Annotated in this window: 58 protein-coding genes and 1 tRNA gene (2 of these 59 running past the window's edge); 43 read left to right on the plus strand and 16 right to left on the minus strand. The window is 64.7% G+C overall.

Annotated elements, in window-relative coordinates:
• Positions 1-524 carry the 3' end of an FdhF/YdeP family oxidoreductase gene (locus ACZ7GB_RS15065; protein WP_472159325.1) on the plus strand. 1,759 nt of this gene lie to the left of the window's left edge, so 524 of the gene's 2,283 nt are visible here — the last part of the coding sequence; its start codon lies beyond the left edge, outside the window; its stop codon occupies positions 522-524.
• On the opposite strand, the gene ACZ7GB_RS15070 is transcribed toward ACZ7GB_RS15065, so the two are convergent.
• On the minus strand, positions 521-1,699 hold the full coding sequence (locus ACZ7GB_RS15070; protein WP_078571390.1) for an MFS transporter: 1,179 nt from the start codon (positions 1,697-1,699) through the stop codon (positions 521-523). The two genes, ACZ7GB_RS15065 and ACZ7GB_RS15070, sit on opposite strands and share 4 nt — an antisense overlap.
• Positions 1,700-1,783: 84 nt before the next feature.
• Positions 1,784-2,797, minus strand: coding sequence for an NAD-dependent epimerase/dehydratase family protein (locus ACZ7GB_RS15075; RefSeq protein WP_472159327.1), 1,014 nt, complete (start codon positions 2,795-2,797; stop codon positions 1,784-1,786).
• 421 nt (positions 2,798-3,218) lie between these two features.
• Between ACZ7GB_RS15075 and rplO the strand changes: the two genes are divergently transcribed.
• The 18 genes from rplO to ACZ7GB_RS15165 all read left to right on the plus strand — a co-directional run bounded on the left by rplO (position 3,219) and on the right by ACZ7GB_RS15165 (position 18,992).
• Entirely contained in the window at positions 3,219-3,686 is a 468-nt protein-coding gene (gene rplO / locus ACZ7GB_RS15080) for a 50S ribosomal protein L15 (protein ID WP_078540200.1), read from the plus strand.
• 103 nt (positions 3,687-3,789) lie between these two features.
• Positions 3,790-5,160: a preprotein translocase subunit SecY gene (secY, locus tag ACZ7GB_RS15085; protein ID WP_078521797.1), complete on the plus strand. Its 1,371-nt coding sequence runs from the start codon at positions 3,790-3,792 to the stop codon at positions 5,158-5,160.
• A gap of 30 nt (positions 5,161-5,190) precedes the next feature.
• On the plus strand, positions 5,191-5,847 hold the full coding sequence (locus ACZ7GB_RS15090; protein ID WP_083077701.1) for an adenylate kinase: 657 nt from the start codon (positions 5,191-5,193) through the stop codon (positions 5,845-5,847).
• Between the two features lie 178 nt (positions 5,848-6,025).
• A complete protein-coding gene (gene rpsM / locus ACZ7GB_RS15095; protein WP_078521793.1) occupies positions 6,026-6,394 on the plus strand; it encodes a 30S ribosomal protein S13 in 369 nt (122 codons plus the stop codon).
• Positions 6,395-6,409: 15 nt separating this feature from the next.
• The gene (rpsK, locus tag ACZ7GB_RS15100; RefSeq protein ID WP_078521791.1) at positions 6,410-6,799 is read left to right on the plus strand and encodes a 30S ribosomal protein S11; all 390 of its coding nucleotides are present in this window, start codon (positions 6,410-6,412) and stop codon (positions 6,797-6,799) included.
• Between the two features lie 120 nt (positions 6,800-6,919).
• The gene (locus tag ACZ7GB_RS15105; RefSeq protein ID WP_075775948.1) at positions 6,920-7,936 is read left to right on the plus strand and encodes a DNA-directed RNA polymerase subunit alpha; all 1,017 of its coding nucleotides are present in this window, start codon (positions 6,920-6,922) and stop codon (positions 7,934-7,936) included.
• 140 nt (positions 7,937-8,076) lie between these two features.
• Positions 8,077-8,496, plus strand: coding sequence for a 50S ribosomal protein L17 (gene rplQ / locus ACZ7GB_RS15110; protein ID WP_078521789.1), 420 nt, complete (start codon positions 8,077-8,079; stop codon positions 8,494-8,496).
• 245 nt (positions 8,497-8,741) lie between these two features.
• Positions 8,742-9,353, plus strand: a complete 612-nt coding sequence (locus ACZ7GB_RS15115; protein ID WP_078521787.1) for an autoinducer binding domain-containing protein — start codon at positions 8,742-8,744, stop codon at positions 9,351-9,353.
• A gap of 52 nt (positions 9,354-9,405) precedes the next feature.
• Positions 9,406-9,996 (plus strand): acyl-homoserine-lactone synthase, encoded by a 591-nt coding sequence (locus tag ACZ7GB_RS15120; RefSeq protein ID WP_078545313.1) that lies wholly within the window; start codon positions 9,406-9,408, stop codon positions 9,994-9,996.
• Between the two features lie 86 nt (positions 9,997-10,082).
• Positions 10,083-11,399 (plus strand): replication-associated recombination protein A, encoded by a 1,317-nt coding sequence (locus tag ACZ7GB_RS15125; protein WP_472159331.1) that lies wholly within the window; start codon positions 10,083-10,085, stop codon positions 11,397-11,399.
• Between the two features lie 44 nt (positions 11,400-11,443).
• Positions 11,444-11,821 (plus strand): fluoride efflux transporter CrcB, encoded by a 378-nt coding sequence (gene crcB, locus ACZ7GB_RS15130; protein ID WP_078545316.1) that lies wholly within the window; start codon positions 11,444-11,446, stop codon positions 11,819-11,821.
• Positions 11,818-12,858 carry an RluA family pseudouridine synthase gene (locus ACZ7GB_RS15135; protein ID WP_472159333.1) on the plus strand — a complete coding sequence of 347 codons (1,041 nt, stop codon included), beginning with the start codon at positions 11,818-11,820 and terminating at the stop codon, positions 12,856-12,858. Before crcB ends, ACZ7GB_RS15135 begins: the two co-directional genes overlap by 4 nt.
• On the plus strand, positions 12,855-13,520 hold the full coding sequence (locus tag ACZ7GB_RS15140; protein ID WP_472159334.1) for an HAD-IA family hydrolase: 666 nt from the start codon (positions 12,855-12,857) through the stop codon (positions 13,518-13,520). The genes ACZ7GB_RS15135 and ACZ7GB_RS15140 overlap by 4 nt, the downstream gene beginning before the upstream one ends.
• Positions 13,517-14,227, plus strand: a complete 711-nt coding sequence (locus tag ACZ7GB_RS15145) for an ATP12 family chaperone protein (protein ID WP_078604283.1) — start codon at positions 13,517-13,519, stop codon at positions 14,225-14,227. The genes ACZ7GB_RS15140 and ACZ7GB_RS15145 overlap by 4 nt, the downstream gene beginning before the upstream one ends.
• A 219-nt stretch (positions 14,228-14,446) precedes the next feature.
• Complete coding sequence (locus tag ACZ7GB_RS15150) at positions 14,447-15,463, plus strand: amino acid ABC transporter substrate-binding protein (RefSeq protein ID WP_078521773.1); 1,017 nt, start codon at positions 14,447-14,449, stop codon at positions 15,461-15,463.
• Positions 15,464-15,600: 137 nt separating this feature from the next.
• Entirely contained in the window at positions 15,601-16,863 is a 1,263-nt protein-coding gene (locus ACZ7GB_RS15155; RefSeq protein WP_472159336.1) for an amino acid ABC transporter permease, read from the plus strand.
• A 1-nt stretch (position 16,864) separates the two neighbouring features.
• Positions 16,865-18,184 carry an amino acid ABC transporter permease gene (locus ACZ7GB_RS15160; RefSeq protein ID WP_472159337.1) on the plus strand — a complete coding sequence of 440 codons (1,320 nt, stop codon included), beginning with the start codon at positions 16,865-16,867 and terminating at the stop codon, positions 18,182-18,184.
• 16 nt (positions 18,185-18,200) lie between these two features.
• Positions 18,201-18,992, plus strand: coding sequence for an amino acid ABC transporter ATP-binding protein (locus ACZ7GB_RS15165; RefSeq protein ID WP_078540191.1), 792 nt, complete (start codon positions 18,201-18,203; stop codon positions 18,990-18,992).
• 117 nt (positions 18,993-19,109) lie between these two features.
• Here the strand turns inward: ACZ7GB_RS15165 and ACZ7GB_RS15170 are convergent, their stop codons facing one another.
• From ACZ7GB_RS15170 to argB, 4 genes are all read right to left on the minus strand, one after another.
• Positions 19,110-20,093 carry a malate dehydrogenase gene (locus ACZ7GB_RS15170; RefSeq protein WP_078540190.1) on the minus strand — a complete coding sequence of 328 codons (984 nt, stop codon included), beginning with the start codon at positions 20,091-20,093 and terminating at the stop codon, positions 19,110-19,112.
• Positions 20,094-20,199: 106 nt separating this feature from the next.
• Positions 20,200-20,718 carry a SixA phosphatase family protein gene (locus ACZ7GB_RS15175; RefSeq protein WP_078540189.1) on the minus strand — a complete coding sequence of 173 codons (519 nt, stop codon included), beginning with the start codon at positions 20,716-20,718 and terminating at the stop codon, positions 20,200-20,202.
• Entirely contained in the window at positions 20,715-21,353 is a 639-nt protein-coding gene (locus tag ACZ7GB_RS15180) for a ferredoxin (RefSeq protein ID WP_472159338.1), read from the minus strand. The genes ACZ7GB_RS15175 and ACZ7GB_RS15180 overlap by 4 nt, the downstream gene beginning before the upstream one ends.
• The gene (argB, locus tag ACZ7GB_RS15185) at positions 21,346-22,224 is read right to left on the minus strand and encodes an acetylglutamate kinase (protein ID WP_078521759.1); all 879 of its coding nucleotides are present in this window, start codon (positions 22,222-22,224) and stop codon (positions 21,346-21,348) included. The genes ACZ7GB_RS15180 and argB overlap by 8 nt, the downstream gene beginning before the upstream one ends.
• A 149-nt stretch (positions 22,225-22,373) precedes the next feature.
• Between argB and ACZ7GB_RS15190 the strand changes: the two genes are divergently transcribed.
• On the plus strand, positions 22,374-23,105 hold the full coding sequence (locus ACZ7GB_RS15190) for an SDR family NAD(P)-dependent oxidoreductase (RefSeq protein ID WP_078571373.1): 732 nt from the start codon (positions 22,374-22,376) through the stop codon (positions 23,103-23,105).
• A gap of 18 nt (positions 23,106-23,123) precedes the next feature.
• On the opposite strand, the gene plsY is transcribed toward ACZ7GB_RS15190, so the two are convergent.
• From plsY to ACZ7GB_RS15210, 4 genes are read right to left on the minus strand one after another with little or no spacing between them, the layout of a single operon-like run.
• On the minus strand, positions 23,124-23,732 hold the full coding sequence (plsY, locus tag ACZ7GB_RS15195) for a glycerol-3-phosphate 1-O-acyltransferase PlsY (protein WP_078521757.1): 609 nt from the start codon (positions 23,730-23,732) through the stop codon (positions 23,124-23,126).
• 19 nt (positions 23,733-23,751) lie between these two features.
• On the minus strand, positions 23,752-25,032 hold the full coding sequence (gene pyrC / locus ACZ7GB_RS15200; protein ID WP_472159340.1) for a dihydroorotase: 1,281 nt from the start codon (positions 25,030-25,032) through the stop codon (positions 23,752-23,754).
• Positions 25,033-25,042: 10 nt separating this feature from the next.
• Positions 25,043-25,528, minus strand: coding sequence for a hypothetical protein (locus ACZ7GB_RS15205; RefSeq protein WP_078540184.1), 486 nt, complete (start codon positions 25,526-25,528; stop codon positions 25,043-25,045).
• Positions 25,521-26,486: an aspartate carbamoyltransferase catalytic subunit gene (locus tag ACZ7GB_RS15210; protein ID WP_078540183.1), complete on the minus strand. Its 966-nt coding sequence runs from the start codon at positions 26,484-26,486 to the stop codon at positions 25,521-25,523. Before ACZ7GB_RS15210 ends, ACZ7GB_RS15205 begins: the two co-directional genes overlap by 8 nt.
• A 98-nt stretch (positions 26,487-26,584) precedes the next feature.
• Between ACZ7GB_RS15210 and ACZ7GB_RS15215 the strand changes: the two genes are divergently transcribed.
• The 3 genes from ACZ7GB_RS15215 to ACZ7GB_RS15225 all read left to right on the plus strand — a co-directional run bounded on the left by ACZ7GB_RS15215 (position 26,585) and on the right by ACZ7GB_RS15225 (position 32,402).
• The gene (locus ACZ7GB_RS15215) at positions 26,585-27,409 is read left to right on the plus strand and encodes a uracil-DNA glycosylase (protein WP_472159342.1); all 825 of its coding nucleotides are present in this window, start codon (positions 26,585-26,587) and stop codon (positions 27,407-27,409) included.
• A 162-nt stretch (positions 27,410-27,571) separates the two neighbouring features.
• On the plus strand, positions 27,572-29,032 hold the full coding sequence (locus ACZ7GB_RS15220) for an efflux RND transporter periplasmic adaptor subunit (RefSeq protein ID WP_472159344.1): 1,461 nt from the start codon (positions 27,572-27,574) through the stop codon (positions 29,030-29,032).
• A 1-nt stretch (position 29,033) separates the two neighbouring features.
• On the plus strand, positions 29,034-32,402 hold the full coding sequence (locus tag ACZ7GB_RS15225) for an efflux RND transporter permease subunit (protein ID WP_472159346.1): 3,369 nt from the start codon (positions 29,034-29,036) through the stop codon (positions 32,400-32,402).
• Between the two features lie 25 nt (positions 32,403-32,427).
• Here the strand turns inward: ACZ7GB_RS15225 and ACZ7GB_RS15230 are convergent, their stop codons facing one another.
• A complete protein-coding gene (locus ACZ7GB_RS15230) occupies positions 32,428-33,285 on the minus strand; it encodes a protein-disulfide reductase DsbD domain-containing protein (RefSeq protein WP_472159347.1) in 858 nt (285 codons plus the stop codon).
• Positions 33,286-33,458: 173 nt separating this feature from the next.
• Between ACZ7GB_RS15230 and ACZ7GB_RS15235 the strand changes: the two genes are divergently transcribed.
• Positions 33,459-34,019 (plus strand): YqgE/AlgH family protein, encoded by a 561-nt coding sequence (locus ACZ7GB_RS15235; RefSeq protein ID WP_078604272.1) that lies wholly within the window; start codon positions 33,459-33,461, stop codon positions 34,017-34,019.
• A gap of 76 nt (positions 34,020-34,095) precedes the next feature.
• Here the strand turns inward: ACZ7GB_RS15235 and ACZ7GB_RS15240 are convergent, their stop codons facing one another.
• Positions 34,096-35,058 carry an L-threonylcarbamoyladenylate synthase gene (locus tag ACZ7GB_RS15240; RefSeq protein ID WP_472159349.1) on the minus strand — a complete coding sequence of 321 codons (963 nt, stop codon included), beginning with the start codon at positions 35,056-35,058 and terminating at the stop codon, positions 34,096-34,098.
• 114 nt (positions 35,059-35,172) lie between these two features.
• Between ACZ7GB_RS15240 and ACZ7GB_RS15245 the strand changes: the two genes are divergently transcribed.
• The 3 genes from ACZ7GB_RS15245 to ACZ7GB_RS15255 are packed head-to-tail and all read left to right on the plus strand — an operon-like array spanning position 35,173 to position 38,284.
• Complete coding sequence (locus tag ACZ7GB_RS15245; protein ID WP_078571365.1) at positions 35,173-36,864, plus strand: acyl-CoA dehydrogenase; 1,692 nt, start codon at positions 35,173-35,175, stop codon at positions 36,862-36,864.
• A complete protein-coding gene (locus ACZ7GB_RS15250) occupies positions 36,861-37,913 on the plus strand; it encodes an MBL fold metallo-hydrolase (protein WP_472159350.1) in 1,053 nt (350 codons plus the stop codon). Before ACZ7GB_RS15245 ends, ACZ7GB_RS15250 begins: the two co-directional genes overlap by 4 nt.
• The gene (locus tag ACZ7GB_RS15255) at positions 37,910-38,284 is read left to right on the plus strand and encodes a hypothetical protein (RefSeq protein WP_078521745.1); all 375 of its coding nucleotides are present in this window, start codon (positions 37,910-37,912) and stop codon (positions 38,282-38,284) included. The genes ACZ7GB_RS15250 and ACZ7GB_RS15255 overlap by 4 nt, the downstream gene beginning before the upstream one ends.
• 24 nt (positions 38,285-38,308) lie before the next feature.
• Here ACZ7GB_RS15255 and ACZ7GB_RS15260 read toward each other — a convergent pair whose 3' ends face one another.
• Positions 38,309-39,721 (minus strand): RNA-guided endonuclease InsQ/TnpB family protein, encoded by a 1,413-nt coding sequence (locus ACZ7GB_RS15260; protein ID WP_472159352.1) that lies wholly within the window; start codon positions 39,719-39,721, stop codon positions 38,309-38,311.
• Here ACZ7GB_RS15260 and tnpA point away from each other — a divergent pair.
• The 4 genes from tnpA to ACZ7GB_RS15280 all read left to right on the plus strand — a co-directional run bounded on the left by tnpA (position 39,623) and on the right by ACZ7GB_RS15280 (position 41,098).
• Positions 39,623-40,024: an IS200/IS605 family transposase gene (tnpA, locus tag ACZ7GB_RS15265; RefSeq protein WP_078522116.1), complete on the plus strand. Its 402-nt coding sequence runs from the start codon at positions 39,623-39,625 to the stop codon at positions 40,022-40,024. The two genes, ACZ7GB_RS15260 and tnpA, sit on opposite strands and share 99 nt — an antisense overlap.
• 49 nt (positions 40,025-40,073) lie before the next feature.
• Entirely contained in the window at positions 40,074-40,214 is a 141-nt protein-coding gene (locus ACZ7GB_RS15270; RefSeq protein ID WP_472159354.1) for a hypothetical protein, read from the plus strand.
• 61 nt (positions 40,215-40,275) lie between these two features.
• Positions 40,276-40,410, plus strand: coding sequence for an aa3-type cytochrome c oxidase subunit IV (locus ACZ7GB_RS15275; RefSeq protein WP_078521743.1), 135 nt, complete (start codon positions 40,276-40,278; stop codon positions 40,408-40,410).
• A gap of 52 nt (positions 40,411-40,462) precedes the next feature.
• A complete protein-coding gene (locus ACZ7GB_RS15280; RefSeq protein WP_244176559.1) occupies positions 40,463-41,098 on the plus strand; it encodes a hypothetical protein in 636 nt (211 codons plus the stop codon).
• 8 nt (positions 41,099-41,106) lie between these two features.
• On the opposite strand, the gene ACZ7GB_RS15285 is transcribed toward ACZ7GB_RS15280, so the two are convergent.
• Positions 41,107-42,141 (minus strand): AbrB family transcriptional regulator, encoded by a 1,035-nt coding sequence (locus ACZ7GB_RS15285; protein WP_472159355.1) that lies wholly within the window; start codon positions 42,139-42,141, stop codon positions 41,107-41,109.
• A gap of 309 nt (positions 42,142-42,450) precedes the next feature.
• Between ACZ7GB_RS15285 and ACZ7GB_RS15290 the strand changes: the two genes are divergently transcribed.
• From ACZ7GB_RS15290 to ACZ7GB_RS15310, 5 genes are all read left to right on the plus strand, one after another.
• Entirely contained in the window at positions 42,451-43,401 is a 951-nt protein-coding gene (locus ACZ7GB_RS15290) for a TAXI family TRAP transporter solute-binding subunit (RefSeq protein ID WP_078521742.1), read from the plus strand.
• A 72-nt stretch (positions 43,402-43,473) separates the two neighbouring features.
• Entirely contained in the window at positions 43,474-45,555 is a 2,082-nt protein-coding gene (locus tag ACZ7GB_RS15295; protein WP_146681591.1) for a TRAP transporter permease, read from the plus strand.
• Positions 45,552-45,935, plus strand: coding sequence for a DUF1850 domain-containing protein (locus tag ACZ7GB_RS15300; protein ID WP_078521741.1), 384 nt, complete (start codon positions 45,552-45,554; stop codon positions 45,933-45,935). Before ACZ7GB_RS15295 ends, ACZ7GB_RS15300 begins: the two co-directional genes overlap by 4 nt.
• 22 nt (positions 45,936-45,957) lie before the next feature.
• Positions 45,958-47,721 (plus strand): ATP-binding protein, encoded by a 1,764-nt coding sequence (locus ACZ7GB_RS15305; RefSeq protein WP_078521740.1) that lies wholly within the window; start codon positions 45,958-45,960, stop codon positions 47,719-47,721.
• The gene (locus tag ACZ7GB_RS15310) at positions 47,718-49,025 is read left to right on the plus strand and encodes a sigma-54-dependent transcriptional regulator (protein ID WP_472159357.1); all 1,308 of its coding nucleotides are present in this window, start codon (positions 47,718-47,720) and stop codon (positions 49,023-49,025) included. Before ACZ7GB_RS15305 ends, ACZ7GB_RS15310 begins: the two co-directional genes overlap by 4 nt.
• A gap of 29 nt (positions 49,026-49,054) precedes the next feature.
• Here the strand turns inward: ACZ7GB_RS15310 and ACZ7GB_RS15315 are convergent.
• Positions 49,055-49,129, minus strand: a tRNA-Thr gene (locus ACZ7GB_RS15315).
• A gap of 118 nt (positions 49,130-49,247) precedes the next feature.
• Here ACZ7GB_RS15315 and ACZ7GB_RS15320 point away from each other — a divergent pair.
• The 6 genes from ACZ7GB_RS15320 (at position 49,248) to ACZ7GB_RS15345 (ending at position 53,603) form a co-directional block, all read left to right on the plus strand.
• Entirely contained in the window at positions 49,248-49,418 is a 171-nt protein-coding gene (locus ACZ7GB_RS15320; RefSeq protein ID WP_165756964.1) for a hypothetical protein, read from the plus strand.
• Position 49,419: 1 nt separating this feature from the next.
• The gene (gene murA / locus ACZ7GB_RS15325; protein WP_472159359.1) at positions 49,420-50,688 is read left to right on the plus strand and encodes a UDP-N-acetylglucosamine 1-carboxyvinyltransferase; all 1,269 of its coding nucleotides are present in this window, start codon (positions 49,420-49,422) and stop codon (positions 50,686-50,688) included.
• A gap of 51 nt (positions 50,689-50,739) precedes the next feature.
• Positions 50,740-51,219 carry a DUF2948 family protein gene (locus tag ACZ7GB_RS15330; protein WP_078601966.1) on the plus strand — a complete coding sequence of 160 codons (480 nt, stop codon included), beginning with the start codon at positions 50,740-50,742 and terminating at the stop codon, positions 51,217-51,219.
• Between the two features lie 137 nt (positions 51,220-51,356).
• Positions 51,357-52,670: a histidinol dehydrogenase gene (gene hisD / locus ACZ7GB_RS15335; protein ID WP_472159361.1), complete on the plus strand. Its 1,314-nt coding sequence runs from the start codon at positions 51,357-51,359 to the stop codon at positions 52,668-52,670.
• Entirely contained in the window at positions 52,670-53,146 is a 477-nt protein-coding gene (locus ACZ7GB_RS15340) for a UPF0262 family protein (protein WP_152845178.1), read from the plus strand. Before hisD ends, ACZ7GB_RS15340 begins: the two co-directional genes overlap by 1 nt.
• A gap of 4 nt (positions 53,147-53,150) precedes the next feature.
• Positions 53,151-53,603 (plus strand): arsenate-mycothiol transferase ArsC, encoded by a 453-nt coding sequence (locus ACZ7GB_RS15345; RefSeq protein ID WP_078604260.1) that lies wholly within the window; start codon positions 53,151-53,153, stop codon positions 53,601-53,603.
• On the opposite strand, the gene ACZ7GB_RS15350 is transcribed toward ACZ7GB_RS15345, so the two are convergent.
• Positions 53,604-53,978 (minus strand): winged helix-turn-helix transcriptional regulator, encoded by a 375-nt coding sequence (locus ACZ7GB_RS15350; protein ID WP_472159363.1) that lies wholly within the window; start codon positions 53,976-53,978, stop codon positions 53,604-53,606.
• Positions 53,979-54,090: 112 nt separating this feature from the next.
• Between ACZ7GB_RS15350 and ACZ7GB_RS15355 the strand changes: the two genes are divergently transcribed.
• A protein-coding gene (locus ACZ7GB_RS15355) for an NAD(P)H-binding protein (RefSeq protein ID WP_472159365.1) crosses the window boundary here: on the plus strand, positions 54,091-54,165 show its start. It continues 756 nt past the right edge of the window; only the first 75 of its 831 coding nucleotides appear in the window; its start codon is at positions 54,091-54,093; its stop codon lies beyond the right edge, outside the window.

Raw genomic sequence — 54,165 nt, forward strand, 5'->3', positions numbered from 1 at the left:
TCGAGGCGACTTACCCGGACGACTTCCGCGGCTTCAACGCGCGGATGAACGAACCGGGCGGCTTCTGGCGCGGCAACCCGGCGCATGATCGCATCTGGAAGACCGAAAGCGGGAAGCTGGAATTCACCACGCCGTCGAAGCTCAACGCGCTTGGCTTCGAGGACAAGCCGGGCCGTTTCCGGATGATCACCATGCGCTCGAACGACCAGTTCAACACCACGATCTACGGCTATTCGGACCGGTTCCGCGGGATCGAAGGGACGCGCGACGTGCTGTTGATGAACAAGATCGACATGGCCGATCTGGGGCTCGAGCACGGCGATCCGGTCGTGGTCCATGGTGACATGGATGACGGCGTCGCGCGCCGCAAGACCGGGCTGAGCGTCATCACCTTCGAGCTGCCGCGCGGCACGGTCGGGGGCTATTACCCGGAATGCAACGTGCTGGTGCCGGTGGGGCTCAATGACGAGCTGTCGAAGACGCCCGGCTCCAAGGGCGTCCCGGTCCGCATCGAGAAGGCCTAAGCGGGAACGGCGGCGGGGCGGCGGCTATCGAGCCACGCGATGGCGAGGAAGACGAGCCCCGCCGCCGCCAGTCCCGCGCCGACATAGCCGGTAGCCGTCCAGCCATAGCCGTTCGCAAGCGCGATCCCGGCAAGGAACGGCCCGATCGCATTGGCGAGGTTGAAGGCCGCGTGGTTGAGGGCGGCGGCGAGCGTCTGGGCCTCGCCCGCGACCTCCATCAGTCGCATCTGCATCGGGATCACCATCCCGGCGGTCGACCCCAGCGCGATCATCGCCACCGACATCGCGACCCAGTTGCCGATCGTGAAGGTGTAGAGGATCGACATCACGATCATCCCGCAAAGCAGGATCACGCCTGCGCCGAAGCGCGACCAATCCGACAGCTTGCCCGAGATCCAGTTGCCCAGCGTGCCGCCCACGCCGAAGGCCGAAAGCGCCACGGGGATCGTCCAGGCGGGGCCCGCCTGCGTGTCGATCATCGCCGCCGACAGATAGGAATAGACCGCGAAGATGCCGCCGAAGCCGATCGAGCCCACGAGCAGCGTCAGCCAGACCGAGCGATTGGCTAGTGCGCCCAGCTCGCGCATCGGGCTGGCATTCGGGTCGCGCGGCGTCGCGGGGGCGACGCGCGCGATCATCAATGCGGAGGCCGCGCAGATCACCGCGACGATGGCAAAGCCCCAGCGCCAGCCGAAATTCTGCCCGATCGCGCCCGCCAGCGGTACACCCACGATATTCGCGATGGTCAGCCCGGTGATCACCATCGCGATGCCCTGCGCGCGTTTGCCCACGGGCATCAGATCGGCGGCGAAGAGCATCGCCATCCCGAAATAGGCGCCATGCGGCAGGCCCGACGCGAAGCGCGCCGCCATGAAGCTATCCATGTTCGGTGCGAACCCGGCCAGCAGGTTCGCCACCGCATAGAAGCCCATCAACCCGATCAGGAACTGCTTGCGCGGGATTTTCGCGCCGATCACCGCCAGAAGCGGCGCGCCGATCACAACGCCAAGCGCATAGGCCGAGATCGCATGACCCGCCCGCGCCTCGGTGATCCCGAAATCGGCCGCGTAATAGGGCAGCAACCCCATGGACGCGAACTCGATCACGCCGATACCGAAAGTGCCAAGGGCCAGCGACAGGATCACGGCCCGCGCGTGGCGGGGTTCGAGCGTCATGGGTAGTCTCCGAAAATAGGTGTAGCGCCGGGTATCAGCCCCGTGACTTAGGCGATCGCTGCGCTGCGGCAAGGGGCGGAGGGGTTATTTCCCGTAATAGTCGCGGAACCACGCCACGAATTTCGCGATCCCCTCGCGCACATCGGTCTGCGGACGGTATCCGGTGAGGCTTTGCAAAAGCGACGCATCGGCCCAGGTCGCGGGCACATCGCCTTTCTGCATCTCCATGTAATTGCGCTGCGCGGGGCGACCCAGCTCGGCCTCCAGCGCATCGACGAAATCCAGCAGCTTCACCTTGTCGGAATTGCCGATATTGACGATCCGATAGGGGGCCACGGGCGAGAGGCTGTCGCCCTCGGCGATCTCGTCACGCGACGCCGGGCGCTCGGGGGCTGCGTCGATCAGCAGGCGGATGCCGCGCACGAGATCTTCGACATAGGTGAAGTCGCGATACATCTCGCCGTGATTGTAGATGTCGATGGGGCGGTCGTTCAGGATCGCATCGGTGAACTTGAACAGCGCCATGTCGGGACGGCCCCACGGCCCGTAGACCGTGAAGAAGCGGAACATCGTCGTCGGCAGGTTCCACAGATGAGCATAGGAATGGCCCATCGACTCGGTCGCCTTCTTCGTCGCCGCATAGATCGTCAGCTGCGTGTCGGCCTTGTCGGTCTCGGCATAGGGCATGTCCTCGTTCGCCCCGTAGACCGACGAGGTCGACGCCATCAGAAGGTGCTGTACCTCGTGGCGGCGCGCGGCCTCCATCACGTTGAAGGTGCCGACGATATTGGCGTCGATATAAGCGCGGGGCTGTTCGAGGCTGTAGCGCACGCCGGCCTGCGCTGCGAGATGGACGATGATCTCGGGTTTGAACTCATCCGCCATCGCGTCGAAGGTTTCGAGATCTTCGAGCATTCCCTCGGTCGCGGAGAAATTCGGGTTCTGCAGCAGCATCGCATGGCGGCGCTGTTTCAGGGCGATGTCATAGTAGTCGGTCATCCCGTCATAGCCATGCACCCGGTAGCCCTCGTCGAGCAGCAGCTTTGCCAGATGGTAGCCGATGAAACCTGCGGTGCCGGTGATCAGGATGCGCGTCATGAATGTCCCTCGCAAATGCTGCATCTGCAGTAGCGAGCGGGGGGCGGGAAGGTCAAGCGCCGCGCGGGATAAGAGAAGGCCCCGGCCGTGCGGACAGCTTCGCCTGCTCGGGCTCGCCGACCGGCGCGTTGGCGTCTATATAGACCACCGGCTGGCGCATCGCGACATCGTGATGGGGCGGCGAGAGAACGGAGGCGCCATACCACGCCTAAGGTGCGTGACCTTCGGGCGACCGGCCCGGTGGGGTAGGGCGCGCGCTGGCCGCGACACCGCCCCGATTGCGCGAAAACGCGGGAGTTGCGTGCGCGAGGCAAACGCACTATACGCCCCCGGTGGCCCGACGGCCGCATCAGAATCAACACGAAAAGCCGTGTCCCTTCCGCACTCGCTTCGGGAAGGTGTTCCGGCAAGGAGAAGCGATATGAAACTCAATGAACTGCGCGACAACGAAGGCGCGGCCCAGAAGAAAAAACGCGTCGCCCGCGGTCCCGGCTCGGGCAAAGGCAAGATGGCTGGCCGTGGTATCAAAGGTCAGAAGTCGCGTTCGGGTGTGGCCCTGAACGGTTACGAAGGCGGCCAGATGCCGCTCTATCGTCGTCTGCCGAAGCGTGGCTTCACCAAGCCGAACGCGAAGAAGTTCAACGTCGTGAACCTCGGCCAGATCGAGAAATTCATCGAAGCCGGCAAGCTCGACGCGAAGTCGGACATCACCGAAGACGCGCTGGTCGCGGCCGGTGTCGTGCGCCGCAAGCTCGATGGCGTGCGTGTCCTCGCAAAGGGCGACATCAAGTCGAAAGTGACCCTGAACGTCACCGGTGCTTCGAAATCGGCCGTTGAGGCTGTCGAGAAGGCTGGCGGTTCGGTCACGGTGGCGCAGGCCGCTGAATAAGCTGTTGTGAGCGGGCCTCGGCCCGATTACATAGGCGAAGGTTTTCTAGGCGCCGCCGACCGGGAACCGGTTGGGCGGCGCTTTACATGAAAGAGACGAGCATATGGCATCTGCTGCAGAGCAAATGGCGGCGAACCTCAGCTGGGACGCCCTGGGCAAAGCCACCGAGCTGCGCCAGCGCATCTTCTTCACCATTGGTTTGCTGATCATCTACCGCCTCGGGACCTATATTCCGGTTCCGGGCATCGACGCGCAGGCACTGCGCGAATTCATGCAAAGCGCGGGCTCTGGCCTCGGCGGCGTGTTGTCGATGTTCACGGGCGGTGCGCTCGGCCGGATGGGCGTCTTCGCGCTCGGCATCATGCCCTACATCTCGGCCTCGATCATCATCCAGCTTCTGACCGCTCTGGTGCCCGCACTCGAGCAGATGAAGAAGGAAGGCGAACAGGGCCGCAAGAAGATCAACCAGATCACGCGCTATGCGACCGTGGCTCTGGCGACCTTCCAGGCATGGGGTCTGGCCGTATCGCTCGAGAAGGGCGATCTGGCGCATGATCCGGGCCTGTTCTTCGTCGCTGCCGTGGTCATCACGCTCGTCGGCGGCACCATGTTCCTGATGTGGCTGGGTGAGCAGATCACCGCACGCGGCATCGGCAACGGCATCTCGCTGATCATCTTCGTCGGTATCGTCGCGGAAATCCCGGCGGCTCTCGCCCGCTTCCTCGAGCAGGGCCGCGCCGGTGCGATCTCCACTCCGGTGATCCTCGGGGTGATCCTGATGATCGCGATCGTGATCACCTTCGTCGTCTTCATGGAACGCGCGCTGCGCAAGATCCATATCCAGTATCCGCGCCGTCAGGTGGGGATGAAGGTCTATGACGGCGGCTCCAGCCACCTGCCGATCAAGGTGAACCCGGCGGGCGTCATCCCGGCGATCTTCGCCTCGTCGCTGCTGCTGCTGCCGACCACGATCGCAACCTTCTCGGGCCAGAACACCGGTCCGGTGATGTCGACGATCCTCGCCTATTTCGGCCCGGGGCAGCCGCTGTATCTGCTGTTCTACGTCGCGATGATCGTGTTCTTCGCCTACTTCTACACCGCGAACGTGTCGTTCAAATCGGACGAAGTCGCGGATAACCTGAAGAGCCAAGGCGGCTTCGTGCCCGGCATCCGTCCCGGCAAGAAGACCGAAGAATATCTCGACTACGTCGTCAGCCGCGTTCTCGTGATCGGTTCCGCCTATCTCGCCGCGGTCTGCCTTCTGCCCGAGATCCTGCGTTCGCAGCTGTCCATCCCGTTCTACTTCGGCGGCACCTCGGTTCTGATCGTGGTCACTGTGTCGATGGACACCATCAACCAAATTCAGTCGCATCTTCTGGCCCACCAATACGAGGGTCTGATCGAGCGCTCGCAACTTCGCGGCCGTTCGGGCAAGAAGAAGAAGGGGCCGCGCAAGCCGCCCGCGCGCCGCTAAATCCGCCAAGCGTTTTCAGGGGGAGCCGACATGGCAAATATCATTCTTCTCGGCCCGCCCGGCGCGGGCAAGGGCACCCAGGCCCGCCGTCTCGTCGAAGAGCGCGGCATGGTCCAACTCTCCACCGGCGACATGCTGCGTGAAGCGAAGGACTCGGGCACCGAGATGGGCAATCTCGTCGCCGATGTCATGGCCAAGGGCCAGCTCGTGACCGACGAGATCGTCATCGGTCTGATCGAGGAAAAGCTCGCCGCCGGTGGCGAGGGCTTCATCTTCGACGGCTTCCCGCGCACGCTGGGGCAGGCCGACGCTCTGGGCAAGCTGCTCGCCAAGATGGGCACCAAGCTCGACGCGGTGATCGAGATGCAGGTGGATGACGAGGCGCTCGTCGCCCGCATCACCGGTCGCTCGACCTGCGGCGGCTGCGGCGAAGTCTATCACGACCAGACCAAGCCTTGGCCCGCAGACGGCAAATGCGAAAAGTGCGGCAGCACCGACGTGAAGCGCCGCGCTGACGACAACGAAGACAGTCTGCGCACCCGGTTGATGGAGTATTACAAGAAGACTTCTCCGCTGATCGGCTACTACTACCACGCGGGCGATCTGTTCACGATCGACGGGCTGGCCGAAATCGAGACCGTGGCGACCTCGATCGCACGAATTCTCGATCAGCAAGAGCAATCGTAAATGAAGCCTTGACCCGGAGGGCGTTTACCTCTAGGTCACGGCGTCTCCGGCGGGAATCGTTTCCGAGAAGGGAAGATTCTCGAGGGAGTTAATCGTGGGGTCCGAAGCGCCAGTTTCGGGCCTCGTGTTGTGAAAAAAGGGCCTGGGGTTACGGGCTCGCAACGAAAGGATACACGCTTTGGCACGTATTGCTGGCGTCAACATTCCGACCGGGAAACGCGTCCCGATCGCACTTACCTACATCACCGGGATCGGTCCTCACTCGGCTAAGCAGATCTGCGAAGCTACCGGTGTCGACGTGACCCGTCGCGTCAACGAGCTTTCGGACTCCGAAGTGCTCGCCATCCGCGAACATATCGACGCCAATTACACCGTCGAGGGCGACCTGCGCCGTGAAGTTCAGATGAACGTCAAGCGCCTGATGGATCTCGGCTGCTACCGTGGCCTGCGTCACCGTCGCAACCTGCCCGTGCGCGGTCAGCGCACCCATACGAATGCGCGTACGCGCAAAGGTCCGGCGAAACCCATCGCTGGCAAGAAGAAGTAAGGGGAGGCAGGACAAATGGCTCGTGATAAGGTTCGCGCTAAGCGCAAGGAACGCAAGAACATCGCCGCTGGCGTCGTTCATGTGAACTCCTCGTTCAACAACACCAAAATCCTGATCTCTGACGTGCAGGGCAACGCGATCTCGTGGTCGTCGGCTGGCACGATGGGCTTCAAGGGCTCGCGTAAGTCGACCCCCTACGCCGCTCAGATGGCTGCAGAAGATGCGGCCAAGAAGGCTCAGGATCACGGTCTGCGCACCGTGGACGTCGAAGTTCAGGGCCCCGGTTCGGGTCGTGAATCGGCGCTGCGCGCGCTGGCTGCGGTCGGTCTGACCGTCACCTCGATCCGTGACGTGACCCCGATCGCCCATAACGGCTGCCGCCCGCCGAAGCGTCGCCGCGTCTAATCAAGATTACGACGGTCGGGCCGTGCGGATTCCCCGTGCGGCCCGCCCGCATTTTTCGGTTTTATCCTCGGGCGTCCCCGACTTTGGGCATGGGTCTGGGACAGGTATGGAGGCAAACGCATGATCCACAAGAATTGGGCTGAACTCATCAAGCCGACGCAGCTTGAAATCAAGCCCGGCAACGACCCGCTGCGTCAGGCGACGATCGTCGCTGAACCGCTCGAGCGTGGCTTTGGCCTGACGCTCGGCAACGCACTGCGCCGCGTGCTGCTCTCGTCGCTTCAGGGCGCCGCGATCACCAGCGTCCAGATCGACAACGTGCTGCACGAGTTCTCCTCGGTCGCAGGCGTTCGTGAAGACGTCACCGACATCGTCCTGAACCTCAAGGGCGTGGCTCTGCGTATGGACGTTGAAGGTCCGAAGCGCCTCTCGATCTCGGCCAAGGGCCCGGGCGTCGTGACCGCTGGCGACATCACCGAGACCGCGGGCATCGAGGTCCTCAACAAGGATCACGTGATCTGCCACCTCGACGATGGTGCCGATCTGTTCATGGAATTGACCGTGAACACCGGCAAAGGCTACGTCGCCGCCGACAAGAACCGTCCCGAGGATGCGCCGATCGGCCTGATCCCGGTCGACGCGATCTATTCGCCGGTCAAGAAAGTCGCCTACGAAGTGCAGCCGACCCGTGAAGGTCAGGTTCTGGACTACGACAAGCTGACCATGAAGGTCGAGACCGACGGTTCGCTCTCGGCCGAGGACGCGGTGGCGTTTGCTGCCCGCATCCTGCAGGACCAGCTGTCGATCTTCGTGAACTTCGAAGAGCCGGAATCGGCTGGCAAGCAGGACCAGGACGACGGTCTCGAGTTCAACCCGCTTCTGCTGAAGAAAGTGGACGAGCTGGAACTGTCCGTGCGTTCGGCGAACTGCCTGAAGAACGACAACATCGTCTATATCGGCGACCTGATCCAGAAGACCGAAGCCGAGATGCTCCGCACCCCGAACTTCGGCCGCAAGTCGCTGAACGAGATCAAGGAAGTGCTCTCGGGCATGGGCCTGCATCTCGGGATGGAAGTCGAAGATTGGCCGCCGGAGAACATCGAAGATCTGGCCAAGCGTTTCGAAGACCAGTTCTGATTGACGAATTGAGGGGCGTTGGCTAAACGCCCCTCCAATGCCCGGGCTGCCGGGGACGATCTGGGTCACAAGACCCCAAGGTGAGCCGGTGACACGCATCGCTGGCCTGACAAAGCAAAACGCAAGATTGGAGATAGACAATGCGTCACGCACGTGGCTACCGCCGCCTCAACCGCACCCATGAACACCGCAAGGCGCTCTTCGCCAACATGGCTGGCTCGCTGATCGAGCACGAGCAGATCAAGACGACCCTGCCGAAGGCGAAAGAACTGCGCCCGGTCATCGAGAAGCTGATCACGCTCGCCAAGCGCGGTGATCTGCACGCACGCCGTCAGGCGGCCTCGCAGCTCAAGCAGGACCAGTATGTCGCGAAACTCTTCGACATCCTCGGCCCGCGCTACAAGGACCGTCAGGGCGGCTACGTTCGCATTATGAAAGCCGGTTTCCGTTACGGCGACATGGCTCCGATGGCGATCATCGAATTCGTCGAGCGCGATCTGGACGCAAAAGGTGCGGCAGATAAGGCACGCGTCGAAGCCGAAGAGGCTGCCGAGGATTGATCCTCGCGACCGATTTCCCTGCGAAATCAATGAGAATTGCGAAATCCCGCCTATTAGGCGGGATTTTCTTATTTCCGCCTGCATTTTCCCGCATTTCTCACGCAAAAGGTTATTGCGCAGATGATGCGCATTCGCGAGTGTAAGCGCGTGGGCGGGTAGGGACGTAATGTCACTGTCGGAGCGAACTCCGCACGGCGCGAACACTTTTAAGTTGACCGGGTTAATTCCAAACTGTCTAAAAAGATATGTCGATACAGAGCAGAATCGATTTGAAACTTCGTGACTTGGATCGTTTAGCTCCAAGCGGTTATTTTGTTGGACTGCATATTCGTTTTACGGCGCCTTTGATGACGTTCCAGACTTACGACAAAGCCTGGCTCGATCATTATACCGCAAACGGCTATGTGCTCCGTGACCCTATGACTGCTTGGGGGTTTAGCGAGACCGGCTCAATCCGGTGGAGCGACCCGCGGTTACCCGATCCTTTCCGTCTCTTCGATGAGGCCAAACACTATGGTCTGATCTACGGGGCGACAGTCTCATGCGGCCCGATCCGGTCCCGTACTATCGCAAGCATGGCGCGCGATGATCGGGAATTCGACCTACCCGAGATCGAGACCTTTGAGCTTATCGTGCGCGAATTGCACGACATGACTCAACCGCCTGAGGAACTCACGAGAGCTCAGATCGAAGCCCTGCGCTGTGTTGCTGGGGGTGACCGACACGCGGCGGCGGCCGCGAAACTTGGAATTTCGGAAAGCGCGCTCAAGGCGCGGCTGAATTCTGCGCGCGCAAGACTGATGGCTCGGACGACCGCCGAAGCTATTCAGCGCGCAAAGGATTTCCGCCTGTTATAGTGTTGTTGACCCTCCGCACGGCTGTACTGTGACTAACCTGCAGGAGGAAGACATGCAGACCACTACGCTTTCGTTCACCAATTTTCATAATCACGGTGAGCTTTTCGCAAACATGCTGCGCGCCAGGCGCGAGCTCTTCATTGTCCAGAATAAATGGGATCTCCCAGAAGCGATGGGCATGGAATATGACCAGTATGACACCCCGGCGAGCCGCTGGGTGGTCGTCCATGACGAGCTGGGCAAGGTGCTGGCAGGCAACCGTCTGACGCCCACGACGACGACCTGCGGGATCTATAGCTACATGATCCGCGATGCGCAGCGGGGGCTGCTCGCGACGATCCCGTCCAATCTTCTCTATGACGAAGCTCCGGTCAGTGAGACCGTCTGGGAAAGCTCGCGTCTGTTCGTGTCCCATGACGTTCCGATGGCGATGCGCCGCAAGGTTCATGCGCGTCTCGTGCAGGAAATCGGCAATTCGGCGCGTGAGCTTGGCGCAAGTTCCGCCCTTACCCTTCTGAACGCGAATTGGCCGCGTTGGGCGGGTCGGGTTGGCGTGGATATGACTGCGATGGGACCGGTGCTGGAGATCGACGGGATCAAGAACCAGGTCGTATCGATGAACTTTTCCCAAAACCTTCATTAAAGGGATGGGAAAGATTAGAGCCCCCGTGCGCCCCACACGCGCGGGGGCTTTTCGTTGGCGGACCGAGACACTAGGTTCACGCCATCATGGCCGACCTATTCGACACGCCCCCCGACCCCAATGCGCCTGCGCCCGAAGCGCCGCGCCCGCTCGCTGATCGCATCCGCCCGAAAACTCTGGGTGAGGTGATCGGTCAGGAACAGGTACTCGGTCCCGATGGGCCCTTGGGGGCAATGCTGGCTGCAGGCTCGCTCGGATCTCTGATCCTCTGGGGGCCGCCGGGTGTCGGCAAGACCACCATCGCACGACTGCTGGCCGATGCCTCCGATCGCGCCTTCGTCCAGATTTCCGCAATCTTCACCGGCGTGCCGGAACTGCGCAAAGTCTTCGAGGCCGCCAAGCTGCGGCGCGGGCAGGGCAGGGGCACGCTCCTCTTCGTCGATGAGATCCACCGCTTCAACAAGGCGCAGCAGGACAGCTTCCTGCCGCATATGGAAGACGGCACGATCATGTTGGTGGGCGCCACCACCGAGAACCCGAGCTTCGAGCTGAACGCCGCTGTGCTGAGCCGGGCGCAGGTCATGGTGCTCGAACGTCTCGACCTCGCCGATCTCGAACGCCTCGCACAGCGTGCCGAGAAGGCGCTCGGTCGGCCGCTGCCGCTGACCGGCAAGGCGCGCGAGGCGCTGCTGGAAATGGCCGACGGCGACGGCCGCGCGCTTCTGAACCTGATTGAGCAGGTGGCGGCGTGGAAAGTGACCGGCAATCTCGACACCGACGCGCTTTCGACCCGGCTGATGCGCCGCGCAGCGAAATACGACAAGTCGGGCGATGAGCATTACAACCTGATCTCGGCGCTCCATAAATCCGTGCGGGGGTCGGATCCGGACGCGGCGCTCTATTGGTTCGCGCGGATGCTGGAGGGCGGCGAGGACCCGCGCTATCTCGCGCGGCGCTTCGTCCGAATGGCGGTCGAGGATATCGGGCTGGCCGACCCGCAGGCCCAGACCCATGCGCTCCATGCGTGGGAAATATACGAGCGGATCGGCTCGCCCGAGGGGGAACTGGCTTTGGCGCAGACGGTGATCTACCTCGCGCTCGCCCCGAAATCCAACGCGGGCTACGTTGCCTATAAAGGTGCGCGGGCGCAGGCGCAGAAGACCGGATCGGAGCCGCCGCCCAAACATATCCTCAACGCCCCGACCAAGCTGATGTCCGAACAGGGCTATGGCGCGGGCTATGCCTATGACCACGACGCCGAGGACGGCTTCTCGGGGCAGAACTACTTCCCCGACACGATGAAGCGCCCGGTCCTCTACCAGCCGGTCGAGCGTGGCTTCGAGCGCGAGTTGAAAAAGCGGGTCGACTGGTTTGCCAAGCTGCGTGAACAGCGCAAATCTTGACATTCAGGCCTGTGACCGCTCTTAGGGCGCCAAAGGAGACAGCGATGCTTTCTACGATTTTGCAGGTCGCGCTAGGCGGCGCGATGGGTGCATCGGGGCGGTACCTCGTCGGCGTCGGAATGATGCGCAGCTTCGGTGCGCAGCCTTTCCCGCTGGGCGTCATCACGGTGAACATTCTCGGCTCGTTCCTGATGGGCGCGCTCGTGGTGTTCCTCGGTGACAAGCAGCTGACCCATTGGAACGCCTTCCTCGCGACCGGCTTTCTCGGGGGCTTCACCACATTCTCCTCTTTCTCGCTCGAAGCCTATCGCTTGATCGAGAAAGGCGATGTCACATTGGCAGTCAGTTATATCGGACTGTCGGTCGGCGCGGGGCTTCTGGGCCTTGTCGCTGGCATTCTATTGATGAGGGCCATGCTATGAGCGGCGTCCAGCATATCACCGTCACCGAGGACGAGGGCGAACAGCGCCTCGACCGGTTCCTGAAAAAGCGTTTCCCGCATCTGTCTCAGGGCATGATCGAAAAGTTCTGCCGCAAAGGCGATCTGCGCGTGGACAAGGGTCGGGTGAAGGCCAATTCGCGCGTCGCTCCGGGGCAGGAGATCCGCGTGCCGCCGATCCCCGATTCCGCGCCCGCGCCGAGGACCGAGGGCATTTCGGAGGAGGATGCGAAATTCATCCAGAGCTGCGTGCTCTGGAAGGACGAGCATATAATCGCGCTCAACAAGCCGCCGGGGCTGCCCTCTCAGGGCGGCTCGGGGCAGGGCAACCGCCATGTCGACGGGCTGAGCGAGGCGCTGACATTCGGCTACAAGGACAAGCCAAAGCTGGTGCATCGCTTGGACAAGGACACCTCCGGCGTTCTGCTGCTTGCGCGCACCGACCGGGTCGCGCGCCGCCTGTCCGAGGCGTTCCGCGGCAAGACGACGCGCAAGATCTATTGGGCGGCCGTCGCAGGCGCGCCCGAACCGAAGACCGGCACGATCCGCTTTGGTCTCGTGAAAGCGCCGGGTCATGGCCGTGGCGGCGAGGGCGAGAAGATGATCTGCATCCATCCCGCTAAGGTCGACAAGACCGAAGGCGCCAAGCGCGCGACCACCGATTACTTCACGCTGCACATCCTCGGCCAGCGGGTGAGCTGGGTCGCGCTGGTGCCGATCACCGGGCGCACCCACCAGCTGCGCGCGCATATGGCCGAGATCGGCAGCCCGATCATCGGCGACGGCAAATATGGCGGCTCGAGCCAGGAAAACATGGGCGACGGCTGGGGCGCGCAACTGGGCGGCGAGATTTCCCGCAAGTTGCACCTGCACGCCCGTCAGATCAGCTTCGATCATCCGATCAGCGGCAAGCGGATCACGCTGACCGCGCCGCTACCCGAGCACATGAAGCGAACCTGGGACCTGCTGGATTGGCACGAGAACGACGTGCCCGCCGACCCGTTCGAGGATCTGAAATGAAGCTCGCGATCTTCGACGTCGACGGCACGATCTCGGACAGCCAGAACCACATCACCCATGCGATGACGATCGGGTTCGAGGCGGCGGGTCTGCCCGCCCCGCCGGCCTCCGCCGTGTTGCAGATCGTGGGTCTGTCGCTGCCGCTCGCGGTGGCGCGGCTTGCGCCGGAGCACGATGCCGAGACGCAGGCGCGTATCGTCGAGGGCTACAAGCAAAGCTACAAGACTGCGCGCGCGGCTTCGCCCGCGCCGCTCTATCCCGGGGCCGAGGCGCTGCTGCGCAAGCTCGCCGCGCGCGACGACATGCTGCTGGCGGTCGCCACCGGTAAATCTCGCCGCGGCCTTCGCGCGCTGATCGAGCATCACGGTCTGGACGGGCTCTTCGTCAGCCAGCAGACCGCCGACGATCACCCCTCGAAGCCGCACCCGTCGATGATCGGCGCGGCGTTGAGCGAGGCGGGCGTGGACGCACGCGACGCGGTGATGATCGGCGATACCAGCTTCGATATCGAAATGGGCCGCAGCGCGGGCGTCGCGACGATCGGCGTGCGCTGGGGCTACCACGCGCCGAACCTGCTCGAAGCGGCGGGCGCGCATCAGATGGTCGATGATTTCGACGGGCTGGAAACGACACTTCTGGATCTGTGGGAGATGAGCGCATGAGCGAATGGGCGGCCAAACGGTTCTGGACGGAAACCACCGTCACCGAGCACCCCGAGGGGTTCGGCGTGGCGCTGGACGGGCGTGCGGTGAAGACGCCGGCGAAAGCCGCGCTGACCGTCCCGACCCGCGCCTATGCCGAGGCCATCGCGGCCGAATGGGACGCGCAGGACGGCGCGATCCAGCCCCATACGATGCCGGTCACCCGCTCTGCCAATGCGGCGATCGACAAGGTGGCGCATCAGCATCCCGAGGTCGTCACCCATGTCTGCGAATTCGGCGGCACCGATCTTCTGTGCTACCGTGCCGAGGCTCCGACGGAACTGGTCGAGCTTCAGGCCGCGAAATGGGACCCGCTGCTGGAATGGGCGGCGCAAACCTATGGCGCGGAGCTGAAGGTCACGACGGGAATTCTTCCGGTCGATCAGCCTGCCGACCATCTGGCGCGCCTGGAGACGGAGGTGGCAAACCTCGACCCCTTCGCGCTGGCGGCGCTGCATGATCTCGTGGGCATCACGGGCTCCCTCGTGCTGGGGCTGGCCGTCACCCGCGGCAGGCTCTCGGCCGAGGAAGCATGGGAAATTTCGCGGCTCGACGAGGACTGGCAAATCGCTCAATGGGGCGATGACGAAGAGGCGGCGGAGATCGCTGCACACAAGCGCGAGGCGCTGTGTGACGCGGCTCGAATCTGGACGCTCACCGAAAGGTGACCGCCGCGGATTCTCACGCCGCTTATTGACCTGCCAAAAGCATCATCACTTGCTGACGATTTACGCAGGGGCCCTCACGAATTCCGGAAACTAGCCTTGACCTTCTTTGATCGGATGGACCAAACTTTCGTTACTCCGTGTCATGGAGACACGATCGACCAGGTCCGTGAGGGACCAAGAACCGCTCTGTCAGAGCGGCGACAACAGGAAGAGGTAAAAATGAAGAAATCCGTCTTTTTCGGCGCGCTGACGGCTGCGACGCTGACTGCCGGTCTGGCTGGCGCGGCCACGCTCGATGACGTGAAATCGCGCGGAGAGCTGATCTGCGGCGTGAACACCGGTCTCGTGGGCTTCGCCGCGCCGGATGCCAACGGTAACTGGTCCGGCTTCGACGTCGCGGTCTGCCAGGCCGTCGCCGCCGCTGTGCTGGGCGACCCCTCGAAGGTTAAATACGTCCCCACCTCGGGCCAGACGCGCTTCACCGCGCTCGGTTCGGGCGAAGTGGACCTGCTCGCACGCAACACCACCTGGACCTTCTCGCGCGACACCGACCTTAAGCTTCAGTTCACCGCGACCAACTACTACGACGGTCAGGGCTTCATGGTCCGCAAGGATTCGGGCGTGACCTCGGCCAAGGAACTCGACGGTGCGTCGATCTGTATCCAGACCGGCACCACGACCGAGCTGAACCTCGCCGACTACTTCAAGGCCAACAACATGTCCTATCAGCCGATCACGGTTGATTCGAACGCCGAGGGCGAACAGCAGTTCCTCGCCGGCGCGTGTGACGCCTACACGACCGACGCGTCGGGCCTCGCAGCCACCCGCGCCGCTTTCGCGAACCCTTCCGACTACGTGATCCTGCCGGAAATCATCTCGAAAGAGCCGCTGGCTCCGGCCGTCCGTCAGGGCGACGATCAGTGGACCGACATCGTCCGCTGGACCGTCTTCGCGCTGATCGGCGCTGAAGAATACGGCGTGACCTCGGCCAATATCGACGAGCTGGCCAAAGGCACCGACAACCCGGAAGTCAACCGCCTGCTCGGCACCGAGGGTGACCTCGGCGCGATGATCGGCCTCGACAAGGATTGGGCCGTCAAAGCCATCAAGGCCAACGGCAACTACGGTGAAATCTTCGCCGCGACCATTGGCGAGCAGACCCCGATCGGTCTGGCCCGTGGCCTGAACGCTCAGTGGACCCAAGGCGGTCTGATGTACGCTCCTCCCTTCCGTTAAGAAGGGCCCGGCAGGGGCGCGGTTCAATCCGCGCCCCTGTTCCGTTTTCAAGAGACCGTGCGTAGGGGAGACATCCCCACAGTGGCCCGTAAGAATGGCCTGACAAAAATAACGACGCGGCAACAGGGGAAATAAGAATGACAAGCGCGCCCGACGCGCCGGAGCAGGGCTTCCGGCTCAGCCAGCTTATCTATGACACGCGTTATCGCTCCCTGACGATTCAGGCGATCGTCTTCATCCTCGTGATGGGCGGCGCGGCATGGCTGGTGGACAATGTGATCCAGAACCTCAACGACCTCGGGAAGGATTTCAATTTCTCCTTCCTCGGGCAGAGGGCCGGTTACGATATCGGCAATGCGATCATCCCGTATAACAACGACATGAGCCACGGACGTGCGCTGCTTGTCGGTCTGATCAACACGCTCTGGGTATCCTTCCTGGGCTGCGTCGCCGCGACGATCATCGGGATCTTCGTGGGCGTGCTGCGCCTGTCGAAGAACTGGCTCGTGGCGCGGCTGATGACCGTCTATGTCGAGGTCTTCCGCAACATTCCGGTGCTGCTGTGGATCCTGGTGGCGATCGCGCTGCTGACCGATGTGGCCCCGTCGCCCAACGCCTATAAGGTGAACCAGCAGACGGGCGAGGCGCAGGCCTCGATGCTGCTCGACTCGGTCGCTTTCACCAACCGCTACACCGCGATCCCGTCGGTGCATTTCGATCGCTCGCTCGGCACGCTCGACACGGCGCTTGCACCGATCTCGCTCAACTTCCTTGCGCTGGTGATCGTGCTGATCGCCTCGATCTGGGTGAACAAGCGGATGCTGACCCACGCCGCCAAGGTGCAGGAGGCGACCGGGGTACGACCTACAATGTGGTGGAAGAGCGCGCTCGTGCTGATCGCGCCCGTTGTGATCCTCGCCATTGCGCTCGGGATCAATCCCGAAGAGCCCCAGATCAAGGGCTTCAACTTCACAGGCGGCACGAACGTGTCGAACTCCTTCGTGGCGCTCTGGCTCGGCCTGTCGCTCTATACGGCGGCCTTCATCGCCGAGATCGTCCGCGCCGGTATCCTCGCCATCTCGAAAGGTCAGACCGAGGCCGCCTTCGCGCTGGGTCTGCGGGCCAATCGCACGATGAGCCTCGTGATCCTGCCGCAGGCGCTGCGGGTCATCATCCCGCCGCTGATCTCGCAATATCTGAACCTGACGAAGAACTCCTCGCTCGCGATCGCCGTGGGCTATCTTGAACTGCGCGGCACGTTGGGCGGCATCACCCTGAACCAGACCGGGCGCGAGCTTGAGGCGATCACGCTGATGATGCTGATCTACCTCGCGATCTCGCTGTCGATCTCGGGCGTGATGAACGTCTACAACAATCGCGTGAAGCTGAAGGAGCGGTGAGATGAGCGATACACAAGCCCATTCCGTCGCCTATGTCCGCGACACGATGCTGCCGCAACAGCCTGCCCCCGCAGGGCAGTCCGGTGCGGTCCAATGGCTGCGCGAGAACCTGTTCTCGGGCTGGCTGAACACCTTGCTGACCCTTCTGGGCGTGGCCGTGATCTACACGCTGGTCATGCATTTCCTTCCCTGGTTCCTGCATGGCGTCTGGGACGCCAACTCGATCAAGGAATGCCGCACGATCATCACCGACCGTTACGGCGAGGGCGCGACCGGCGCCTGCTGGGCGGTGATCCGCGAGCGTTGGCACCAGTTCATCTTCGGCTTCTACCCGCCGGAACTGTACTGGCGCCCGATCCTGACCTTCCTGCTGCTCTTCGTGGCGGTCGGCCCGCTTCTCTTCACCTGGGTGCCGCGCGTGCTGGCCTGGTTCACGCCGGTCTACCCGTTCCTCGCAGTCTGGCTGCTCTGGGGCGGCTCGGGCTGGACGCCGATCATGATCTTCGCAGGCTTCGTGCTGGGCGCGGCGATCCTGTTGCTGCTGTCACCGCGGCTTGGCTCGATCATGGCGTTCTCGATCGGCGCTTTCGTCGCGATCCTCTACTTCCTCTTCGTGGTGGGGCCGCTCATCGACGGGTTGCAGGCGATCCTGCCGTGGGGGCTGGAATCGGTGGACTCCGCCAAGTTCGGGGGCTTCCTGCTGGCGATCACGCTGGGCGTGGGCGGCATCATGATGTCGCTGCCGCTGGGGATCGTGCTCGCGCTCGGGCGGCAATCCGACATGCCGCTGGTCAAAGGCTTCTCGGTGGTCTTCATCGAATTCATTCGCGGCGTGCCTCTGATCACGCTGCTGTTCGTGGCCTCGCTGCTGCTGAACTACTTCCTGCCGCCGGGCACGAATTTCGACATCATCCTGCGGGTGATGATCCTCGTGACCTTCTTCGCTGCGGCCTATATCGCCGAGGTGATCCGCGGCGGTCTGGCAGCACTCCCGCGCGGCCAATACGAGGCGGCGGATGCACTGGGGCTCGATTACTGGAAGGCGCAGCGGCTGATCATCCTGCCGCAGGCGCTGAAGATCTCGATCCCGGGCATCGTCTCCACCTTCATCGGCATGTTCAAGGATACGACGCTGGTCGTGTTCGTGGGTCTCTTCGATCCGCTCAAGGGCATCCCGGACTTCATCCGCGCCGACTTCAACTGGAAAGGCATCTACTGGGAGCCCTTCATCTTCGTCGGCGCCATCTTCTTTATCCTGAACTTCGCCATGTCGCGCTACTCGATGTCTCTCGAGCGTCGACTGCAGCGTGATAACCATTAATCGGGGACTAGACACAATGACCGAACCGCAATTCGAACGTCAGGTCGACCGCAGCCATATGCAGGTCTCCGACGAGGTCGCGATCCAGATCGAGAACATGAACAAGTGGTATGGCCAGTTCCACGTCCTGCGCGACATCGATCTGACCGTGCAACGTGGCGAGCGTATCGTGATCGCCGGGCCTTCGGGCTCGGGGAAATCGACGCTGATCCGCTGCATCAACCGTTTGGAGGAACACCAAGCGGGCAAGATCGTCGTCGACGGGATCGAGCTGACGAACGACCTGAAGAACATCGACAAGGTCCGCCGCGAAGTCGGCATGGTGTTCCAGCACTTCAACCTGTTCCCGCATCTGACCATTCTCGAGAACCTGACGCTCGCCCCGATCTGGGTGCGCAAGACGCCCAAGAAGGAAGCCGAAGCGACGGCGATGCATTACCTCGAGAAGGTGAAAATCCCCGAGCAGGCCGACAAGTATCCCGGCCAGCTTTCGGGCGGTCAGCAGCAGCGTGTGGCGATCGCGCGCTCGCTGTGCATGAAGCCGCGGATCATGCTGTTCGACGAACCGACCTCGGCGCTCGATCCGGAGATGATCAAGGAAGTGCTCGACACGATGATCGAGCTGGCCGAAGAGGGGATGACCATGCTCTGCGTGACCCACGAGATGGGCTTCGCGCAGGCGGTGGCGAACCGGGTGATCTTCATGGCCGACGGTCAGATCGTCGAGCAGAACAACCCGCATGACTTCTTCAACAACCCGAAATCCGAGCGAACCCAGCAGTTCCTGAGCCAGATCCTCGGGCACTGAGAAAAGGCTGGGGGTTTCACACCCCCAGACCCCCGTGGGATATTTCCGCCAAGGCGAAGAATTAAAAAGGGGCGGCGCGAATACTCGTGCCGCCCCTTTTCTATATTCGGGTCTGATTTAAAGCAGGTCGGAAACCGCTTCGCGTTCTTCTTCCAGTTCGCCGACGGTGCGGGCCATCATCTCTTTCTGGAAATCGTTGAATTCCAGACCTTCGACGCGCTCGTAATGACCGTCCTTGCAGATCACCGGCAGGCCCACCATCAGCCCCTCGGGGATGTCGTAGAGGCCGGTCGACGGCACGGCCATCGACACCCATTTGCCGTCGGTCCCGTGAATCCAGTCATACATATGGTCGATCGCGGCATTCGCAGCGGAGGCAGCCGAAGAGGCGCCACGCGCTTCGATGATCGCCGCGCCACGGGTCGCGACCTGCGGGATCAGCGTCTCGCGATACCAAGTCTCATCGCCGATGATCTCGGAGAGCTTGCGGCCCTTCGCTTCGGCTTCGGTCCAGTCGGCGAACATGGTGGGCGAGTGGTTGCCCCAGACCACGAAGCGCTCGATGTCGTCGACATGCAGATCGGCTTTCGAGGCGAACTGCGTCAGCGCGCGGTTATGGTCGAGCCGGATCATCGCCGTGATGTTCTCGGTCGGGAAGTTCGGCGCGTTGGCCGCGAGGATCATTGCGTTGGTGTTGGCCGGGTTGCCGACGACCACGCATTTCGCGTCGCGCTTGGCGGCCTTGTCGAGCGCTTCGCCCTGCACGCGGAAGATCTCGGCATTGGCCGACAGCAGATCGCGGCGCTCCATGCCTTTGGTGCGGGGGCGCGAGCCCACGAAGAACGCGGCATCGATATCGGTGAAGGCGGTCACCGGATCATCGGTCACAACGGTGCCAGCGAGCAGCGGGAAGGCGCAGTCTTCCAGCTCCATCACCACGCCACGCACCGCGTCGAGCGCCTGCGGCAGGTCCAGAAGCTGCAAGATCACCGGCTGATCGGGACCGTAGACATCCCCCTTGGCGATGCGGAACAGCAGCGCGTAGCAGATCTGACCGGCAGCCCCGGTGACGGCGATGCGTTTCGGCGTTTGAGCGGACATGGAAACCCTCCTGTGATGATTACGCCAGAGAGATAGGGCACAGGCGCGCGGCTGGCCATAGAAAACCGTGCCCTAACGTCACGATCTTGGGAGGGAAAAGCTGTGCTCAGCCCCGGCGGGTCGGCGTGAAGAAATCGAGCACCGATCCCTGGCCCGGCTGCACCTCGTCCCAGCTGTCGATCTGGAAATCGACGATCAGCGTTGCGCAGGTCGGGAAGCGGCGGAAATCGGGATCGTGCAATGCGCGTGCGGGCAGGCGATGGGCGAATTCCGCGATGCCCGGGTTGTGGCCCAGCATCATCACGGTCGGCGCCGTAGCGGTCCGCAGGACCTGCAGCATCATCTCGGGGGCGGCATGGTAGAGATCCTCGACATAGCTCACCTCCGGCCGTGTCTCGATCACCGCGCGCTCCACCCGGTCCCATGTCTCGCGGGTGCGCGTCGCCGAGGAGCAGAGCACCTCTTCCGGCTCCAGCCCGCGCGAGGCGAGGAAATCGCCCAATTCAAGCGCGGCCGCGCGTCCGCGCGCATTGAGCGGGCGATCGCGATCCTCCATCGCCGGGTCGTCCCAGCTGGATTTGGCATGACGGGTCAGGATCAGGCGGCGATAGCCGAGCGGTGTCATGGGTGGAACTGCCTCATATGCCATGCGGATTGCTGAGGCAGCCTGCCATAGCTTTCACCTGCCGGGCAAGCGCGTCTTGCAAGACAGCCGTGATCGCGACAGGCCGCGCCTTCGGGGCGGTCGAGATGCGCATGACAGCTTTCCGTGTCGTAACCGTCGGGTTTGAGCGCATAGACCGGGCAGGCGGTGGCGCAGGGCGCAGGGCATCCGATGCAGGGATTGGCGGCGGGCGCGGGCAGGGGAAGCAAGCCAGGCAGGGCCAGCGCGCCCCGCACCGAGGCCCAGAGGCCCATATGCGCATGGCACATTAGATGGACCGGCGAGGCGAAGCTTTGTCCGCTTTTCACGGCCCAGCTCACGAAAGGCTGCCAAGGTGGGCCGGTGAAGGGGAAAAGCGCGCGGGCTTCAAATTGCCGTGCGAGGCCGCCGATCACCCGCGCAGACCAGCGGTCCAGCGGATCGGGCGCGTCCTCGGCGAATTCCGGCTGAGCGGTGACGTGATCCCAGAAGCCGGGCTCATTGGGCGAGATCAGCGCGATCGTCTCGCCATCCTCATGCAGCAGCCCCGACACGAAGAGCCGGTGCGGGGTCAGCGCCGCGGCGAGGGCAGAGATCACCGGCGGCGTCTCACTCACTGCGCGGTTTCACGCGCGGCTCGGTCGAGCGGATCATCGAGCCCGCCCCATGTTCGGTGAACAGCTCCAGCAGGCAGGCATTGGCGACGCGCCCGTCGACGATGACCACTGCGCGCACGCCCTCGTCGACCGCTTTCAGCGCGGTCTCGACCTTGGGGATCATGCCGCCCGCGATGGTGCCGTCTTCGATCAGGGCGGTCACGTCCTCGGGGGTGAGCTGGGTCATCACCTCGCCCGCCTTGTTCTTCACGCCCGCCACATCGGTCAGCAGAAGCAGGCGATCGGCGCGCAGCGCGCCCGCGATGGCGCCGGCGGCGGTGTCGCCATTGACGTTGAAGGTCTCGTTATCGGCCATGCCGGTCGCGACGGGGGCGATCACCGGGATCATGCCCGCGTTATAGAGATCGCGGATCACCTGCACGTTCATCTCGACCGGGCGACCGACGAAGCCCAGTTCGGGATCGTCAGCCTCGCAGACCATCAGGTCGTCATCCTTGCCCGAGATCCCGACCGCGCGGCCGCCCTGGTCGTTGATCGCCTGCACGATGCGCTTGTTGACGAGGCCCGAGAGGATCATCTCGACCACTTCGACGGTCGCCTTGTCGGTCACGCGCTTGCCGCGGACCCATTGGCTTTCGATGCCGAGCTTGCCCAGCATCTCGTTGATCATCGGTCCGCCGCCATGCACCACGACCGGGAAGATGCCGACCTGACGCATCAGCACGATATCGCGGGCGAAATCGGCCATCGCCTCTTCGTCGCCCATCGCGTTGCCGCCGAATTTCACCACGACCACGGCGCCGGAATAGCGTTGCAAGTAGGGCAAGGCTTCCGAGAGGGTGCGGGCGGTGGCGATCCAGTCACGATCCATGGTCTGCTTTCTCATCTGGCTGGTCCTCGGGCAGGGTGGTCCCATCTTGCTAGACCGTTCGCGCCGGGTTTGGAAGGGCGCAATCGGGGCCGTTGCGCTCGGAACAAAACCGACTAGGGTCGGGAGCGCGCTGACGGGGAGTTCGAGTAATGGATGATCGCAAAGTAATGCTGCTGACGGGGGCGAGCCGGGGCATCGGCCACGCAACGGTGAAACGCTTCGCAGCCGAAGGGTGGCGCGTCATCACCTGTTCGCGCCAGCCTTTCCCCGAGCAATGCCCGTGGGGCGGCGGGCGCGAGGATCACATCCAGGTCGATCTTGCCAAGCCCGACGAGGTGATCGACGCGATTGCCGATATTCGCAGCCGGATCGACGGACGGCTGCATGCGCTGGTCAACAATGCAGGGATTTCGCCGAAAGGGCCCGAGGGCGAGCGGCTCAATACGCTCGACACCGATCTGCGCACCTGGGGGCAGGTGTTCCACGTCAATTTCTTCGCCTCCATCGTGCTCGCGCGCGGGCTGGTCGAGGAGCTGTCGACCGCGCAGGGGGCCGTGGTCAACGTGACCTCTATCGCAGGTCTGCGGGTGCATCCTTTCGCAGGGGCCGCCTATTCAACCTCGAAAGCCGCGCTCAAGGCGCTGACGCGCGAGATGGCGCATGATTTCGGGCCATTGGGTGTGCGCGTGAACGCCATCGCGCCGGGCGAGATCGAAACCTCGATTCTCAGCCCGGGCACCGAGAAGATCGTCGAGAAACTGCCGCTGCGCCGCCTTGGGCAACCCTCGGAAGTGGCGGATGTGATCTGGTTCCTCTGCTCGGATGCGTCGAGCTACGTCACCGGCACCGAGATCGAGGTGAATGCCGGTCAGCACGTCTGAAGTGGAGTCCGAGACGGCTCAGGTCTTCTTGCCGATCTTCGGCTCCGTGCCCATCGCGAGGCGCGCGATATTGGTGCGGTGCCGCCAGAAGATCAGCACCGACAGGCCCGCCGCCAGCATCATCAATTCGCGATAGCCGAGGAAATAGGCCAGCGGCACCGTCGCAGCCGCCGAGACCAGCGCTGCGAGCGAGGAAATCCGCGTCAGCAGCGCCGTGACCAGCCAGACGGCGCAGGTCGCAAGGCCCACGGGCCAGGCCAGCGCAATCATCGTGCCGAGGAAGGTCGCCACCCCTTTGCCGCCCTGAAAGCGCAGCCAGACGGGATAGATGTGGCCGATGAAGGCAGCGGCGCCCGCCACTTGTGCGGCGGTCTCGCCCAGCGTGTAGCGTGCGATGAGAACCGCAATCGCGCCTTTGCCGCTGTCGAGGAGCAGGGTCGCAAGGGCCGCGCTCTTGCTGCCGGTGCGCAAGACATTCGTCGCGCCGATATTCCCGGAGCCGATCTTGCGCAGGTCGCCCAGTTTGAAAAGCTTGGTGATAACGAGCCCAAACGGCACAGATCCGAGCAGGTAGCCCAGTGCAGCCACCAGCCCGAGCCATGCTGACCCGTTCTCAATTCCCGGCATAAGCCTGCCCTCGCCTCATTTATGAGTCGTTATTGTTGTCATAAACCTGCACCCCCGCGACGAATGTGGCAAGCGTTTTGCCTTCCATTCGAGCAGTATCGAAGGGGGTATTCTTCGATTTTGAGCGCAGTTTGAAGCGATCGAGCACGAAAGGCGCATCTGGATCGAAGAGAACGAGATCGGCCGGAGCCCCCTCGCAAAGCCGCCCCTGCGGCAGTCCCAGACGCTTCGCCGGGTTAAGCGACATCGCCCGGAAGAGCTGTGGCAGGGTCAGCTGACCCGCATGGTAAAGGCGCATCGCGGCGGGCAGGATCGTCTCGAGCCCGACCGCGCCGGAAGCGGCTTCCTCGAAGGGCAGACGCTTGGATTCCTCGTCGGCGGGGGTGTGCAGCGAGCAGATCACGTCGATCGTGCCGTCGGCCACCGCCTCGATCACCGCAAGCCGGTCTTCCTCGTCGCGCAGCGGCGGCGTCAGTTTGAAGAAGGTCCGGTAATCGCCCACGTCGAGCGCGTTCAGCGTCAGGTGATGGATCGAGACCCCGGCGGTCACATCGAGCCCGGCTTCTTTCGCGCGCGCCAGCGCGGGCAGGGCCTTCGCGGTGGTGATCTGGTCGGCGTGATAGGCGAGACCGGTCATCTCCACCAGCGCCAGATCGCGGTCGAGCCCCATCCGCTCGGCCATCGGCGACACACCCGGCAAACCCCGCAGCGAGGCGAATTTGCCCGAAGTCACGGCGGAGCCTTTCGACAGGACCGGCTCTTGCGGATGGCCGATCACCAGAGCGCCCAGATGGGCCGCATAGGTGAAGGCGCGTTGCAGCACCTTGGTCTGATCCGAGACGCGGGTAACATCGGTGAAGGCCACCGCGCCCGCATCTTTCAGAAAGCCGATCTCGGTCATCTCCTGCCCGTCGCGGCCCTTGGTCAGCGCCGCCATGTGCAGGATGCGCACCGGCGCGTCCGCCGCGCGGCGGGTGACGAATTCCAGCGTCTCGGGGTTGTCGATGGCGGGCTGGGTGTCGGGACGGGCGATGATGGTGGTCACACCCCCGGCTGCAGCGGCCAGCGCCGCCGTGCGGAAGCTTTCCATGTGGCGCTCGCCCGGCTCACCGATCTTCACGCCCAGATCGACGATCCCCGGCGCGAGGTATTTGCCGCCGCAATCGATCACCTCGGCATCGGCGGGGGCGGACATATCGCCGATCGCCGCAATCAGGCCTCCGTCGATCACCACGTTTCCGGTGGTTTCGGTCAGCGCCTCGGGGTCGATCAGCTTGGCGTTTTCGAGGAATAGGGTCATGCGTCGTGCCTCACTTCGCCACCAGTTTGCGCGCGGCCTGCGCGCTCTCGATCTCACGCACCACGGGCCCCGCATCGGCGAGGTGGCGGATCAGATGCTTGTCGCCCGCCGTCGTCACGACCTGCACATCGCCCATCAGCGAGCGCACGCCGGAGATTTGCAGCAGCATCACCTGCTTGCCTTGCGGCCCGATCAGCCGCTTGTCGGTCAACTGCCAGCGCCGCGCGAAGGCCTCCGAGCGGAAATAGAGCCCGCGCGCCGCCATACCGACCACGACGGCGAAGCTTGCGATCACCACCTGATCGGGCTTGCCGAGCCAGAACAGCACTGTCGAGATCAGCACCGCGCCGATCACGGCCAGAACCGCGTGATCGGTCCAGTAGCGTTTCTTGTCTGCCGTGAAGACGGCCAGAACCTTTTCACCCTCGTCGAGCGGCAATTCGCTTTCGGGGCCGGGGCGGTAGTTGAGAACTTCGTCACGCTCGATCTTAGACATAGGTGCCCTCCGTCAGCGCGCGCCCGCGCTCGGCCCGCAGGTTGCGCGCCAAGAGGTCCATCACCGCCATGCGCACTGCCACGCCCATCTCGACCTGTTCCTGAATGACCGAGCGGTTGATGTCGTCGGCGATGGTGCCGTCGATCTCCACGCCGCGGTTCATCGGGCCCGGATGCATCACGATTGCGTCTTCCTTAGCGAAGGCGAGCTTCTCGGCATCCAACCCGTAACGGTGGAAATATTCGCGCTCGGAGGGGATGAAGCCGCCATCCATGCGCTCTTTCTGAAGCCGCAGCATCATCACCACATCGGCGTCGCGCAGCCCCTCGCGCATGTCGTGATAGACCTCGCAGCCGAATTCGGACACGCCCGAGGGCATGAGGGTCGGCGGCGCGATCAGGCGCACGCGGTTTTCCATCTTGCCCAGCAGGATCAGGTTCGAGCGCGCGACGCGGCTATGGGCGACATCGCCGCAGATCGCGACGGTGAGGCGTTTGATCCGGCCTTTCTCGCGCCGGATCGTCAGCGCATCCAGAAGCGCCTGCGTGGGATGTTCGTGCTTGCCGTCGCCCGCATTGATCACCGCGCATTCGACTTTCTGCGCCAGCAGATCGACCGCGCCGGACGAGCCATGCCGCACCACCAGCAGATCGGGATGCATCGCGTTCAGCGTCAGTGCGGTGTCGATCAGGGTCTCGCCCTTCTTCACCGACGAGGTCTGCATCGACATGTTCATGACGTCCGCCCCGAGCCGCTTGCCCGCAAGCTCGAAACTGGATTGGGTCCGCGTCGAATTCTCGAAGAACATGTTGATCGCGGTCATCCCGGCCAACGCGTCGGTCTTTTTCACCGTGCGACGGTTCAGATCCACATATTTTTCGGCGAGGTCGAGAACGGTGAGGATATCCTCGGGGCTCAGATGTTCGATCCCCAGCAGGTGCCTTGGGCGAAAAGCCATTGCGCGATGCTCCGGTTAGACTTCGATGCTTATGGCAAACGGGGGGGCGGGCGTCCAGCCGCTTTACCGTCGCAGCACCCATGAGGTAGGGTCGCGCAATGGAGACTCAGCCGACACCGGAACTCGACTATCACGCTGCTCTGGCCGCCCTCGAATGGCAGCTGGAAATGGGCGTCGATACGGTCATCGGCGATACGCCTGTCGATTGCTACGCGTTGCCCGACAAATCGGCGCAGGCCAAGGCGAAGGCCCCCGAGGCCGCGCCCGCGCCGGACCGGGAATTGCCGCCGGTCGCGCAGATGGCGAAAATCGAGGGTCCCGATCCGGTCGTCGTCGCAGGCGATGCGGCGGGTAAGGCCGACACGCTCGAGGCGCTACGCGCCGCCATCGACTCCTACGATATGTGCGATCTGAAGCTCGGGGCGCGCAACACGGTCTTTGCCGATGGCAAGCCCGCCGCGCGGGTGATGATCATCGGCGAGGCGCCGGGGCGCGAGGAGGATCAGAAAGGCCTGCCATTCGTGGGCCGCGCCGGTCAGCTTCTCGACAAGATGTTCGGCGCGATCGGCCTCTCGCGGCAATCGCCCGATGCCGAAGCCGCGCTCTATATCACCAATGTCCTGCCCTGGCGTCCGCCGGGCAATCGCGATCCCTCGCCTGCCGAGATCGCGCAGATGCTGCCGTTCCTCGCCCGCCATGTCGATCTCGCCGATCCCGACCTGATCGTTCTGATGGGCAATGCCGCCTGTGCGGCTGCGCTGGGCAAGCGCGGCATCCTGCGGTTGCGGGGCACCTGGGCCGAGGCCTTCGGGCGGCCCACGCTGCCGATGACGCACCCGGCCTATCTGCTGCGCAATCCGGCCGCCAAGCGCGAAGCCTGGGCCGATCTTCTGCAAATCCGCGCCCGTCTCGACCAGGCGTAAACCGCGCCAAACGGTCGCGCATTCGTGAAAAAGTGACGGACGTGGCGCCGTGACGCGTAGAGATAACCATTCCCTGCACCTATTTCGGCAAGGTAACATGGAAATCGCGCGACCGTGGGCAATTGCGAGCGCCCGCAGCACTGACGACAGATCGGAGACGCCATGCGCTTTCTCACCCGCTCCCTGATGGGGCTGTTTCTTCTGGCGCTGACCGTCGGCCTGCTGGCGATCGGCGGCTTCTCGATCTTTCAGGCGATGCAGGCCCGCAATGCCGAGAACGGGCGCGCGCCGACCGCGCGCGAACGGGTTTTCGCGGCCAATGTGATCCCGGTCGCCTTCAAGACGATGTCGCCGGTGCTGACCGCCTATGGCGAGGTGCGCTCGACCCGCGAGCTGGAGCTGCGCGCCTCGGCAGCGGGCACGATTGTCGAGCTTGCCTCCGATTTCGAGGATGGCGCGGAGGTCGAGAAAGGCGAGCTTCTGGTCAAGCTGGACCCGGCAGAAGCGCAGGCGGCGCGCGACAGCGCCGCGGCGACCGTGGCCGAGGCAGAGGCCGCGCTTGCGCAGGCGGAACGCGCTTTGGCCATATCGAAGGACGATGTGACAGCGGCGCAACGGCAGGCGGACCTGCGGCTCAAGGCGCTCGACCGGCAGCGTTCGCTCTCGGAGCGGGGCGTCGGCTCGGCGGCCAATCTGGAGACCTCGGAACTGGCGGCCTCGGCGGCCGATCAGGCGGTGCTGAACCGCCGCTCGGCATTGTCGACCGCGCAGGCGCAGCTCGATACCGCGCGCACCTCGCTGACCCGCGCCAAGATCAGCCTGACCGAAGCCGATCGCAAACTGGCAGATACCGAAATTCGCGCCGAATTTTCAGGCCGTCTGGCCGAGGTGAATGCGGTCGCGGGCGGGCTGGTGTCGAATAACGAGATGCTGGGCAAGCTGATCGATCCCAACGCGCTGGAAATCGCCTTCCGCGTCTCGACCGCGCAATTCGCGCGCCTGATCGACGATCGGGGCGCGCTGCGCGATCTGCCCGTGGGCGTGGAGCTGGTCGCGGGCGAGGAGACGCTGACCGCCAAGGCCGAGCTGTCGCGCGTCTCGGCGGCGGTCGATGATGGGGTGACGGGGCGTCTGCTGTTTGCGCGCGTCACCGATGGCTTGGGCAATCTGCGTCCGGGCGATTTCGTGACCGTCCGGCTGAAAGAGCCCGCGCTCGAGAATGTCGCGGAGATCCCCGCCGCAGCCGTCGATGCGGATAGCACGGTTCTCGTGCTCGGCCCGGAAGATCGCCTGGAAAGCGCCGATGTCTCCGTGCTGCGCCGTCAGGGCGACGCTGTCATCATCCGCGCCACATTCGCGCCCGGCACCGAGATCGTGGCCGAGCGCACGCCGCTTCTGGGTCGCGGGATCAAGCTACGCCCGATGCGCCCCGGTCAGCCGCAGGCGGCCACCGAGCCCGAGACGATCAATCTTGATCCCGAGCGCCGCGCCAAGCTGGTCAGTTTCGTCGAGACGAACACCGCGATGCCCGACACTGCCAAGAAACGCTTCCTTGCCGAGCTGAAGCAGGACGAGGTGCCCGTCGCTACCGTCGAGAAGCTCGAATCCCGGATCGGAGGCTGAGATGGCGTCTGGCCTCGATCCCAGAGAGCTGCCGCCCGGTCGCGGGCTGATTGGCCTCTTCACCCGCCACGCGACCCTGGCGAATATCGTGCTGGTGGTGATGATCTGCGCGGGGCTCGTCGCCCTGCCGCGGATGCGCGCGCAGTTCTTCCCGGATTCGGTCGAGGAATCGATCACCGTCTCGGTGAAATGGGACGGCGCAGGCGCGGAGGAGGTCGACCGGGCGATTGTTCAGGTGCTGGAACCCTCGCTGATTTCGGTCGAGGGGGTGGAAGCCTCGGACAGCCGCGCCTCAGAAGGCTCGGCGCGGATCAGTCTCGATTTCGAACCCGACTGGGACATGTCCCGCGCGGTCAATGATGTCGAGAACGCGCTGGCCTCGGCAGGCGATCTGCCCGAAGGCGCGGAGGATCCCGAAGTGGCGCGCGGCGTCTGGCGCGACACGGTGACCGATCTGGTGATCACCGGGCCGCTCTCGCCCGAGCAACTGGGCCGCTTGGGCGACGAGGCGGTGGTGCGGCTCTATCAGCAGGGCGTCACGCGCACCTCGCTTGCCGGGATCGCGGCCCCCGAAACGGTCGTCGAAGTGCCGACAGTTTCGATGATGGCGCATGACGTAACGCTGACCCAGATCATCGACGTGATCTCCGCCGAGGCGAATACCGATCCGGCGGGCGAAGTGGCGGGCGGGGCCACGCGGGTGCGCACTGGCGAAGAACGCCGCTCCGCTCCCGAGATCGAGAACCTCGTGATCCGCACCGAACCGGACGGCTCGCAGCTGACCGTGGGCGATGTCGCCAATATCCGCGTCGAAGGCGGCGACCGGAACCGGGCCTATTTCGTGGGCGACAACTCGGCGGTGGTGATCAATGTCGCGCGCTCGGCGGCGGGCGATGCGATCGCGATCCAGCATAAGGTCGAAGGCGTGATCGACCAGATGCAACCGACGCTGCCCGCGGGCACCACGATGGATCTGGTGCGCACCCGGTCCGACGCCATCACGCAGCGCCTCGACCTGCTGGTGGGTAACGGGGTGCTGGGGCTGAGCCTCGTGCTGGTGCTGCTGTTCCTGTTCCTCAATGCGCGCACGGCCTTCTGGGTGGCGATGGGGATCCCGACCTCAATGGCTGCGGCTCTGGCGGTGATGTATTTCACCGGCATGACGCTGAACATGATCTCGATCTTCGCGCTCATTCTGACGCTGGGGATCGTGGTCGATGATGCGATCGTGGTGGGCGAGCATGCCGATTTCCGCGCGCGCCATCTGGGAGAGCATCCCGTGCTCGCCGCCGAGAACGGCGCGCGGCGCATGGCGGCGCCGGTCTTCGCCTCGACCCTGACGACCGTAATCGCCTTCGCAGGGCTGACCGTGATCGGCGGGCGCATGGGCAATATGATCGTCGATATTCCCTATACGGTGATCGCGGTGCTCGCCGCCTCGCTGATCGAGTGTTTCGTGATCCTGCCGAACCACATGAGTCACGCGCTGCGCCACACCTCCGAAGGCAAGTGGTACGATTGGCCCTCGCGGCAGGTGAACCGCGGGCTCGACTGGTTCCGACGCGTGGTGATGAAGCCGCTCACCCGGCTCGTCGTCATCGGGCGCTACCCGGTGATCGCGGCAGCGATCGCGCTTCTGCTATGGCAGGTCAGCTTCGTGATGTCGGGCAAGGTGCAATGGCGCTTCTTCAACCCGCCCGAGCAATCGACGGTGAACGGCGCCTTCTCGATGGTCGAAGGCGCGACCCGGGCCGATACCGAAGAGATGATGCGCACGATGCAGGCGACCGTGACCAAGGTCGCCAAGGAATTCGAGGACGAATACGGCGTGAACCCCGTCGAATACGCGATCGGGCAGATCGGCGGCGCCTCGGGGCGGGGGCTGGCCTCTGCCGATACCAAGGATGCCGATCTTCTCGGCTCGCTTTCGATCGAGGTGATCGATCCCGATTACCGGCCCTATTCCAGCTTCGATTTCGTCTCGCGGCTGCAGGCCGAAACCCCGCGCCTGCCGCTGGTCGAAGAGATCAGCTTCCGCCGCTTCCGCTCCGGCGGGGCCGGGGACGGGATCGCGGTGCAGTTCTCGGGCAATGAGACGCGCATCCTGAAAGACGCCGCCGAAGACCTGAAGACGCAGCTTGCGCAATTCCCCGAAGTCTCGGCGGTGGAGGACAACCTTGCCTATGACAAGCAGGAGCTGATCCTCGATCTCACCCCGCAGGGCGAGGCGCTGGGCTTCGACATTGCGACGCTGGGTCGTGAATTGCGCGCGCGTCTGAACGGCACCGAGGCTGCGAGCTTCCCCGATGGGGTGCGCTCGGCCACGATCCGTGTGGAACTGCCCGACGAAGAGCTGGCCGCCGATTTCATCGACCGGATGCAGCTGCGCGCGCCCGGTGGCGAATGGGTGCCGCTGGCCGATATCGTCTCGGTGCGCAGCCAGACCGGCTTCTCGACGATCCGGCGCGAGGATGGCGTGCGGCAGGTCTCGGTCACGGGCGATGTCTCCGAAGACGATCCCGCGCGAGCCAACGAAATTCTGGCGCGCATCTCCGACGAAATCCTGCCGCGGATCTCCGAAGAACGCGGCGTGGCCTATACGCTCACCGGGCAGGCCGAGCAGGAACGCGACTTCATGAACGACGCGATGATCGGCCTGATCATGTGCCTGATCGGCATCTACATCGTGCTCGCGTGGATCTTCGCGAGCTGGACAAGGCCGATCGTGGTGATGTCGGTGATCCCCTTCGGCGCGGTCGGCGCGATCTGGGGCCACTATGTCTGGAACCTGCCGATGTCGATGTTCGCCGTGGTCGGCGGGATCGGGATGATCGGGATCATCATCAACGACGCGATCGTGCTGATCTCCACGGTCGACGAATATGCCGAGAAGCGCGGGATCGTGCCTGCGATCGTCGATGCGGTCTCGGATCGCCTGCGCCCGGTGCTCCTGACGACGCTGACGACGGTTCTGGGCCTCGCGCCGCTTCTCTACGAACAGTCGAGTTCGGCCCTGTTCCTGAAATCCACCGTCATCACGCTGGTCTACGGTCTGGGCTTCGGGATGATCATCGTGCTGCTGGTCGTGCCCGCGGTGCTCGCGGTGCAGCTCGATTTCGGGCGGCAGGTGCAGGCGGTGCGTCACGGCGTGCGGGTCGTGCGGCTGCGCGCTGTGCTGGCTGGCGTCGCGACGCTGATGGCCGTGGGCTTCGCGCTCACGCTGGGCCGCGCGATGTGGGAGGGGCAGGCGCTGATGCCCGCCTTCGGAGGCTTTGCGCTGATCGCGGGGATGGTGGCGATGGGGGCGGGGCTGATCGCGCCACGGCTGTTGCGCGGCCATATCCGCCACAGACCGCCGCCGGAAGCCTGACGCGCCTGATCTCCGAGAGAGTTGATTACTCGGTGCAGCCCATGATCTCGACCGCGCCGCGATCCGAGAGCACGGTGATGCGCAGATCGCTCGGGTCGAGGTCGAAGGGCTTCGCGTCCGGCGGCACGAAGTCGGCGCTGGTCACGAGCGTGTCGCCCTCACGGTGGCTGTCGGCCTCGGAGACCCAGACCGGGCGCGAGGCGAGTTCCAGAAGCGCGTTTTCCGCGCCGATCGCGGGCGGCAGATCGACTCGCGCCGTCAGTCGAACCCCATCGCGCGTCGGCTCCGTCTCGCAGCGCGTCTGCGGGTCGATCTTGCGCGGCTCGCGGGCAAGCGCCGCCTGAATTTTCGGGTCGGGCGCGCCGTCTCCGGTGACCTCGGTCTGCAGATGAAGGCTGACCGGAACACAGATATTGTCGCAGATCCCGATCATCACATCGGCTTTCAACTGCACCGGCTTGCCCGGATCTTTCGGCGTCACCGAGATCGGCAGCACGACGCCGTCGTGATAGCCGACGGTGCGCATACCGGAGGACAGGAAGACTTCCGGCGCGGGCCAGTGGACCACGGCCGAGGCGAGATTGCTCGACCCGGTGAACTGAATCTGCGGCGGGATGCCCGCATCGCCAGGCGAGCGCCAATAGGTTTTCCAGCCGGGCGCGAGCGCAATCTCCAGCGCCGCCATGCGGGTGCCGTTGGCGCCTTTTCCGCCTGCGCGCAGTTGCGCCTGCTCCAGCCCCGGGGGCGTCGGCAGTGCGGGCATGGACGCGTCTTGCGGCGTGACCTGCTCTTGCGCGGCGATCTGCGCGACAGCTTCCTGGGCCGCCACGCCGAGCGGGCAGCAGCCGAGCAGGATCCCCATGACTGGTAACAAACGTGTCATATGTTTTACCTAGTCGCTTCCCTGCACGTTCAGAAGTCACAAACGCGACAGAAGCGTGCAACATTTTGTCCCGGCGCGCGGCAATGCGAAACAATTCCTGCGTCTGGCTTGAATAGACGCGCCGCTCGCGCCACCTTGAAAAGAGATGGGATGCAACTGCGAAGGGGAGCGAGATGGACCTGACAGGCAAGTTTCTGATCGCGATGCCCGGTATGGGCGATCCGCGATTCGAGCATTCGGTGATTGCCGTCTGCGCCCATTCCGATGAGGGCGCGATGGGCCTGATCATCAACAAGCCCTTGCCGACGCCCGCCTTCTCGGACCTTCTCGAAAGCCTCGATATCGAACGGCCCGGTGCGGATATCCGCTTCGATCAGCCGATCCTCTTTGGCGGTCCGGTCGAAACCGGGCGCGGCTTCGTGCTGCATTCGCCCGACTGGACGACCGGCGAGGGGCAGATGGAAGTCACTGATCGCCTGCGGATGACCGGCACGCGCGACATTCTCGAAGATATCGCGATGGGGCGCGGCCCGAACCAGGCGCTGATGGCGCTGGGCTATGCGGGCTGGGGGCCGGGTCAGCTGGAGGAGGAAATCCTCGACAATGGCTGGCTCACCGCCGAGAGCGACGCCGATCTCGCGCTCGATGCCGAGCATGAGACCAAATGGGTGCGCGCACTCGAAGGCATGGGGATCGACCCGCGAACGCTTTCTGCTGCGGCGGGTCATGCCTGAGGGCTGAACGGGGAGGGGGCTCTGCCCCCGCGCTGATGCGCCCCCCCGGGATATTTAAGCCAACACGAAGAGGCGATCAGTCGCGCGGGGCAGCCGCGCGGCGCAGGCGGTCGTTGATCGCACGCCCGAGGCCGGTTTCCGGGATCGGGGCGAAGGCGAGCGTGGCGAGGCCGCGCGTCCGGGCGAGCGCGTCGCCCTTGCGCAGCATCGCGAAGAGGTTCGCCGCCGCCTCGGTCAGATCGCCCGAAGGCGAGAGGTTCAGATCGGCGGTCGGGCAATCGCCGCCGAAGCCGATCCAGACCGCATCCGGGCGCGGGGCGGTCACATCCAGCAGCACGGCGGCGCCGGGCGCGTAATGCGATTTGAGTTGCCCCGGCGCGTTGGGCTTGGCCGCGTCGCCGCCCGTTGGCAGCGGCTGGCCGATCAGCGCCTCGATCTCTTCGGCGGCGACCCCGCCGGGACGCAGCAGCGCGGGCGGATCGAGCGCGAGGATGGTGGATTCCACCCCGACCTCGCAGGGGCCGCCATCGATCACCGCCGCGATCTTGCCGCCGAGACCGTCCATTACATGCTGGGCCGCGGTCGGGCTGATCTTTCCCGAGGGGTTCGCGGAAGGCGCGGCGAGCGGGCCGCCGAATTCGGTCAGCAGCGCGCGGGCGACCGGATGCGCGGGCAGGCGGATCGCGACCGTGTCATGCCCGGCCGTTACCAGATCGGAGAGCCCGGCCTCGGGGCGCAGCGGCAGCACCAGCGTCAGCGGTCCCGGCCAGTAGCGCGCGGCGATCTGGCGTGCATCGTCGGAGACCACGGCGATCTCTTCCGCGGCCTCGATCGACGGCAGATGCACGATCAGCGGATTGAACTTCGGACGCCCCTTCGCCGCGAAGATCGCCGCCACCGCGCGGTCGTTGCGCGCATCACCTGCAAGCCCGTAGACCGTCTCGGTCGGCATTGCGACCAGTTCGCCCGCGCGCAGCAGGGCGGCTGCCTGCGCATAGCCCTCGGCATCGGCGGAAAGGAGTTTCGTGTCTTGGCTCATGCAGTCGTGACGCAGCGTTGGAGTTGAAGGGGGCTGCCCTTGCGGTAGGGTATCGGCAACCCGACAGGACATAGACGCGCGCGCGGCAATTGCCAAGCTGCCCGGAGGAGACCCATGACTTACCGTTCCCCCGTCACCGATATTCGCTTCATTCTCGACCATGTCGTGCCGCTCGCACCGGTCGCGGCCACCGAGATGTTTGCTGAGGCGACCCCTGATATGGTCGAAGCGATCCTCACCGAAGGCGGCAAGCTCTGCGACGAGGTGATCGCGCCGACCAATCGCGACGGCGATCTGACGCCCGCGAAACTGGAGAACGGCGTTGTGCGCTCGCCCGCCGGTTTCAAGGAGGCCTTCGCGGCGCTGGCCGAGGGCGGCTGGATCGGCATCGCGGCGGACCCGGAGCATGGCGGGATGGGGCTGCCGCAGGCGCTCAATGTCGGTTTCAACGATATGCTCTCGGGCGCGAACCTTTCGCTGCAGCTCAACCCGCTGCTGACGCAGGGCCAGATCGAGGCGCTGGAGCACCACGCCTCCGACGAGATCAAGGCGCTGTATCTGCCCAAGCTGATCTCCGGCGAATGGTCTGGCACGATGAACCTGACCGAACCGGGGGCGGGCTCGGATGTGGGCGCGCTGAAGACCAAGGCAGTGCCCAATGATGACGGCACCTATGCGATCTCGGGGCAGAAGATTTTCATCACCTGGGGCGACAATGATTGCGTCGAGAATACCTGCCATCTCGTGCTGGCGCGTCTTCCCGATGCGGCTCCGGGCACGAAGGGCATCAGCCTCTTCATGGTGCCGAAGCTGATCCCGGATGCCGACGGCAAGCCGGGCGTCGCCAACTCGCTCAAAGTGGTCTCGCTGGAGCACAAGCTGGGCATCCACGGCTCGCCCACCTGTGTGATGAGCTATGAGGGTGCGACCGGCTGGCTCGTCGGCGAAGAGAACAAGGGCATGGCCGCGATGTTCACGATGATGAACAACGCGCGTCTGAACGTGGGTGCGCAGGGCATCGGCGTGGCAGAGGCTGCCTATCAGCAGGCGCTGGCCTATGCGAAGGACCGGGTGCAGTTTGCGCCGATCGTCGAGCATGCCGATGTGCGCCGGATGCTGGCCGGCATGAAGGCCGAGATTTTCGCGGCACGCTCGATCGCGCTGGCCTGTGGCGTCGCGATCGACATGGGGCGCGCGACGAATGATGCGAATTGGCAGGCCCGCGCGGCGCTGCTGACGCCGATCGCGAAGGCTTACGGCACCGATATGGGCATCCGTGTGGCGTCGACCGGCGTGCAGGTGCATGGCGGCATGGGCTTCATCGAAGAGACCGGTGCGGCGCAATATCTGCGCGATGTGCGGATCACCACGATCTACGAGGGCACCAACGGCATTCAGGCGATGGACCTTGTCGGCCGCAAGATGATGGATGAGGGCAAAGCCGCCTTCCGTCTGCTGCAGGAGATCGAGGACGAGGCGCAGGGCGCGCGGGGCGATTTCCCGGTGCTGGCCGAAGACGTCTGGCAGGCCGCCGAGGAATTGCGCGAGCATACCGAGTGGATGGTCAGCCAAGGCATGCAGGACCGCTTCGCGGGGGCCGTGCCCTATCTCGACGCCTTCGCGCGGGTTCTGGGCGGCTATTACCACCTGCGTGCCGCGATGGCCGAGGGCCGCGATTCCGCGCGTGGTCACTTGGCTGCCGTCTATATCCGCCGCCTGATGCCCGCCTATGCGGCCTCGTTGGCCGAGGCGAAGGAAGGGGCGGAAGGGCTTTACGCGCTCAGCGTCGAAGATCTCGAGGCATGAGGGGCGAGGACGCCCGCGTGTCGATGAATGGCATCCGCTACCCTTGGGCGGAGCCGCCCGAGCCGGGCGGGGCGATCGAGGTCGCGCCCGGGGTGATGTGGATCCGTCTGCCGCTGCCGATGGCGCTCGACCACGTCAATTGCTTCGCGCTCGATGAGGGCGATGGCTGGGCGCTGGTCGATCCCGGGATCGACACGCGCAAATGCCGGACGGCGCTGCAGGCGGCGATGGATGGGCCGCTGGGTGGCAAGCCGGTCACCAAGGTTCTTGTGACGCATTACCACCCCGATCACATCGGGCTGGCGGGCTGGCTGCAGGAGCAGGGGGCCGAGCTGATCACGACCCGCACCTCGTGGCTGTTCGCGCGGATGCTGCAACTCGACCCGCAGGACCGGCCCGTGTCCGAGACGCTTGATTGCTACCGGCGCGCCGGGATGGACCCGGCGCTTCTGGACAAGCGCGCCAACGAGCGGCCCTTCAACTTCGCCGATTGCGTCCATGCGCTGCCGCTTGGCTTCACCCGGATCGTGGAGGGCGACGAAATCACCCTCGGCGGGCGGCGTTGGGCGGTGAAGATGGGTGACGGGCACGCGCCCGAACACGCGACGCTGTGGAGCTTGGACGACGATCTGGTTCTGGGCGGCGATCAGCTTCTGCCGTCGATCTCGGCCAATCTGGGCGTCTATGCGACCGAACCCGAGGCCGATCCGCTGGCCGACTGGCTGACCTCCTGCGCGCGCTTTACCGAGATCGCGGAGGATCGTCACCTCGTGCTGCCCGGCCACAAGCTGCCCTTCACCGGGTTGCCGCTGCGGCTGCGCCAGATGATCGAGAACCACGAGGGCGCGCTGAAACGTCTGCGCAAGCATCTCGACACCCCGCGCACCGCCTGCGAGTGCTTCCCGCCGCTGTTCAAACGCCAGATCGACGAGAGCACCCACGGGCTCGCGATGGTCGAAGCGATGGCGCATCTCAACCATCTTTGGCACAAAGGGGAGGTGAGCCGCACCTTGCGAGAGGACGGCGCCTGGCTCTGGAGCCTGACATGACCGAGATACGCACCACCGCCGAAGCCCATGAGGAAGCCGCCCTTCCGAATGCGAAAGTGGTGCATACCTCGGAGAACGCGCCGAAGACCGCCGAGGTCAAACCGCTTCCGCCCGAGTTGGCGCGCGGACGGCCCGAGGATAAGAGCCCGGCGCAATGGGCCTATGAGCGGGTTTTGCTCTATATCCAGAACTTCGAAGAGCAGCTGCAGGAAGACGAGGAGGTCGTGCTTGGTCTCACCGGCGGCGAGGCGGGCGTCCTGCAGATCGAGGGGATCGGCTTTTTCGACCCCGACATCCTCACTTTCGACGGCACCGACGAATACGGCGCGCGCACGCAGCTCATCCAGCATTTAACATCTTCCCCTCCCTGAAGGGCGGGGATTTCCACTTCGGCCCTATGCGGCATCGAACCGCTCCGGGCCGAGATGAGTTGACGCTTCATGGGCGGCTGATGCCTGAGCCTCCACGTCCAGCAACGGAGCGTTCCCCCGCTGATCCTCGTCCCGGGCGAGGGCCCGGGCCAGGATATTCTTCGCCGCGTTGATATCGGCATTGGTTTGCGCGCCGCAGGCGGTGCATGCGAAGAGAGCTTGGCTCTCGCGGCTCCTCGCATCCACATGGCCGCATACGGCGCAGGTCTGGCTGGTGTAAGCGGCCGGGACCTTGATCAGGATCCCTCCCGTTTCCTCGAGCTTGTAGCCGAGCATGCGCTCCAGCGCATGCCAGCCGACGTTCAGAATCTCCCGGTTCAGCCCGGCTTTTTGCGCCACGTTACGCCCCGGCGCCTCCGCCGTGCCGCGCGCAGAGCGGGTCATGGCGCCGATCTTGAGATCCTCGATCGCCACCAGCCCATGATCCCGCGCCAATCGGCGCGACAGCACATGGGCCAGGTGGGCCCGGACCCGGGCGTCCCGCGCCCGCAGGGTGGCCAGGCGGCGGCGCGCCCGCGCATAACGGGCCGATCCCCGCTTGCGGCGCGACAGCGTCTTCTGGGCGCGGCGGATCGCGGCCCGGCGCCGCTTCACCGTCTTCGGAAGATGGACCATCTCCCCGGTCGAAAGCGCGTAGGGCACGGCCACGCCGCGATCGATGCCCACGGCGGCGGCCGGAACCAGCCGCTCTTCAATCTCGCAGCGGGTTGCGATCGAGATCTCCCAGCCGCCGTCGGGGCGGCGCCGGAGCGTCGCGTTGCGGATCTCGACCGTGCCATCGGCCCGGGCGCGCAGCGGACGGGTGTCGCGATAGCGGATCCAGCCGATCTTCGGGATGCGGACCTCTGACCATTTTGCGTTCAATTTTCGCAGCGCGATCTCGCGGCCAACATGGCGGAAACTGTCCGCCGCGCCCCGCTTGCGCGGGCGCGGATATCCGGCCCGCCCCTCGAAAAAATTCGCATAGGCTCGATCGAGATCGATCAGGGCCTGGTTCTGCGCAGTCTGGCTGATGGCACGGATCCAGTCGAAGTCGCTACGAAGCTCTGAAAGCTCGCGCGAAAGACCTTTAGCACCGAAATTCCTTGGATCGCCGCCGGCAAAAGGCCGGCCGCCCCATGTTCGCCGCTGCTCTAGCGCCAGATTGTAGACTAGGCGCGTGACGCCAGCCGTCTGCGCGAGCAGGACTTCCTGCTCCGGCGTCGGCTTGAGCCGGTAGACATGGCCACGGATCGTCTGCATAGTCAAATTATAACATTTGGTCTTAGGGTTCTCAATATGGAATATAGATCGGGAAGACAAGTTGTTAGCGACCTCCATGTCCACTTGGTCTTTGTAACCAAGTCCCGGCGTGGTCTTCTTGACGCTGATGCTCATCAGCGTCTTAAAGGTGCCTTCGAGAAAGTCGCCGCAGGCTTCGGCGCCACTGTGGTTGAATGCGATGGCGAGGACGATCACATGCATCTGTTGCTGGAGTATCCAGCAACAGTGCCGGTTGCGAAGCTTGTCAACTCATTGAAAGGGGTCGGGTCGCGGCTATTGCTGCGCGACCGTGAAGATTTGCGGCGCCGCAGCCCGAAGGGCCTTTGGTCGCCGAGTTACTTTGCCGCCAGCTGCGGCGGGCCGCCCCTCGATGTCATCCGCGACTATGTGCGGAAACAGAGAGCGCCGACGGCATAAAACTGCCTTCTCCCTCCCCGCCCTAAAGGACGGGGTTCCCGGGCATTGGGTGAACCAGCTCAACGTGATGCTGATCGCGCAGCCGAAACCGGTCGCGGACGAAGCGGCGCGCCGTATCGGCTTCCGGCTCGCCCGCGCGCTGGAAGAAGAAAATGCATCTGACAGCGCGAACCCTCAAGACGAGGCGTGACAGCTTGTCGCGGCTCGGCTAGTTTTCCCTCTGGGAGACAGCGCAAAAGGGAGAACGCGCAATGGCCGAGTATAAACCGGGCAATATGGACATTCGTGACCAGGAGAGAACATTCAGCGGTTTTGTTCGCTTCGTCACGATTTCGGTGATTGTGATCATCTGCTTTCTGGTGTTTCTCGCTCTCGTAGGCGGCTGACGCGACCGGCGGCGGCTGAAAAAGACATGCTTGGGAACGGGAGATCGGGCAGATGATGCGCGTGCTTCTTGTCTGCCTGATGCTGCCGCTTCTTCTGGCTGGCTGCGGGGCGGATAACATTTATGCCTCGGATGCCGAGGTTGCCAAATATCGCTATGTTTCCGACGAGCCGCCTTCGGTTACGCTCTATACCGTGATCTCGACCAATACCGGGTCGGGCGGTCATTCGTCGTTGCTGATCAACGGGCGTGAGCGGATCATCTTCGATCCGGCAGGCACCTGGAACCATCCCTGGGCGCCCGAGCGCCACGATGTGCATTTCGGCATTACCGAGAAGATGCGGAAATTCTACATCGACTACCATGCCCGCGAGAGCTGGTATGTCCGCGCCCAGAAGCTTCCGATCACGATGGCGCAGGCCGATCAGCTGATGGCTCGCGTGGAGCGCAACGGCTCGGTCAACAAGATGATGTGCGCGGATTCGGTCTCGAGCGCGCTGCGCGACATGCCGTGGCTGCACGACAAGGTGCCCTTCACCTTCTCGCCGCTGAAATTGTCGAAGGCGTTCGGGCAGTTGCCGGGCGTGACCGAGAAGGATCACTACGACAACGATCCCGACGACAATTCCGGCGTGCTGATGATCCAGCAGCAGCCCTACAACCACGGGGACACCCAGTTCAGAGAGTGAACGGGCCTTCAGACATCGCCTCGCCTGCGTGACAATGCGCGGGCGAGTGCGGGGCCCGCGACCAGCACCAGCAGGAAGCGGGCGATCTGCATCGCCATGACGAAGGGCACATCGACCTGCGTGCCCGCCGCGATGATCGCCACCGAATCCGCACCGCCGGGGCTGGTGGCGAGATAGGCGGTCACAGGCTCGATCCCGGCGAAATAGACCAATCCCATCGCGAAGGCCGCGCAGAGTGCGATCAAGGCGATGATCGAGCCGAGGATGCGCGGCAGCAGCCTTGCGGCATGGCGCAACACGGCGCGGGTGAAGCGCATCCCGATCCCCCAGCCGACCACCGCATAGCTGATCGCGAGCACGGTCTGGGGCAGGGTGATCTCCAGAAGGCCGGTGGCGCTCGCAATCAAGCCGAAGGCCATCGGCAGCAGCAGGCCGCCGCCCGGAATGCGCAGCCGCACGCCCAGGAAGGCAGCCCCGATCCCGAGCGCGAGCGTCTCGACCGCGGCGACGACGTCCATCGGGCCTTGCTCGGCGAGTGCCGCGCCGACATCCCTAGCCTGCGCCACGCCGAAGAATTGCACGACGGCGGTTGCGGCGATCGCACAGCAGGCGACGCGGGTATATTGCATGACGGCGACAAGACGCATGTCGGCCCCGTAATCGTCCGACATCAGCGTCATTGCGGTCGCGGCACCGGGGGAGGAGCCCCAGATCGCCGTCGTGCCGGGCAAGCCGCCCGCCCGCGCCATCACCCAGCCGAGCGCGCTTGCGCCGAGCACGGTCGAGAGCGTCCCGGCAAGGAAGATCGGCCAGTCGCGGGCGATCTCGGGCAGGATCGAGGCGGGAAGCTTCGAGGCGATCATCACGCCCACCACACCCTGCGCCGCGATGAAGCCCAGAGGGGGCAACCGCACCGCCCCGCCGCTCGCGGCAAGCGCGATCGCGACCGCCATCGGCCCCAGCAGAAGCGCCGCCGAGAGATGCGCGAGGCTCAGCGCGAAGGCCAGAAGCGCTGAGCCTGCGAGGAGGACGGCCCAGCGCAATGCAGGGGGCCAGCGGTCGGGGGCATATCGGAAGGGAGGCAATGAGCGCATAGGGGGCTTTGAAGACGGAAATCAGGTATTTCCGAGCAGATAGGGCGATGCGCGTCAAGCGCCCAGCGAAATAGGGGCGGAAATTGCCCGGCATATCGGCTTTGCGCGGCGCTCGTGGCAGAACTCCGCCAGAGCCCGCGCAGAGATCTGCCAGCTTTCTTGTCGCAGCGGTGTGAGTTGAATTGATCCCTGCGCGAAACCGGGCACCCTAGAGCCAGTCCCGCTTTCAATGCGGGCAATGTCATATGGGAGGAAAGGATGTTCCAGAACATCAAGCTCGGCGCGCTGATCGCCGGGGCCGTGGCGCTGAGCGCGCCCGTCGCGAAGGCCGAGAACTTCATCAACATTCTCACCGGGGGCACCTCGGGCGTCTACTATCCGCTCGGCGTGGCGCTGTCGGAAGTCTATGGCGAGACGATGCCTGACGCGCGCGTGCAGGTGCAGTCGACCAAGGCCTCGGTCGAGAACCTCAACCTGCTCCAGCAGGGCCGGGGCGAGCTGGCCTTTGCGCTGGGGGATTCGGTGAAGGACGCCTGGGAGGGTAACCCCGAGGCAGGCTTCAAGGCGCCGCTGGGCAAGCTGCGCGCCATCGCGGCGATCTACCCGAACTTCATTCAGGTCGCGGCCCTCAAGGATGCGGGTGCCACCACGATCACCGATCTCAAGGGCAAGAGTCTCTCTGTCGGCGCCGCGAAATCGGGCACCGAACTGAACGCGCGCAAGATCTTCGACGCGGCGGGCATGAGCTATGACGATCTGGGCAAGGTCGAGTATCTGCCGTTCTCGGAATCGGTCGAACTGATGAAGAACCGCCAGCTCGACGCGACCTTCCAGTCCTCGGGCCTCGGCAACGCGGCGCTGAAGGACCTCTCGACCACGCAGGACGTGACCTTCGTCGCGATCCCGGCCGATATCGCCGAGAAACTGGGCGCGCCCTACAAGGCGGGCGTGATCCCGGCGGGCACCTATCCGGGCCAGGACGCGGATGTGCCGACCGTGGCGATCACGAATATCCTCGTGACCCGTGAAGGCGTGTCCGACGAGGAAGCCTACCAGATGACCAAGCAGCTCTTCGAACATCTCGACACGCTCAAGGCGGCGCATTCGGCGGCCAATGGGATCTCGGCCGAGGCGGCGGTGCAGGGTCTTCCGATCCCGCTGCATCCGGGCGCCGAGCGTTACTACAAGGAAATCGGTATCCTGAAGTAACGCCGCGCAGACACATGGGCAGGGCGGCGCGCTCGGGCGGGTCGCCCTCGCCTTTCGAGGGAGGAGAGAGTGATGGATATGGATAAGGAAGCGGCGGTCGATGCCGTGGTGCATGACCCGCTGGCAGACGGGTTCCCGCATAGCCGCGAGGGGCGCGTGCTGTTCTGGCTCGCGGTGGCCTTCTCGGTCTGGCAGATCGCCTTCGCCGCGCATGTGATCAACCCCTCGAGCCAGATCGCGCGGGCGGTCCATGTGGGCTTCCTGCTGGCGCTTGGCTTCCCGCTCCTCTCGCTTGCCAAGGGCTATGGCCCGCTCGGGCGTTCCGTCGCCTACCTGCTCGCCGCCGGTGGCGTGGCCGTCGCCGCCTATCAATGGATCGAATACACGCCGCTCCTGTTGCGCGCAGGCGATCCGAACACGCTCGATCTCGTGGTCGGCGTGGTGCTTCTGATCACCGTCTTCACCGCTGCCTGGATGCTGATGGGGCCAGCGCTGCCGATCATCGCGGGCACGTTCTTCGCCTATGCGATGTTCGGGCAATATCTGCCCTCGCCGCTCAACCATCGCGGCTACGCGTTCGAGCAGGTGATCGAGCAGATGAGCTTCGGCACCGAAGGGATTTACGGCATCCCGACCTATGTCTCAGCGACCTATATCTTCCTCTTCATCCTCTTCGGCTCGTTCCTTGAGAAAGCCGGGATGATCAAACTCTTCACCGACGTCTCGCTTGGCATGGTCGGCCACAAGATGGGCGGTGCCGCGAAAGTCTCGGTGCTGTCCTCGGGTCTGATGGGCACGATCTCGGGGTCCGGCGTGGCGAATGTCGTCACCACCGGGCAATTCACCATCCCTCTGATGAAGCGCTTCGGCTATCGCCCGGCCTTCGCGGGCGGCGTCGAGGCGACCTCGTCGATGGGCGGGCAGATCATGCCGCCGGTGATGGGGGCGGTCGCCTTCATCATGGCCGAGACGCTGGGCGTCGATTATGTCGAGGTGGTGAAAGCCGCGCTGATCCCGGCGATCCTCTATTTCGCGGGCGCCTTCTGGATGGTGCATCTCGAGGCTGGCAAGCGCGATCTGCGCGGTCTTGCCAAATCCGAACTGCCTAGCCCGCGCAAGGCGCTGAAAGAGGGCTGGTATCTGCTGTTGCCGCTCGCGGTGCTCGTCTACCTGCTGTTCTCGGGCTACACGCCGCTGTTCGCGGGCACGGTGGGTCTGTCGTTGACGGGTCTGCTGATCCTCGGCGGCTCGGTCGCGCTGGGCCTGCCGAACCAGGTGCTGCGGATGATCTTCTGGGTCGTGATCGCGCTGGTCGCAGCCGCCTTCTTCGAGATCGGCATCTGGGCGGTGCTGGGCGCGGTGGCGGTGCTGGTCGCGATCAACGCCTTCAACAAGGGCGGGCGCGAGACGCTGGCGATCTGCCGCGACAGCCTTGCCGATGGCGCGCGCACCGCACTGCCCGTGGGGATCGCCTGCGCGCTGGTCGGCGTGATCATCGGGGTGATGACGCTTACGGGGGCCGCGACCACCTTCGGGCAGTTCATCGTCGGCGTCGGCAAGTCGAGCCTGTTCCTTTCGCTGATCCTGACCATGATCACCTGCATCGTGCTGGGCATGGGGATTCCGACGATCCCGAACTACATCATCACCTCCTCGATCGCAGGCCCGGCGCTTCTGGACCTCGGCGTGCCGCTGATCGTGAGCCACATGTTCGTCTTCTATTTCGGCATCCTTGCGGACCTGACGCCACCTGTGGCGCTGGCCTGTTTCGCCGCCGCGCCGATCGCGAAGGAAAGCGGGCTGCGGATCAGCTTCGAGGCGATCAAGGTCGCCGCCGCCGGCTTCGTCGTGCCCTTCATGGCGGTCTATACGCCCGCGCTGATGCTGCAGGATGGCGGCCCGCTTGCCGCCGAGATCGGCTATTGGCCCGCCGTCGCCTATATCATCATCAAGGCGCTGCTGGCGCTCGCGCTCTGGGGCGTGGCGGTGATCGGCTGGCTGGGCCGTCCTCTGGCGCTTTGGGAACGTGCGCTTGCGATGGTCGCGGGCTTCACGCTGATCGCCGCGCTGCCGCTGACCGATGAGATCGGCTTCGCACTGGTCGCGGCCTTCGGCGCGACGCTCTGGCTGCGCCGCGCGCGGGCCACGGCATGAGCGCGACCTGCCTCATGGTTGGGGCTGCGATGATCGCGCTGGCGCCCTCGGGCCAGTTCTCGCTGGAATGGACCCATTCGGTCGAGAAAGAGGGCTGGCGCGAACATTGGCAGGTGACCGATCACGACACGCTGCGCCTTGTGGGCGCGGCGGTGAAAGGCTCGGGCGCGGGGATGGAGCCGGGTCCGGGCGGTCATTTCGAGGATGGCTGGTGGGTCTGGAGCACGACCGGCCCCGACGTGCCCGATCTGGAACTGGCAGCCTCGGGGGCGACGGTCTCGGGCTGGACTTTGTGCTCGGTCGATTGTCAGGTGATCGGAGCCGAGCGCGAGGCACCGATCCGGATCGCGCCTTGCCCCGCCGAGCCGGGCGACGGCTGAGAGCGATCGAGAGGGAGGGCGCATGGCCAAGCCTGCCGCGCGCATGACATTCTGGCGGGTGATCGCGGTCTGCGCGATCTCCGTCGCGGCGGCGGTGGGCGCGTGGCGCATCGCGCTGTCGGGCATCGACGCGCGGCTTGACCGCAGCCTGATCCTGACCCTGCGCGCGCTGGAAACCGAGATTGACCGCTTCCGCTACCTGCCCGCCGTGGTGGGGCAGGATGCCCGCATCCGCGCGGTGATCGGCACGCCCGATGCACCCGGCGCGGATCTCGCGGCGAACCGCTACCTTGCCGAGGTTCTGGGGCTCTCGGGGGCCGATCAGCTTTACCTGATGGACGGGCAGGGCGTAACGCTTGCGGCGTCGAACTGGGACAGCCCGGCCTCTTTCGTAGGCCACGACTACAGCTTCCGCCCCTATTTCCGCGATGCGATCGCCACCGGGCAGGGCGCCTTCTACGCGATCGGGGTGACCACCGGGGTCCCGGGCTATTTCCTCTCTGCGCGGATCGGGGATCGCGATGGTCCGCCCGGTGTGGTGGTGGTGAAGGTCGACCTCGACCCGCTGCAACAGGCCTGGGCACAGGCGGGGCAGGCGGTGGCGGTGGCCGATCCCGATGGGGTGGTGTTCCTCTCGGGCAATCCCGACTGGCTCTATCACCCGCTCCATCCGCTCGCCCCCGAGGCGCGCGCGCGGCTGGCCGATCTGAAGACCTATCCCGGGCGCGATCCGGCGACACAGGGGCCGCTGATGCAAGGCAGCGCCGCGTGGATGTTCGATGCGAGCGGCGCGCGGCTGCGCAGCCAGACTGCTGCTTTCGGCGAGGGCTGGACGGTGGTGGCCGCCGCCCCGGTGCAGCCCGCGATACTCTCGGCGCTGATCGCGGGGGTGACGGCGGCGCTGGCCTCGGTGCTGGGTCTGGCGCTGGCGAAAACACAGGCGCAGCGGCGGCAGCTCGTGGCGCTGCGCCTGCGCCAATCCGAGATGCTGGAACACAAGGTGGCCGAGCGCACCCGTGCCCTTGGCCGCGAGATCGAGGCCCGCCGCCAGACCGAGGCGGAACTGCGCGCCGCGCAGGAAGGCTTGATCCATTCCGAGAAGATGGCCGCGCTTGGCCGGATGTCGGCCGCGATCGTGCATGAGGTCAGCCAGCCGCTCGCCGCGATGGAGGCGACCCTTGCCGCCGCCGAGATGGGTGCCGCGCGCAGCACCGAAAAGACGGTCGCCCGCATCGAGACCGCGCGCAACCTGATCCGCCGGATGCAGCGCACGATCAAGCACCTGAAAAGCTTCTCGCGCAAGGACACCGCCGCGCTGGAGCGGATCGAGATCGGCGCGGTGGCGGCAAGTGCCCTGGAGCTGGTCGCGCCGCGCGCCCGTGCGCTCGGGATCAAGCCGCGCGTGGTGGTTCCCGATGGTCCGCTTTACGCCAATGCGGGACGGGTGCGGCTGGAACAGGTGTTGGTGAACCTTCTCCTGAATGCGCTCGATGCGGTCGAGGGGCAGCCCGCGCCCGAAGTCGAGCTGCGTCTGGAGGGCGTGGAAGAAGAGCTGCATCTGAGCGTCCGCGACAACGGCCCCGGCATCGCCCCCGAAGACGTCCCGCGTGTGACCGAGCCGTTTTTCTCGACCAAGGAGGAGGGTTCGGGGCTTGGCCTCGGCCTTGCGATCTCGCAGGCGATCCTGTCCGAGATCGGCGGGCGCCTCGATATCCGCTCGACGCCGGGGGCGGGCACGCAGATGATCGTGACGCTCACACGGGTGCGCGAAAAGGAGCCGGTATGACCGCACTGATCCATGTCGTGGAAGATGATGACGACCACCGCGCGGCGCTCGCTGATCTGATCGAGGCGGGCGGCTATGACTGCGAGGGGTTTGCCAATGCGCAGGCGGCGCTCGATGCGTCAAGTTTGCCGGATCTGGTGGTCAGCGATCTGCGGATGCCAGGGATCGACGGGTTCGGCTTGCTGGAGGCGCTCAAGGCGCGCAGTCCCGATCTGCCGGTGCTTATGATCACCGGGCATGGCGATGTCTCGCATGCGGTGAAGGCGATGCAGCTCGGCGCGGAGGACTTCCTCGAGAAACCCTATGACGCACGGCACCTGCTGGCGGTGGTCGATCGGGCGCTTCGGGCCCGCGCGACGCGGACCGAGCTGGGGCGGCTGCAAGACGAGATCGCGCGGCGCGACGGGGCGGAGATCCTTGGCCAGTCGGCGGCCATCGCGGCGCTGCGCGCGCGAATCGCGGCGCTCGGCCCGCTGGAGATCGACCTCGTGGTGACGGGGGAAACCGGGACGGGGAAGGAGTTGGTCGCCCGTGCGCTTCATGCGGCCAGCCCGCGCGCGCAGGGTCCGTTCGTTGCGCTCAACTGTGCCGCATTGCCCGAGACGCTGTTCGAGATCGAGATCTTCGGCCATGTCGCGGGTGCTTTTCCCGGTGCGCAGGACAAGCCTGGCAAGCTGGAGGCGGCCTCGGGCGGCACGCTGGTGCTCGACGAGGTCGAGGCTATGCCGGCGGCGGTGCAGCCCAAACTGCTGCGCGCCTTGCAGGAACGTCAGGTGGAGCGTCTGGGCGAAAACCGCCTGCGCCCGCTCGATCTGCGGATCATCGCGCTGACGAAATCGGACCTGCGCGCGCGCACGCTCGATGACAGCTTCCGCGCCGATCTGTTCTATCGCCTCGCCGGAGCCGAGATCACGCTCGATCCGCTGCGCTCTCTGGGCGAGGATATCGTTCTGCTGTTTCGCCATTTCGCGGAGCTTGCCGCACGCCGCTATGGCCGCGAGGTCCCGGACCTGCCCTATAGCCTGCGCGAACAGCTCAAGCGCCGCCCCTGGCCCGGCAATGTCCGCGAATTGAAAGCAGCGGCGGAACGCTTCGCGCTTGGCCTCGATCTGCCCGACGCGCCGACCGAGGCGCCCTCGGCCCCGCAAAGCCTCGCCGACAGGGTCGCGGCCTATGAGGCGCGCGAGATCAGCGCCACGCTCGAACGCTGCCGGGGCAATACCGAACGGGCCGCCCAGGCGCTCGGCATCGCGCGGCGGACGCTGAACGACAAGATCAGCCGCTACGGGATTCGCGCCGATTAGGCGGTGGTTTTACTCGGGAAGGGGGAAGGTGGTGCTGCTGGAGAGACTTGAACTCTCGACCTCTCCCTTACCAAGGGAGTGCTCTACCGCTGAGCTACAGCAGCGCCGGTTTCGGTCCGTCGCTTCGACCGTGGCGGGGATTTAGACGCAATCGCGCGGGGGTGCAAGGGCAAATCTTGCTCTCTCTCGACAGGATTTCACAGGCGGGTTAAACGAGGCGCCATGACAGGCGGAAAGAAAGATGGATCGGGCACGTCCCGCGATGCGGAATTGAGCCGCGAAGAGCGTCGGGCGCAGGCGCTGCGCGCGAATCTGCAGCGGCGCAAGGCGCAGGCGCGCGCCCGCAAATCCGAATCCAAGCCGCCGAATAACAACGAATCCGAGGGCAGTTGATATGGACAGCATCGTCGTGCGCGGCAACGGGCCACTTTCCGGCCAAATCCCAATCGCGGGGGCAAAAAACGCCTGTCTCGCGCTGATGCCGGCCACGCTCCTGAGCGATGAGCCGCTGACTCTGACCAACGCGCCGCGCCTGTCGGATATCCGCACGATGACCGAATTGCTGGCGAGCCTCGGCGCAGAAGTGACCGCGCTGCAGGAGGGCAAGGTTCTGGCGACCTCGTGTCACGGCGAGATCAACCCGGTCGCGGATTATGAAATCGTGCGCAAGATGCGCGCCTCGAATCTGGTGCTCGGGCCGCTCTTGGCGCGTCTGGGCCATGCGGTCGTGTCGCTGCCCGGCGGCTGTGCGATCGGTGCGCGCCCGATGGATATCCATGTCGATGCGCTCGCAGCGCTCGGCGCGGAGATCGAACTAAAGGACGGCTATCTGCATGCTGAAGCGAAGGGCGGGCTGAAAGGCGCCACCCACGAGATGCGCTTCGCGTCCGTTGGCGCGACCGAGAATTTCCTGATGGCCGCCTCGCTCGCAAAGGGCACCTCGGTGCTGAAGAATGCTGCCCGCGAGCCGGAAATCGTAGATCTGGCGAAATGCCTGCGCGCGATGGGCGCGCAGATTGAGGGCGACGGCACCTCCGAGATCGTGATCGAGGGCAAGGACCGTTTGCACGGCGCGACTCACCCGGTCGTGGCGGATCGGATCGAGCTCGGCACCTATATGCTCGCACCCGCGATCTGCGGCGGCGAGGTGGAGTGCCTGGGCGGTCGAATCGATCTGCTGGAGAGCTTCTGCGAGAAACTCGATGCGGCGGGCATCTCGGTCGAGCAGACCCATACCGGCCTCAAGGTCGCGCGCAAGAATGGCCGCATCCGCGCGGTGGATGTGACGACCGAGCCTTTCCCCGGCTTCCCGACCGACCTGCAGGCGCAGATGATGGCGCTTCTTTGCACCGCCGAGGGCACCAGCGTTCTGGAAGAGAAGATTTTCGAGAATCGCTTCATGCACGCGCCCGAACTGGTGCGGATGGGGGCGAGTATAGACGTCCATGGCGGTCATGCGACGGTCCACGGCGTCGAGAAGCTCAAAGGGGCGCCCGTGATGGCGACCGACCTGCGCGCCTCTGTGTCGCTGATCCTCGCCGGGTTGGCCGCTGAGGGTGAGACCGTCGTCAGCCGTGTCTATCACCTCGATCGTGGCTACGAGCGCGTCGAGGAGAAACTGGCGGGCGTCGGTGCGCATATCGAGCGCGTGAAAGCGAGTTGATCGGCTGGCAATTCCCGCCGTCTTCCCCATATCGAATGCAGAGGTGACCCAATGACCCGTGATGCGAAATTCGAAGATGGTGGCGAAGGCGCGATCGCGCTGCGCGCCGAGACCAAGGATGACCTCCCCGTTATCGCGGCGCTGGTGCAGGACGCCGTGCTCCCGATCACCGAGATCGCCTGGGAGGCGAAATCCCGGCGTCTCGCGCTGCTGATCAACCGCTTCCGCTGGGAAGACAAGGCACAGGCCGAGGCCGAGAAGCGCCCCTATGAGCGGGTGCGGTCGCTGCTGGTGATCTCTGATGTCACCCATGTTTCGAGCATGGGGATCGATCGTTCGGATCGCGACGTGGTGCTCTCGATCCTCGATATCACCTTTGAAGAGACCGAAGACGGCGCGGGTCGCGTGACCCTGACGTTGGCGGGCGATGGCGCGCTGGCGGCGGATGTCGAATGTCTTGATGTCGACCTGCGCGACGTCGAGCGTCCCTATCGCGCGCCTTCCGGCAAGGTGCCGCATCATCCCGAGTAAGCCGCGTTTTGCCGCCGGGGATGCCTCCGGCGGGGATATTTTCGCCAAGTCGAAGTGGAATTGCCCTTGCGGGCAGGGTCGTGCTTGCGGGGCAGGGCGGGAGTCTCTAATCCGAAGAGCGGAATAGGAGACTGTCGATGCCGCACTTTCTGGACACGCGCGAAGAGGGCTTTGAGGCCCGGTTTGTCGAACTTCTGGGGATGAAGCGCGAGGACAGCCCCGATGTGGATGCTGTCGTGGCCGATATCATCGCGGATATCCGCAAGCGGGGCGATGCGGCACTGATCGAGCTGACCGCCAAATTCGACCGTTTGGAGCTGACGTCCGAGACGCTGGCGTTTTCTCCCGAAGAGATCGAGGCCGAGGTCGCCAAGGTGCCCGCCGAAGAGCGCGCAGCGCTGGAACTGGCGGCCGAGCGTATCCGCGCCTATCACGAGCGCCAGATGCCGCATGACGCGCGTTGGATCGACGCGAGCGGGGCGGAGCTAGGCTGGCGCTGGGGGCCGGTCTCGGCGGCGGGGCTCTATGTGCCCGGCGGGCTGGCGAGCTATCCCTCTTCGGTGCTGATGAACGCGATCCCGGCGAAGGTCGCCGGTGTGGAGCGGTTGGTCGTGGCGTGCCCGACGCCGGGTGGGGCGGTGAACCCGCTGGTGCTGCTGGCTGCGCAACTGGCAGGCGTCGATACGGTCTATCGGATGGGCGGCGCGCAGGCGATTGCCGCGATGGCCTATGGGACCGAGACGGTCACGGCGGTCGACAAGATCACCGGGCCGGGCAACGCCTTCGTGGCGGCGGCCAAGCGGCGTGTCTTTGGGCGCGTGGGCATCGACATGATCGCGGGGCCGTCGGAAATCCTCGTGATCGCGGATGGCACGGGCGATCCGGACTGGATTGCGCTCGACCTGATGAGCCAGGCGGAGCATGACGAGAGTGCGCAGGCGATCCTGATCACCACAGACGAGGCTTTCGGCAAGGCGGTCGTCGCGGCGGTCGAGAAACGGCTCGAGACGCTGGAGCGCCGTGCGATTGCAGGCGCGAGCTGGCGCGACTTCGGGGCGGTGATCGTGGCGCGCGATCTGATGGAAGCGGCCGAGCTGTCGAACCGGGTAGCCCCCGAGCATCTGGAGCTTTGCGTCGCCGATCCCGATTGGCTGTCCGAGGCGATCACCCATGCCGGCGCGATCTTCCTTGGCGCCTACACACCCGAAGCGATCGGCGATTACATTGGCGGGCCGAACCACGTTCTGCCTACGGCGCGCTCGGCGCGGTTCTCCTCGGGCCTGTCGGTGATGGATTTCATCAAGCGCACGACCATGGCGAAGATGACGCCCGGCGCGCTGAAGGCGATCGGGCCTTCGGCGGAGATTCTGGCGAAATCGGAAAGCCTCGAGGCGCATGGGCTGTCGGTGCGTGCGCGGCTCGATGCGCTCAATGACGAAGGGGAGGGGTGATGGCCCGGATCTCGCATATCCAGCTGGACACGGGCGGTCTGCCCGCGCCCTCGCCCGAGATCGAGCAGGAGCGCAAGGTCGCGATCTATGATCTGCTCGAGGATAACAGCTTCAACATTCCGGGCCGCGACGGGCAGCCTGCACCGGACGGGCCGTTCGCGCTGACGCTTGGCGTGCGCGACCGGCGGCTGGTTTTCGACACCGAAACCGAGAGCGGTGCGAAAGTGGCGGAGTTTCATCTGTCCTTCGGCCCGTTCCGGCAGGCGGTGAAGGATTACTTTCAGATCTGCGAGAGCTATTTCGAGGCGGTCAAGAAACTGCCGCCCAGCCAGATCGAGGCGATCGACATGGCCCGGCGCGGCATCCATAACGAAGGCGCGCGCATCTTGCAGGAACGCCTTGAAGGCAAGGCCGAGATCGATATCGACACGGCGCGGCGCCTCTTCACCCTCGTTGCCGTTCTCGCCCCGAGGTAAACGGATGGGCGAGATCCCCAACTCCGTTCTTTTTGCGTGCGATCATAATTCCACGCGCTCCCCGATGGCCGAGGGGATGATGAAGAAATTCTACGGCACCGAATGCTACGTGCAGTCGGTGGGCGTGAAAGCCGATCTGGAGATCGACGGGTTCACCATCGCGGTGATGGCCGAGATCGGCGTCAATCTGGAGCGTCACCGCGCGCGCTCTTTCACCGAGCTGCAGGAATGGGGCGACGATCTGTCGGCCTTCGATCTGGTGATCGCGCTCTCGCCTGCCTCGCAGCGTCAGGCGCTGGAGCTGACGCGGTTCTTCCATCTCGACGTGGAATATTGGCCGATCCTCGATCCGACCGGGATCGGCGAGACGCGGGAGGCCAAGCTCGCCGCCTATCGCGACACCCGCGACCAGATCCGCCGCCATCTCATCGAACGTTTCGGAGAGCCGACCGTCTGATCAGCCGCCAGACTGTGCAGGCTGCGTGCCAAGTCGGTCCAGATTCGCCTCGATCCAATGCGCGAGCTCGAAATAGCGGATCGCGATCGCCTCTCCTGCCTCGGTCAGGCAATAGTCCACGCGCGGCGGCACCTCGCCATGATCGCGCCGCGAGATCAGCCCATCCGCTTCGAGCACCTGCAAGGTCTGAGCCAGCATCCGCTCGGAAATGCCGCCAATCCTGCGACGCAGCTCGGAAAAGCGCAGCCGCCCGTCGCGCAGCGCGACCAGAACCAGCCCACCCCAGCGCGAACTGACATGCGACAGGATCATGCGCGAGGGACAATCGGCATTGAACACATCGGCGACGGGCAGTGCAGGGTCGGTCTGTTGCATAATGCGGAGGCTCCTGTGCGGGGCTGCTGAACACTTACCAAAATGTAGGTACTTCCTTTTGCGCAGTAAAGAGCGCAGCTTTCCCGTCAGCGAAAGACAAAAGGAGGTCGCCATGACCATCGCCGTTACCGGAGCCACCGGCCATCTTGGCCAACTCACCCTTGCCGCACTGGCCGCGCGCGGCGCG

Source organism: Thioclava sp. PTB-PU3-1, assembly GCF_055666785.1.

Excerpts from the sequence above, each read along its gene's own strand:
- ACZ7GB_RS15125 (WP_472159331.1), top strand. The coding sequence starts at position 10,083 with ATGGCCGACCTATTCGACACGCCCCCCGACCCCAATGCGCCTGCGCCC.
- ACZ7GB_RS15190 (WP_078571373.1), top strand. The coding sequence starts at position 22,374 with ATGGATGATCGCAAAGTAATGCTGCTGACGGGGGCGAGCCGGGGCATC.
- ACZ7GB_RS15145 (WP_078604283.1), top strand. The coding sequence starts at position 13,517 with ATGAGCGAATGGGCGGCCAAACGGTTCTGGACGGAAACCACCGTCACC.
- ACZ7GB_RS15150 (WP_078521773.1), top strand. The coding sequence starts at position 14,447 with ATGAAGAAATCCGTCTTTTTCGGCGCGCTGACGGCTGCGACGCTGACT.
- rplQ (WP_078521789.1), top strand. The coding sequence starts at position 8,077 with ATGCGTCACGCACGTGGCTACCGCCGCCTCAACCGCACCCATGAACAC.
- ACZ7GB_RS15250 (WP_472159350.1), top strand. The coding sequence starts at position 36,861 with ATGAGGGGCGAGGACGCCCGCGTGTCGATGAATGGCATCCGCTACCCT.
- ACZ7GB_RS15165 (WP_078540191.1), top strand. The coding sequence starts at position 18,201 with ATGACCGAACCGCAATTCGAACGTCAGGTCGACCGCAGCCATATGCAG.
- ACZ7GB_RS15300 (WP_078521741.1), top strand. The coding sequence starts at position 45,552 with ATGAGCGCGACCTGCCTCATGGTTGGGGCTGCGATGATCGCGCTGGCG.
- ACZ7GB_RS15160 (WP_472159337.1), top strand. The coding sequence starts at position 16,865 with ATGAGCGATACACAAGCCCATTCCGTCGCCTATGTCCGCGACACGATG.
- argB (WP_078521759.1), bottom strand. The coding sequence starts at position 22,224 with ATGGATCGTGACTGGATCGCCACCGCCCGCACCCTCTCGGAAGCCTTG.
- ACZ7GB_RS15225 (WP_472159346.1), top strand. The coding sequence starts at position 29,034 with ATGGCGTCTGGCCTCGATCCCAGAGAGCTGCCGCCCGGTCGCGGGCTG.
- ACZ7GB_RS15340 (WP_152845178.1), top strand. The coding sequence starts at position 52,670 with ATGGCCCGGATCTCGCATATCCAGCTGGACACGGGCGGTCTGCCCGCG.
- ACZ7GB_RS15205 (WP_078540184.1), bottom strand. The coding sequence starts at position 25,528 with ATGTCTAAGATCGAGCGTGACGAAGTTCTCAACTACCGCCCCGGCCCC.
- ACZ7GB_RS15210 (WP_078540183.1), bottom strand. The coding sequence starts at position 26,486 with ATGGCTTTTCGCCCAAGGCACCTGCTGGGGATCGAACATCTGAGCCCC.
- ACZ7GB_RS15345 (WP_078604260.1), top strand. The coding sequence starts at position 53,151 with ATGGGCGAGATCCCCAACTCCGTTCTTTTTGCGTGCGATCATAATTCC.
- pyrC (WP_472159340.1), bottom strand. The coding sequence starts at position 25,032 with ATGACCCTATTCCTCGAAAACGCCAAGCTGATCGACCCCGAGGCGCTG.
- ACZ7GB_RS15235 (WP_078604272.1), top strand. The coding sequence starts at position 33,459 with ATGGACCTGACAGGCAAGTTTCTGATCGCGATGCCCGGTATGGGCGAT.
- ACZ7GB_RS15170 (WP_078540190.1), bottom strand. The coding sequence starts at position 20,093 with ATGTCCGCTCAAACGCCGAAACGCATCGCCGTCACCGGGGCTGCCGGT.
- ACZ7GB_RS15240 (WP_472159349.1), bottom strand. The coding sequence starts at position 35,058 with ATGAGCCAAGACACGAAACTCCTTTCCGCCGATGCCGAGGGCTATGCG.
- rplO (WP_078540200.1), top strand. The coding sequence starts at position 3,219 with ATGAAACTCAATGAACTGCGCGACAACGAAGGCGCGGCCCAGAAGAAA.
- ACZ7GB_RS15255 (WP_078521745.1), top strand. The coding sequence starts at position 37,910 with ATGACCGAGATACGCACCACCGCCGAAGCCCATGAGGAAGCCGCCCTT.
- hisD (WP_472159361.1), top strand. The coding sequence starts at position 51,357 with ATGCCGCACTTTCTGGACACGCGCGAAGAGGGCTTTGAGGCCCGGTTT.
- ACZ7GB_RS15260 (WP_472159352.1), bottom strand. The coding sequence starts at position 39,721 with ATGAGCATCAGCGTCAAGAAGACCACGCCGGGACTTGGTTACAAAGAC.
- ACZ7GB_RS15220 (WP_472159344.1), top strand. The coding sequence starts at position 27,572 with ATGCGCTTTCTCACCCGCTCCCTGATGGGGCTGTTTCTTCTGGCGCTG.
- ACZ7GB_RS15310 (WP_472159357.1), top strand. The coding sequence starts at position 47,718 with ATGACCGCACTGATCCATGTCGTGGAAGATGATGACGACCACCGCGCG.
- plsY (WP_078521757.1), bottom strand. The coding sequence starts at position 23,732 with ATGCCGGGAATTGAGAACGGGTCAGCATGGCTCGGGCTGGTGGCTGCA.
- ACZ7GB_RS15075 (WP_472159327.1), bottom strand. The coding sequence starts at position 2,797 with ATGACGCGCATCCTGATCACCGGCACCGCAGGTTTCATCGGCTACCAT.
- ACZ7GB_RS15305 (WP_078521740.1), top strand. The coding sequence starts at position 45,958 with ATGGCCAAGCCTGCCGCGCGCATGACATTCTGGCGGGTGATCGCGGTC.
- ACZ7GB_RS15105 (WP_075775948.1), top strand. The coding sequence starts at position 6,920 with ATGATCCACAAGAATTGGGCTGAACTCATCAAGCCGACGCAGCTTGAA.
- ACZ7GB_RS15290 (WP_078521742.1), top strand. The coding sequence starts at position 42,451 with ATGTTCCAGAACATCAAGCTCGGCGCGCTGATCGCCGGGGCCGTGGCG.
- ACZ7GB_RS15140 (WP_472159334.1), top strand. The coding sequence starts at position 12,855 with ATGAAGCTCGCGATCTTCGACGTCGACGGCACGATCTCGGACAGCCAG.
- ACZ7GB_RS15245 (WP_078571365.1), top strand. The coding sequence starts at position 35,173 with ATGACTTACCGTTCCCCCGTCACCGATATTCGCTTCATTCTCGACCAT.
- ACZ7GB_RS15115 (WP_078521787.1), top strand. The coding sequence starts at position 8,742 with ATGTCGATACAGAGCAGAATCGATTTGAAACTTCGTGACTTGGATCGT.
- secY (WP_078521797.1), top strand. The coding sequence starts at position 3,790 with ATGGCATCTGCTGCAGAGCAAATGGCGGCGAACCTCAGCTGGGACGCC.
- ACZ7GB_RS15175 (WP_078540189.1), bottom strand. The coding sequence starts at position 20,718 with ATGACACCGCTCGGCTATCGCCGCCTGATCCTGACCCGTCATGCCAAA.
- tnpA (WP_078522116.1), top strand. The coding sequence starts at position 39,623 with ATGGAATATAGATCGGGAAGACAAGTTGTTAGCGACCTCCATGTCCAC.
- ACZ7GB_RS15295 (WP_146681591.1), top strand. The coding sequence starts at position 43,474 with ATGGATATGGATAAGGAAGCGGCGGTCGATGCCGTGGTGCATGACCCG.
- ACZ7GB_RS15275 (WP_078521743.1), top strand. The coding sequence starts at position 40,276 with ATGGCCGAGTATAAACCGGGCAATATGGACATTCGTGACCAGGAGAGA.
- murA (WP_472159359.1), top strand. The coding sequence starts at position 49,420 with ATGGACAGCATCGTCGTGCGCGGCAACGGGCCACTTTCCGGCCAAATC.
- ACZ7GB_RS15120 (WP_078545313.1), top strand. The coding sequence starts at position 9,406 with ATGCAGACCACTACGCTTTCGTTCACCAATTTTCATAATCACGGTGAG.
- ACZ7GB_RS15230 (WP_472159347.1), bottom strand. The coding sequence starts at position 33,285 with ATGACACGTTTGTTACCAGTCATGGGGATCCTGCTCGGCTGCTGCCCG.
- ACZ7GB_RS15155 (WP_472159336.1), top strand. The coding sequence starts at position 15,601 with ATGACAAGCGCGCCCGACGCGCCGGAGCAGGGCTTCCGGCTCAGCCAG.
- rpsK (WP_078521791.1), top strand. The coding sequence starts at position 6,410 with ATGGCTCGTGATAAGGTTCGCGCTAAGCGCAAGGAACGCAAGAACATC.
- ACZ7GB_RS15320 (WP_165756964.1), top strand. The coding sequence starts at position 49,248 with ATGACAGGCGGAAAGAAAGATGGATCGGGCACGTCCCGCGATGCGGAA.
- ACZ7GB_RS15070 (WP_078571390.1), bottom strand. The coding sequence starts at position 1,699 with ATGACGCTCGAACCCCGCCACGCGCGGGCCGTGATCCTGTCGCTGGCC.
- ACZ7GB_RS15135 (WP_472159333.1), top strand. The coding sequence starts at position 11,818 with ATGAGCGGCGTCCAGCATATCACCGTCACCGAGGACGAGGGCGAACAG.
- ACZ7GB_RS15330 (WP_078601966.1), top strand. The coding sequence starts at position 50,740 with ATGACCCGTGATGCGAAATTCGAAGATGGTGGCGAAGGCGCGATCGCG.
- ACZ7GB_RS15350 (WP_472159363.1), bottom strand. The coding sequence starts at position 53,978 with ATGCAACAGACCGACCCTGCACTGCCCGTCGCCGATGTGTTCAATGCC.
- ACZ7GB_RS15215 (WP_472159342.1), top strand. The coding sequence starts at position 26,585 with ATGGAGACTCAGCCGACACCGGAACTCGACTATCACGCTGCTCTGGCC.
- ACZ7GB_RS15090 (WP_083077701.1), top strand. The coding sequence starts at position 5,191 with ATGGCAAATATCATTCTTCTCGGCCCGCCCGGCGCGGGCAAGGGCACC.
- ACZ7GB_RS15280 (WP_244176559.1), top strand. The coding sequence starts at position 40,463 with ATGATGCGCGTGCTTCTTGTCTGCCTGATGCTGCCGCTTCTTCTGGCT.
- crcB (WP_078545316.1), top strand. The coding sequence starts at position 11,444 with ATGCTTTCTACGATTTTGCAGGTCGCGCTAGGCGGCGCGATGGGTGCA.